Consider the following 57,671-nt stretch of genomic DNA (forward strand, 5'->3'; position numbering starts at 1 on the left):
GACGCATATCTGGTGACTTTGCTGCGCTACATGTGGAACAACCCCGTGCGAGCTGGGCTGGTTGATCGCATGGACGAGTACCGCTGGAGCAGCCGGCGATTGCTCGGGTTCGACTCGCCCCCTGATCGACGCCGACGACCTTGAGCGTTTGGTAGCCCGCGATGCTCTGGACGGTCTCACCGCCTGCGAAAGGGACGAACCGGTGGTCCAAGAACCTCGAGCCCCCGGACGGCAAGAGCTTGTCCAGGTGGCAACCCTCTTGGAGCACATCAGCGGTGCCGGCGATCCGTCCAGCTTTCGCAAATTGCCGGAGCGGGTGCGCCGCCGGGCAATCGCCGAACTGCGCACCCGATCAATTGCCTACCGAACGATCGCCGCTGTCACAGGTATCAGCACGTCCGGAGTGCGTCGCCTCCACATCTCGCGAGACCTGCCGGCGTCCGATGAGACGGCTGTCGGCTCCGCCAGCACCCGCCTGGTGGATTGCCCTGGCTCTGAACCAACGAGAACCGTCCCTTGAACCACGAGAACCGTCCCCTGAACCACGAGAACCGTCCCCTGAACCACGAGAACCGTCCCCTGAACCGTCCGGAACCGTCCCCCGAGTCAGGCCTTCGTCGAGTAGATGTGAACCTTGGCGCCGATCGGGGTGTTCTTGAAGATCCAGATGGCGTCGCTGAGTTTGCCGATGTTCACGCACCCGTGACTCGAACCGGCGTAGCCAACGCTGTGAAAGCCCGGGGAGTAATGCACATACATGTCGGGGTAGAACATCGTGCTGTACGGCATGGCGCCCGAACCATAAGTCTTCGACACCGGGTTCGCCTGCTTGTCGTAGACCTTCCAGGTGCCGTTAGCGGTCGGGAAGTTGCGCCAGATGTGCGTCTTTGCGTGCTCGTTGTAGCCACCCAGCCGCACCTTGAACGTCTTCACCACCTTGCCGTTGCGTAGCCAGATGAGCCGGCGGTGGGCCTGGTCGACGCACAGCACCACGCCCTTGGTGAGGCAGGTCTTGGGCAACTCCTTCGACACCGTCGGAGCCTTCGACGCCAACGCGAGCCAGGTGTCCTTTCCGGCAAAACCGTCCGCGCTCAAGCCGCGAGAACGCTGGTAGTTGAGCACTGCGTTGACCCCCGCGACGCTTAGCTGCCGCGAGATCGACCAGGTGTAGAACCCGGCCTTCTTGAGTTCCTTTTGCAACAGGGTCGCGCAGCTCCCGGACGACCCGGGCCCCACGGAGGCGTTCTTGCAAGCCTTGAACTTCTTGCGCACTGAGGCGCTCAGCAGCGTCCAGGGGTCGGGCGGCGTGGTCTTGGTCGGGGACGGGCTGGGCGTAGCCGTGGCCGACGCGCTGACGCTGGCCGTGGCCGAGGCGGCAACCACCGCACTCGCCGAAGCCGTCGCAACCGCGCTGGGCGCGGCAGCGGGCCCGGCTACAGCCGGGGTCAGCGCGCACCCGGCCAGCATCGCCAGCGCCGAGCCAGCCGCGACCAGCGCGGCAAGGCGCTTCAGTGGTGTGGTTCCGGCGTGCTGAGCGGCGTCACGGGCAGCGGGCGGCAAGTGGCCTGTGGTCACCGAGGGGTCCTTCCAAACGTGCAAACACTCCGTAGCCTACCTGGGCGACTGAAGAAACGCTGATTTCGCTGGTTGAGCCTGTCGAAACCCCTTCCACAACGGCAGATCAGAGGGTCTCGAGTTCAACCAACGGTGGGCACATTGATTCGGCCCTTTCCTCACGCCTTGATCCACCGGTGGGGCCGGGCAGGTTCGGCACTCTGAGAGGTCCACTTAGGTGTTCTGCGGAAAGCCGAGATTCAGACCGCCGTGGCTCGGGTCGAGCCAGCGTGAGGTGATCACCTTGGCCCGGGTGAAGAAGTGCACACCTTCAGCGCCGTGGGCGTGGCTGTCGCCGAACAGCGACGATTTCCAGCCGCCGAAGGAGTAGTAGGCCATGGGTACCGGCACGGGCACGTTGATGCCGATCATGCCCACCTCCACTTCGTTGCCAAAGCGCCGGGCGGCGCCGCCGTCGTTGGTGAAGATCGCGGTGCCGTTGCCGTAGGGGTTGGCGTTGATCAGCCGGACGCCGTCGGCGTAACTGTCCACCCGCAGCACGCTGAGCACCGGCCCGAAGATCTCATCGGTGTAGATGCTCATCTCTGTGGTGACGTGATCGAACAGGGTGGGCCCGACGAAGAAGCCCGCACCGTCGGCGTCGGCCTGAACCGCACGACCGTCGACGACCAACTCGGCCCCCGCCGCCTCGCCGGCGTCGATGTAACCGGCCACCCGGTGTCGGGCGGCGGCGGTGACCAACGGGCCCATGTCGCAGCCACGAGTGCCGTCGCCGGTGCGCAGACCAATGGTTCGCTGCTTGATCTTGGCCACCAGCTCGTCGCCGATGTCCCCGACGGCGACCACTGCCGAGATCGCCATGCAGCGCTCCCCCGCCGAGCCGTAGCCGGCGTTCACCGCCTGATCGGCGGCCAGGTCGAGGTCTGCGTCGGGCAGCACCAGCATGTGGTTCTTGGCCCCGCCGAGGGCCTGAACCCGCTTGCCGTGAGCGGTTCCGGTCTCATACACGTAGCGCGCGATCGGGGTGGAGCCGACGAACGAGACCGACGCTACGTCGGGGTGCGTCAGCAGCCCGTCAACCGCGACCTTGTCGCCATTGAGCACGTTGAAGACGCCTGCGGGCAGGCCGGCCTCCTTCCACAGTTCTGCGATCCACAAGGCGGCGGTGGGAACCTTCTCGCTCGGCTTGACCACGACGGTGTTGCCTGCCGCGATGGCGATCGGGAAGAACCACATCGGCACCATGGCCGGGAAATTGAACGGCGAGATGATGCCGACCACACCCAACGGCTGACGCACCGAGTGGACGTCCACCTGGGTGGAGGCGTTCTCGCTGAAGGCGCCCTTGAGCAGGTGCGGCATACCGCAAGCGAACTCGACCACCTCTTGGCCGCGGCTCACCTCACCGAGCGCGTCGGAGAGCACCTTGCCGTGCTCGGCGGTGATGATCGCCGCCAGTTCGGCACTGCGCGCGTTGAGCAACTCACGAAAGGCGAACAGAATGCGGGTGCGATTGGCCAACGAGGTGTCGCGCCAGGCCGGGAACGCCGCTGCTGCGGCGGCGACCACGGCGTCGACATCGGCCTGGTCGGCCAGGGCGAGGTGGGCGGTAACCTCGCCGGTTGCCGGGTTGGTCACCTCACTGCGGCTCTGGCCGGTGCCTGGGTAGCAGGCGTTGTTGAACCAATGCGGGATCGTCTGCTTGTCAGAGGTGAACACGGGCACCCTTTCCACGATGTCTAATGTGACCACGGAAGCGCTGATCAATGCGTCCACCACCGGTCGAACCTGTCCACAACCCCTCGCGAGAACACTCCCCTTGAGGTCTCGACACGCTCGACCAGCGAAAACTCAGCGTTGCCCTAAGCAAGCGCTGATCAGTGCGTCCACCACCGGTCGAACCTGTCCACACCCCTCGCGAGAACACTCCCCTTGAGGTCTCGACACGCTCGACCAGCGAAAACTCAATGCTTCCCTGACAGTCTTGCGGTTCATTGCCCGACAGATCGTCACTCTGCGATCCCAAATAGTTACACTCTGTCAATGATTCCCTCGGTGCGCGACGTGATCGCCCTGCCGATCATCGCCACCTCCGAGCCGCAGGTGATCGGGGGCGCAGCCGGCCTCGATCGGGCCATCCGATGGGTGCACCTCAGCGACGCCGCCGACCTGACCGGCCTGCTGCAAGGCGGCGAACTCGTGTTGACCACCGGCTCGGCGCTGGCCGGCGATCGTGCGGCGATTGAGGCGTATCTGGCCATGCTGGCCGAGGAGCAGGTGGTGGGGCTGATCGTCGAGCTGGGCACCCAGGTCACCGCCCTACCGCCCGAGGTGGCCCGGCTGGCCGATGCGCTCGGCCTGCCCGTGGTGGCCCTGCAGCGCCGCATCCGCTTCGTGGACGTCACCGAACAGGTGCACCGAATGATCGTGGCAGACCGCTACGACGAGGTGCAGTTCGCTCAGGCCACCCACCAGGCCTTCACCACGCTGAACCTCGCCCGGGCCGCTCCGCGCGACATCGTCAACAAGGCCTCCGACATGCTGGGCGGCGCTGTGGTGCTCGAGGACCTGACCCAGCACGTGCTCGCTTTCTGTGCGGCGGGCACGCCGGCCATCACCCTGCTCGACGGTTGGGCGGATCGTTCTCGCCGCAACGCGCTGCCGGCGCCCGGCGGATGGCTGGCGGTGCCGGTCGGGGTCGGGCCCGAGCAGTGGGGCAGGCTGGTGCTGCCCAGCGCGACGACCGATCTGAACCGCGCTCGCACGGTGCTGGAGCGGGCCGCCCAGTCGCTGCAACTGCAGCGCATGCTCGAGGCCGACCGCGAGGCGCTCCTCGTCCAGGCCCTGGGCGGGCTGCTCGACGACCTCGCCACCGGACGGGTCAGCGACCCGGCCGAAGCGCTGCTGCGCGCACAGTCGTTGGGCATGGCGGCCAGCGCCCGGTACGCGCCGCTGGCGATCAGCGTCGAACGCAGCCCCGGTGCCGACGCCCTGGCTCAGGGAGCGGTGGATCGACTGCTGCTCGCCGTCGCCCGCAAGGCCGTTGCAGCATCTGGGTTGACCTCGGTGGGCGCGATCCAGCGGTCGGGGGTGATCGCCCTGCTGATCGGTTGCCCCTACCCCGCCGGGGTCGAAGGCGCGCTGCAGGCGGTCTGTGCCGGAATCGAGGAGCGGGTCGGCGGACGGCTGCCGGCACGGGCCTGGGCTGCGGGCACCGCACGGGAAGCGGGTGACCTGGTGACCGCGGCCGCCCGGCTGCACGAGGCTCGGCACGTGGCCGAGGTCGGCCGCGCCATGCCCGGGCAGCGCAAGCTGTTCCGCTCCGCTGACGTGCGGCTGCGGGGCCTGCTCGCCCAACTGAGCGCAGACCCCCGGCTTCGAAGTTTTGCTGACACCGAGCTCGGCCGGCTCCGGGAGCAGGACGCCCGAACCGGCGAAGACCTGATCGGGGTGCTGCGCACGTACCTGGTGGCCGGCGGTTCGAAGTCCGAGTCGGCCCGCAACTCCGGCCTCAGCCGACCCACCTTTTACGCCCGGCTGGCCCGGATTGAACGGATTCTCGGGGTCTCGCTCGATGAGGCCGAGTCACGGACGTCGTTGCACGCCGCGCTGATCATCGACGAGATCGTCGGCTGATCCGGCGTCGGTGAGCAGGGACAACGCGGCCCACAGCTCCGTCCGGCCGGGAAACGAGGCCAGGTCGAGATCGAGCAGTTCGCCGAGGCGATCGACCCGGTTGCGCACCGTGTGCCGATGCACGCGCAGGTCACGGGCCGTCGGGTCCCAAGCGCCGTTGTTGCCCAACCAGACCCGTGCGGTGAGCACCAGCAGGTCGCGCTCGGCGGGAGCCAGCCGCATCAGCGCAGCCAGCCGCCGGTTCGCCATTGCCCGTCCGGCGGGTACGTGCAACAGGCCGAACAGGCTGCGTTCGGCCAGTTCGTCGAACCGCACGACCTCACCATCAAGACGACCCGACTCGAGCGCCCGCCCGGCCTCGTCCAGGCCCCGATCGAACTCGTGCCAGTCGATCGCCGATGACACCCCGCAGGCCCCGGCCGCACTCACCGCGAGCAGGTCGAGTACGGGTTGCAGCGCTGCTTGGGTCGCAACCAACAGCAGCGTGGCGTCCCGCTCGGCGAAGAACAGTTCTGCGCCACACCCGGCGACGTGCTGTTCCAGGGCCGCCACCAGCAGGTCGGGGGCCGGGCCGTTCACGGCGATCACCTGCAACGGCGCGTGCGGCAGCGGCCCCCAGAGCTGTTCGGCCGTGCGACGGGCCGCCGTGCTCTCGCCGGATCGCAGCACTTCGAGCAGGGCGGCTCGCAGCCGGCGGCGGGTCTGGTCGAGGCGTCGGGTCTGGTCGAGCGCGATGCTGGCGAAGGCGACAACGCTGCTGACCAGGTCGGTGCCGGCCAGGCCGAGCGGGTCGTGCGTCCCGACCGCCAGAGCGCCATGCAACCGGTGCTGCTGGCCCAGGGTCTGCACCACGATCTCGGACCCGCCGGCGGTGGTTCGCAGGCCGGCTCGGGTGCGGCGGGTGAGCACGGTGCGTACCGCGTCGCCCAACTCGTCCAGCGCCGCGGCCGGAACCTGCCCGACGGTGCCGCCCGAGGTCTGCCGTCCGTTGGCGTCGAAGAGAGCCACCCAGCCGCCGAGCCTGCGCTGCAACTCGTGCAGCACCGCCTCCAGTCCGTCGGGCCGCAGTGCGGCCCGTGCCAGTGCGCGATGCGCGTGCAGTGACCACTCCAACTGCTGCCGGCTGGCCGCGGCGATCCGGTCGGCCACGAACCGGACGATGCCGATGAACGGCGTCCGGCCCGGCACCTCGAGCAGCGGCAACCCGTGCCGGCGGCAGGCGTCCACCAACTCAGCCGGAATCGACGGGTGCAGCACGTCACGGGCAAAGCCCAGGGCCAGTACGCCCGCCTCGCCGAGGCGCTGCACGTAGCTGTCGGCATTCACGCCTTCGGGGCCGAACTGGGCTCCGTCGGTGAGCAGCAACTGACCGGGCTGCAGCCATGGGGTCGGGTCGGCGAGATCCGAGCTGTGCACCCAGGGAATCGGGCCGGCCAGCAGCGACGGGGTTGCGGGCACCCGAAACTCCAACCCGAAGGACGGCTCGGCCACGAGTTCTGCCAGCGTGCAGCTCACACGTCACCTCTGTACGGAAATGTCCACAACAGATGATTGTCAGTAGACGAATCGTAGCTTTCGCGCACAGTGCGTAGGGTCAGACTGGACCCCACCCGGCCCCACCGTGGCCGGCCGGCTCGACTCACCCATCGCCTGAAAGGACGCCCCGACATGACCTCTCCGATCGTCGCCGTCGATCTCGACCCCGCCCAGGCCCCGCTGACCAATCAGCAGGTGCTCGAGGACGACCGGGCCAGGGTGTTCCACTCGTGGTCGGCACAGGCCGGCTTGGGTGGTCTGCCGATTGCCGGTGGCCAGGGCTCCACGGTCTGGGACGTCGACGGCAACCGCTACCTCGACTTCTCCAGTCAACTCGTCTACACCAACCTCGGCCATCAGCACCCGCGCATCGTGGCAGCCGTGCAGGAGCAGGTGGCCACACTGGCCACCGTGGCTCCGGCGCACGCCAACGCGATCCGGGCCAAGGCGGCGGAGTTGATCGTGCAGCGCGCCCCGGACGGCTTCGAGAAGGTCTTCTTCACCAACGGCGGCGCGGACGCCAACGAGAACGCGATTCGCCTGGCCCGGTTGTTCACCGGCCGCGACAAGGTGATTTCGCGGTACCGCTCCTACCACGGCAACACCGGTGCGGCCATCGTCGCCACCGGCGACTGGCGGCGCTACCCGAACGAGTACGCGCGGGGCCACGTGCATGTCTTCGGCCCTTACCTGTACCGGTCGGAGTTCTGGGCCACCAGTGAGCAGGAGGAATGCGCCCGTGCGCTCCAGCACCTGGAGCGAGTGATCCAATTGGAGGGGGCCGAGACCGTGGCCGCGATCCTGCTCGAGACCATTCCCGGCACGGCCGGCGTTCTGATGCCGCCGGCGGGCTACCTGGCCGGCGTCCGCGAGATCGCCACGCGTTACGGCATCGTGTTGATCATGGACGAGGTGATGGCCGGGTTCGGCCGCACCGGTGAATGGTTCGCGCTGGACGCGTACGGCATCACCCCCGACCTGATCACCTTCGCCAAGGGGGTCAACTCCGGCTACGTCCCGGTCGGCGGAGTGATCATCAACGAACCGATCGCCCACCACTTCGACGACCGGGTCTTCCCCGGCGGCCTGACCTACTCCGGGCATCCGCTGGCCGCGGCCAGCATCGTCGCCACCCTGCAGGCGATGCAAGACGAGCAGGTGGTGGCCAACGCTCGCTCCGTCGGTGAGCAACAGCTCGGCCCCGGCCTGCGCCGGCTGGCAGACAAGCACGAGGCGATCGGCGAGGTGCGCGGCGTCGGCGTCTTCTGGGCCGTTGAGCTGGTCGCCGACCGGGCCGACCGCACCCCGGTGGACGACGCCACGATCGGCCGCTTGAAGGGTGAACTGACCTCCCGCGGGTTGCTGCCGTTCACCGCGGCGAACCGGCTGCACGTCGTGCCGCCCGCCGTCATCACCGCCGAGGAGGCCGAAGAAGGGGTCGGCATCATCGACGAGGCACTGTCGGCCACCTTCGGCTGACCGCCGGCCAAGCCCCGAGGACGGCCACAGCAGAACATGTTGGCGCAGAAGGGTTGCTCGGGAACCGCTGATTCTTCGCTGGTCGAGCCTGTCGAGACCTCAAACAGTGCGCCCTCACGAGGGGTTTCGACACGCTCAGCCAGCGAGGGTTGCGTTTGATCAGCGCCTCCCTGAAGCGTCGCCCGCAACGGGGACGACCTGGAACGGCTCGTCCGTCGCCTGGGCTGCCCTCGCCTCATCGCCGACAGCCCAGCGGCGCCGCAGGGAGGTGGTCGCAGGCTCGACGCCGGGGAATCGAGCTACCGCCTGTGTTCCCGAGTTGTTCCCCAGCCTCGCCCGGGAACGATCAAGGCCCCTGCCAGAACTCGTTCTGACAAGGGCCTTCGATCTTGCAGCCCCGACGGGATTCGAACCCGCGCTACCGCCTTGAGAGGGCGGCGTGCTAGGCCGCTACACAACGGGGCCCTAGCGGTCGCTTCGAGCGACAGTGAAGAAGATTACCAAAGCCAGCGCAGCCTCGGCCAATCATCTGCGCTGGGGTACTAGGACTCGAACCTAGACTGACGGAACCAGAATCCGGCGGGCTGCCAATTACCCCATACCCCACTGCCGGCCGCTCGGACCAGCGAGAGACAACGTTACCGAATTGGCCCACCCGCTCCAAATCTGGGCACTCGTGCGCTGGTCGAGCGGGTCGGGATCCGTTCGCCGGTCGCCCGTCGGCTGGATTTCGACAAGCTCGATCACTGGTGGCGCCGCGACGCCGCCCACCTCGATCACCGCCAGCGCGTTATCCGACTCAGCGCTGGACGTCCCACGGGTCGACGCCCTCGCGCTTCTTGATGCCCGGCGTGGCGGTGTCGAGCTTCAGCCGCCGCCCGAGAATGATGGCCAGCACGGTGTACACGCCGAAGCCGGCCAGATCCCAACCCAGGTCGACCCAGCCGATCACCTGGGTGGCCTTCACCTGCGCAATGGTCGAGTACAGCCCGGCGTAGCCGAAAGCCAGCAGGTTGTTGATCACATGCGCCCCGATCGCCGCCTCGAGCCCGCCGGTCTTGACCACCAGCACGCCCACCAGCACGCCGAAGGCGAACCGGTCGAGAAACAGCGGCAGGTTCTGGGTGCCATGAAACAGCGCGAACAGCGCCGCCGAACAGACCACGCCGAACCAAGGACTGCGCGGCGCCAGGGTATGGAACGACTGCAGCAGGTAGCCGCGAAAGAACACCTCTTCGGCGGCCGCCTGCAGGGGTGCGGTGAGCACGATCACCACCAGAAAGACCCAGTAGTTCGGCTGCGGCTGCAGCGCCGGGAACGGCTGCCCCAGGTGTTGCAGGAACAGGAACAGGTTGAACACCACCAGCGCGATGCCCATGCTCAGCCCCAGGTAGCGCCACCGGAACCACGGACGTACCGACGCCAGCCAGCCCGGACGACGCCGGTGCACGAACACCACCACCGCAAGGCTGATCGGAATCAGCGTCGCGAGCGCCAGATGCCCGGCCAGCATCCCCCACGGATTCTCGAAGGCGGCATTGGCCCGTAACCAGTCGAGGTAGTCGCCGCCCGGCCGCAGCAGCAGCCAGCCCAGCCAATTGACCAACTGGCCGACGCCGATGGCCACGGTGAAGAACAGCAGCAGCGCGGTCATGATGCCGGCCAGGCTGCGCAGCTTGGGACGGTCCTCGGCACCGAGCAGAATCTCGTCGTAGGTCACCCCGGTCGGGGTCGGCTCGGTGGCGAACCGGTCGAGCCACGACGTGTGGGCGGGTTCGATGGCCACCTCAGCTCTCCTCCACCACGGAGTTGGTGAGCGTGCCGATGCCTTCGATCGTGACCGAAACGCTGTCACCGGGCGTCAACGGACCGACCCCGGCCGGGGTGCCGGTGAGAATCACGTCGCCGGGCAGCAGGGTGGTGAAGCCGCTGACGTACTCGATCAGCGCGGCGATACCGTGCACCAACTCGGACGTCCGGCCGTCCTGCTTGGGCTCGCCGTTGACGCTCGTGATCAGCCGCAGGTCACTGGCCTCGTCGATGCCGAGGTGGGTGACGATCCACGGCCCCAGCGGGCAGAACGAGTCGAAGCCCTTGGCCCGCGCCCACTGCCTATCGCCGGCCTGCAGGTCACGGGCGGTGACGTCGTTGCCGACGGTGTAGCCGAAGATCACCTCGGCGGCCCGTTCGCGCGGCACCCGGCGGCAGATGCGCCCGATCACCACGGCCAGTTCGCCCTCGAAGTGCAGGTTCTCGGTCTCGGGCGGGTAGACGATCGGTTCGCCCGGCCCGATCACCGACGTGTTCGGCTTGATGAAGGCCAGCGGCTGCTCGGGCACTGTGTTGTCGAGTTCGGCTGCGTGGGCGGCGTAGTTGCGGCCGATGCCGATCACCTTGCTGCGCGGAATCACCGGGCTGACCAGCCGCACGGCCTCAAGGGGCACCCGCTCGCCGGTGTAGTTCACCGGGCCGGCCAGCGGGTCGCCGGTGATCGCGGCGATGCTATCGGGGTGTCCGGAACCGTCCTGGGCGAGTTCGACGATGCCGAAGGCGGGATCGCCACCATCGGCGACATAACGAGCGATGCGCATGGGCGCCAGCCTAACCGCCGCGGGCCGCTGGCTCTGGCACGCCCGCCGTTGCCATACTCGGCGCCATGAACAGCTTCGACGTCGTGGATCTGATTCGGGCCAAGCGGGACGGCCGCCGGCTGAGCGACGCCGAGATCGACTGGCTGATCCCCGCCTACACCGACGGACGGGTCGGCGACGAGCAGATGGCGGCGTTGGCCATGGCGATCGTGTTCCGGGGCCTGGACGCCGCCGAGCTCAGCACCTGGACGACGGCCATGATCGCAACCGGTGAGCGCATGGACTTCAGCGCGTTGAGCCGTCCGGTGGTCGATAAGCACTCCACCGGAGGAGTCGGCGACATGATCACGCTGCCTCTGGCAGCGATCGTCGCCGCTTGTGGCGCAGCAGTTCCGCAGTTGTCGGGGCGCGGGCTGGGGCACACCGGCGGCACGCTCGACAAGCTCGAGTCGGTACCGGGTTGGCGCGCCGACCTCGACCCCGCCACGATGCTGCGGCTGCTGGACGACGGCTGCGGCTGCTGGACGACGTGGGTGCGGTGATCTGTGCGGCCGGGCCTGGCCTGGCCCCGGCCGACAAGAAGCTCTACGCCCTGCGCGACGTCACCGGCACCGTGGAGTCGATTCCGCTGATCGCCTCCTCGATCATGAGCAAGAAGATCGCCGAGGGCACCCCCGCCCTGGTGCTCGATGTGAAGACCGGCGGCGGGGCGTTCATGCGGCAGCGTGCGGACGCCGAGCAACTCGCCCGCACCATGGTGGGCCTGGGTGCCGCCGCCGGGGTGCGCACGGTGGCCTACGTCACCTCGATGCAATCCCCCTTGGGCCGGGCCGCCGGCAACGCCGTCGAGGTCACCCAGGCCGTCGACGTGCTGCGCGGCGGCGGGCCGTCCGACGTGGTGGAGCTGACCCTGACCCTGGCCCGGGCGATGCTCGCCGTGGCAGGCGTCGACGCCGACCCGGCCGAGGCGCTGGCCTCGGGCCGGGCGCTGACGGTGTGGAATGCGATGATCCGCGGCCAGGGCGGCGACCCCGACGCTCCGCTACCGGTCGCCGCCCACACCCGGGTGATTGAGGCGCCGCGCTCGGGCGTGCTGACCAGGCTGGACGCCCTGGCGGTGGGCGTGGCGGCATGGCGGCTGGGTGCCGGCCGGGCACGCAAGGAAGATCCGGTTCAGGCCGCCGCCGGGGTCACCTGGACGGCCGGGGTCGGCGAGCCGGTCGAGCAGGGCCAGCCGTTGTTCACCCTGCACACCGAGACCCCCGATCGGTTCGAGCGGGCCGAACAGGCGCTGGCCGGCGGCTGGGAGATCGGCGATGGGCCGGCCGAAGCCGGCCCTCTGGTGCTGCAGCGGATCGACCGATCAGAATGACTTGACCCAGACGTCGCATAGGCCGATCCTGCGGTTCGCCGCACCCGCATGCACCTGGTCGGGAGCGAAGCGACATACCCGCCATTGATCTGCCGGCATTGGTTGACGATGTCACAGACGAGGTGGTTCGGCACCGAACCGGTGACCGCATGCGACAGCGGGGCAGCCAGTGCTCCCGTTGCGGTGGCGACCAGCAGCGTGGCTGCGGTAGTAACGATCCTCTTCATGACTCCTCCTGCTTCGTGCCCTTTGTGTGGTTCCACAAGAGTCAGCAGGGGGCGTAAAGAGTGCGAAAAGGACTTCCGGCCGATCAGTGCCGAATTCTCCTCCAGCCTGCAATTCGAGCCAGTTTAGCGATGGAGCATCCGTCGGCGGAGGCGGACACGCCCGAAATAGTCAGACCTACTAGTACCTGGCAAAGTGGTCCCCGGGCAGCCTTCCCCCCGCCTCGCCGGTGCCCTCCGAACCAGTGAATCGAACCCGAAAGGCCTGAAAGTCCGCCATGCTGAAGCTCACCGGCTCCGCCAAGTCCGCCGTTCGCACCATCACCTTCGCCCTGCCGTCCGACCACCCCGCTGGCAAAGTCTCGGTGGTTGGCAATTTCAATGACTGGAAGCCGGGCGCAGCCCCCTTGAAGAAGCGCTCCAACGGCACCATGAGCGCCACGGTCAAGGTTCCCGTCGACTACATCGTTGCCTTCCGCTATCTGGGCGAGAACGGCACCTGGTTCGACGACCCCGACGCCGACTTCATCGACGCCGGCGCAAGCGTGATCCTGGCCAAGTAACGAACGGCGGCGTCCGAACCGCCCGGACGCCGCTGCCCAGGGAAGCACTGTTCAATGCGCCTACAGCCGGTTGAGCTTGTCGAAACCCCTTGCCACACCATGATGACTGAGGTCTCGACACGCTCGACCGGCAACAGATCAGCGGTTCCCTAACGCTGAGCAACACAACCCGCCACTGGTTGAGCTTGTCCCGCCGCTGGTTGAGCTTGTCGAAACCCCTTGCCACAGCCGCAAACCCCAGGTCTCGACACGCTCGACCAGCGAAAAGTCAGTGTCTACTCAGCGGACCTGTCCGAGGCGCCGGCGATCGAACCAGTTGGCGCCCCGGGCCTTGAATTTGCCCAACCCGACCGAGCCCCTGGCCACGATCAGCGGATTGCCCCAGGACGCCTGACTGGGCACCGTGCAACTGACCGCCCCCCAGGTCCTGCCCAGTCGATCGCACTGGACGCCCCAGCCTTCGGGGACGATTACCAGCACCGTGCCCACGCCCGGCAGCACCTCCAGGTCGATCACCTCGCTGCTGGACCTCGCCTGCAGGCAATCCAGCCGGACATTGTCGGCCAGTCCTTGCACCTGCAGGAATGGCGGCACCTCCCACGGTCCGGTTCGCTTGGCGCGGGTTAGGCCGGCGGTGAGGACCAGCGGATCGTAAAGAGAGAACCCTGGCCGCGGGGCGGCCGGCGGGATGGCGCTGCGCCGGTACGCCGGTGCCGGCGGGTAGGGCTCGACCTGCTGTAGCTGCGCCGCGGGTGCCGCCGGAGGGGGCGGCCGGCAAGTCGGCCAACAGCGCCCTCAGTTCGTCATAGGTGCGTGCCGTCCGAGCCTGCGGGGTGCGTTCGGCGAGTTCGTCCGCGGTCAGCTTGCCGTCGGCGGCAGCGCGCTGCAGTTCGGCGACCGCGGCGTCGCGCTCGGCGTTGCCCACGCGCAGCCGGCCCTGAGCATCACTCATGGCCCGATCATAGGGAAACGCTGTTTTCTCACTGGTCGAGCTTGTCGAGTCCCCTTGCCGGAGCGACATACTCGAGGTCTCGACATACTCGAGGTCTCGACAAGCTCGACCAGCGAAAATCGTGGCGCCTCAGCCGACCAGGATGGCGCGCTTGGTCAGCCCCCACCGGTAGGCGTCGTACAGCGCCTCCCAACTGGCCTCGATCACGTTGGTGCCAACCCCGACCGTGGTCCAGGTGCGCTCGCCGTCGGTGGTGTCGATCAGGGTGCGCACGATGGCATCCGTGCCGTGCCCCTGGTCGAGAATGCGCACCCGGTAGTCGATCAGCTCGAAGTCGTCCACGTGCGGGTACGCCTGCTTGAGCGCTGCCCGCAGCGCCATGTCGAGCGCGTTGACCGGGCCGTGTCCCTCACCCACAAAGGCGAGAATCTCGCCCCGGGCGCGCAGTTTCACGGTGGCCTCTGAGTCACCCTCGGGCTTCACCTCGTGGCCGGTCAACACCCGCCAACTGAGCACCTCGAAGAAGTCGTCGCCCAGGTCGAGTTGTTCGCGCAGCAGCAACTCGAAGCTGGCGTCGGCCGACTCGTAGCTGTAGCCGTCCATCTCGCGCTGCTTGACCGTGTCGGTGATCCGTCCGGCCAGGTCGCGATCAGACAGGTCGTAGCCCAGCTCTTCGCCCTTGAGCTGAATATTGGCGCGGCCGGCCATATCGCTGACCAGCATGCGCATGTCGTTGCCCACCAGGGTGGGGTCGATGTGCTGGTACAGGTTGGCGTCCACCTTGATCGCGGACGCGTGCAGCCCTGCCTTGTGCGCGAACGCCGAGAGGCCCACGTAGGGCTGCCGGGTGTTCGGCGGCAGGTTGGTAACGCCGGCGATGGCATGGCTGAGCCGGGTGGCCTCGCGCAACGACGCCTCGGGGACCACCGACCAGCCGTACTTGAGCTGCAGGTTGGCGATCAGCGTGATGATATTGGCGTTGCCGGTGCGCTCGCCGTGGCCGTTCACGGTGCCCTGAATGTGCATCACCCCGGCGTCAACGGCGGCGAGGGTGTTGGCCACCGCACAGCCGGTGTCGTTGTGGCAGTGCACGCCCAGATCGACGCCGATCGCGCCGGCGGCCGTCACGATGTCGCCCATCTGGCTGGGCAGCATGCCTCCGTTGGTGTCACAGAGGACGACGACCTCGGCACCGGCCTCAGCGGCGGTGCGCACGCACTCGAGCGCGTAGCCGGGGTTGGATTTGTAGCCGTCGAAGAAGTGCTCGCAGTCGACGAACACCCGGCGACCGGCCGCCACCAAGTGGCTGACGGTGTCGCGGATCATCTCGAGGTTCTCATCGAGCGTGGCGTGCAGGGCCCGGAAGACGTGCTCGTCGTGACTCTTGGCCACGATGCACACCACCGGGGTGCGGGCGTCGATCAGAGCCTGCACCAGCGGGTCGTCAGCCGCCTTGGCGCCGACCCGGCGGGTGAAACCGAAGGCAACCAACTCGGCGTGCCGCAACTGCAACTCGCCGTCGGCGGCCGCGGCGAAGAAGGCGGTGTCGTTCGGGTTGGCGCCCGGCCAGCCACCCTCGATGAAGTGCACGCCCAGCTCGTCGAGGTGGCGGGCGATCCTGAGCTTGTCGGCGACGGTCAGCCGCAGTCCCTCTTGCTGGGCGCCGTCTCGAAGAGTGGTATCGAAGACGTGAAAGGTGTCCGGTGCCGCGGGAAGACTCGTCATTGCGCCTCGTTCTGGGTCATGCCTGGAAAACATCGCAGACAATCGAGTCTCCACCTACGTCCATCCAGGGGCAATAGGTCTCAGGCTCTGAGACCTATGGTGCGCACGTTTCACCGGTCGTGGCGCTTGCCCTGCCTGGGCCGGGTGCTGAACATCTTTCTCAGCCTCGACACCCGAGTCTGCGCGCTGAGCGTCCGGCGGTTCAACGATCTGGCCGCCGGGCTCGACGACACCACCGTGCTGTGCGTCTCGCACGACCTGCCCTTCGCCATGGGCCGGTTCTGCGGTGCCGAGGGCATCGAGCACGTCATCGCCGCTTCGGCGTTCCGCTCCAGCTTCGGCCAGGACTACGGCCTCACCATGCTGAACGGCCCGCTGCAGGGGTTGCTGGCCCGCAGCGTGATCGTCGCCGTCGGCGGGATCGTCACCCACGTGCAGGTCACCGACAGCATCGGCGACGAGCCCGACTACAACGCCGCCCTCGCTGCCCTGAGTTGAACCCGCAGAAAACTGTGAAATCTTCGCACCAGTAGAGCTGCCAGCACGGGCCAATGCAATATGACTAGGGGTTTCTCCCTGGGGCCATTCGACTGGTGTGCACATTTCACACTGATCCACGCGAACGGGCAACAGCCACGGGTGCGGTTTGGCCAATGCCGGCGTGACAGTTCGCCTCAGACCGGTACCCACCGGGCCGCCCGTTGCCAGTGACGCCGCAATGGAACCCGGCGATTCGCTCAGGCCACCCGGCCTCAGGCCACCCGGCCTCAGACCACCCGGCGCAGCCAGCCGTGGGAGTCTTCGGCCCGGCCGTACTGCACGTCGAGAATCGCCGAACGAATCTGCATGGTGCGCTCCCCCGGCTGATCACCGATCACGTGATTGCCCTGGTGGGAACGGAAGGCGGCCACCGGGGTGAGCACCGCGGCGGTGCCACAGGCGAACGCCTCGACGATATCGCCCGAGTCGATGCGGTCGAAGATCTCAGCCAGCGTGATGGGTCGCGCCACCGGGTTGAGACCGAGATCGGCGGCCACGGTCAGGATCGAGTCGCGGGTGACGCCCGCGAGAATGGTGCCGCTCAGCTCGGGCGTGATCAGTTGACCGTCGGCCGTGACCACCATCAGGTTCATGCCGCCCAGTTCTTCGGCGTTGACCCCGGTGCCGGCGTCGGCGAACAGCACCTGCGAGCAGCCGTGGTCGACGCCCTCGTACTGGGCGATCAGCGAACTGGCGTAGTTTCCGCCGCACTTGGCCGCGCCGGTGCCGCCCTTGCCGGCCCGGCTGTACTGATCGGTCACCCAGATGTTGACCGGCTGCACGCCGCCCGAGAAGTAGGGGCCGACCGGGCTGGCGATCACCGCGTAGGTCACCCGCTGGGCCGCCCGCACCCCCAGGAACGACTCGTTGGCGAACATGAACGGCCGCAGGTACAGGCTGGCCTCGCCGCCCCCGGCATCGGGCACCCAGGCGGCGTCCACCTTCACCAACTGCTCGATCGAGGTGAGAAAGTCGTCCACCGGCAGTTCGGGCAGCATCAGCCGCCTGGCCGAGGCCATCAGTCGTTCGGCGTTGCGCTCAGGACGGAACAGCCAGATCGAACCGTCGGCGTGACGATAGGCCTTGAGCCCCTCGAAGACCTCCTGGGCGTAGTGCAGCACCGCGGTGGACGGGTCGAGCTGGAACGGCCCGTACGGCACCACCGCGTCATCAGCCCAGCCGCTGCCCTGCCGCCAGGTGGCCACTGCCATGTGGTCGGTGAAATACACCCCGAACCCCGGGTCAGCATGAATTTCGGCGATGCGTTCGGCGCTGGCGGGTGCGACGTTGCGAGTCAGCGAGAAGGTCAAGGACATGGGCACGACATTACTCGGACGGCTGCCCCACGGTGGCCGCGCGACCCGCGCTTCTCAACCGGCGGCGGGCATCGCTGAGACGCGCATCTCAGCCAGTGAGCGGACTCTACAGTGACGACATGCCGCAGAACATCGCTGTCATCCCCGGTGACGGGATCGGTCCAGAGGTCGTCGCCGAGGGCCTGAAGGTGCTCACCGCCACCGTCGGTGCCGACGCTTTCGACTTCACCCACTACGACCTGGGCGCCGAGCGCTGGCAGCGCACCGGCGAGGTGCTGCCAGACTCGGTGCTGGCCGAGCTGGCCCAGGCCGACGCCCTGATCCTCGGCGCGGTCGGTGCCGCGCCCGGCTCGAAGTCGGTGCCCTCCGGCCTGCTCGAGCGTGGGCTGCTACTGAAGTTGCGGTTCGCCTTCGACCACTACGTCAACCTGCGGCCGTCGAAGCTCTACCCCGGCGTGGTCACTCCCCTATCGGACGCTGTGGTGGCGCGCGGCCCGATCGACTTCGTGGTGGTGCGCGAGGGCACCGAGGGCCTGTACTGCGGGGTCGGCGGCTCGATGCAGACCGGGACTCCCTTCGAGGTGGCCAACGAGGTCAGCGTGAACACCGCCCGAGGCGTCGAGCGGGTCGTCCGGGACGCCTTCGAGCGGGCCATGCGGCGCCGCAAGAAGGTCACCCTGGTGCACAAGCACAACGTGCTGGTGAACGCCGGCGGGCTGTGGAACCGGATCTTTACCGCCGTGGCCGCCGAATACCCCGAAATCACCACTGACTACCTGCACGTCGACGCCACCATGATCATGTTGGTGCAGGATCCGCAGCGCTTCGACGTGATCGTCACCGACAACCTGTTCGGCGACATCGTCACCGACCTGGCGGCGGCGGTGACCGGCGGCATCGGGCTGGCCGCGTCGGCCAACATCAACCCCTCGGGAGTATTCCCGTCGATGTTCGAGCCGGTGCACGGCTCGGCGCCCGACATCGCCGGCCAGGGCATCGCCGACCCCACCGCCACGATCAGCTCCATGGCGCTGCTGCTCGACCATCTCGGACGTCGCGACGACGCCGCCCGCATCGACGCGGCCGTCGACGAAGATGTCGCCCAGCGGGGTGGCGCGAAACGCTCCACGACCGAGGTCGGGGACGCGATCGCCGCCCGGCTCTGACGCCGGAAGGAGCTCCGGCGTCTCGACGTGGCAGAGCGTCTCGGCGTGGCTGAGACAAGCGCTGATTCTTCGCTGGTCGAGCTTGTCGAGACCTCGGCCATGCGGGCTCTGGCAAGGGGATTTCGACACGCTCAACCGACGGTGGGCGCATTGGTCAATGTTTCCTGAGCGTTCCGCCACCCTCGCCACAGCCAATTGACCGAGGTCTCGACAAGCTCGACCAGCGAAGAATCAGCGCTTCCCTGGGCCGCCGGCGTCCGCCCTCCACACCACACGTGGTTCGTCGAATAGCCGCCCGCTGACCCACCAGGCGGCTTCGATGCATGCCGCGCCGACGACACCCAGCCCCACCCCGACGGTCAGCGCGTTGGTGTTGCCCACGTCGAGCAAGAACAGCCCGCGGGTGAGCGGCAGCGAGAAGATCATCAGGTAGGCCGCCAGGCTCAACCCGACCAGCCCCAGCTTCCACCATTGATACGGACGCGCCACGACGGCCAGCACCCAGGTGGACGCAATGATCATGCAGGCCAGCGTCGCCGTGGTGGCCTGCCGCAGCGCCTGCTCGCCCGCACCAGGCCCGGGCATGGTCAGCAGATAGGTGCTGAATGTCGCGGTGGCGACGATCACCCCGGCCGGCAACCCCAACCGCAGCACCCGCTGCACGAAGCCGGGCCGGGCCCGCTCATTATTGGGCGGCAACGACAACAGAAACGCGGGCACGCCGATGGTGAACCAGCCGGTGATCGTGACGTGAATGGGCAGAAAGGGGAACGGCACCCGCCACAGCACCACCAGCAGGGCCAGCAGCGCCGAGTAGATGGTCTTGGTCAGAAATAGGTTGGCGACCCGTTCGATGTTGCCGATCACCCGGCGTCCCTCGGCCACGACATGCGGCAGGGTGGCGAATCTGTCGTCGAGCAGCACGATCGTGGCCACGGCCCGGGTTGCCGACGACCCCGACCCCATGGCCACGCCCAGGTCGGCGTCCTTCAGTGCGAGCACGTCGTTGACGCCGTCACCGGTCATCGCCACCGTGTGACCCGTGGACTGCAGCGCCGCGACCATGGCCCGCTTCTGGTGCGGGGTGACCCGTCCGAAGACGTCGTTGCACTCGATCGAGTCGGCGAAGGCCTGCGGTTGCGCGGGCAGGGTGCGCGCATCGACCGCCGTGCCCGACACCACCCCGAGCGAACGGGTGACGGCTCCGACGGCAGCGGCGTTGTCGCCCGAGATCACCTTGAGCTGCACGTTCTGGCCGGCGAAGTAGGCCAGCGTCTCGGCGGCATCGGCACGAATCCGCTGGTTGAGCACGACCAGCGCCTTCGGCGCGATGGCGCCGGGTGCCGTGGGGTCGTCGACGGCCCGCTCGGAGGTGCCGAGCAGAACCACCCGCAGCCCGCCGGAGGCCAATTGCTCGGCTTCGGCGTGGACGGCGCTGTCCGGGTTCGCCAGCACGTCCGGGGCGCCGATCACCCACGTCGCCGCGGCCCCGTCCGGCCCTACGAAGGTGGCGCCCGACCACTTTGTGGCCGACGTGAACGGCGCCTTGGCCAGCACCGGCCAGGGCTCGTCAGGGCGCCCGAAAGCGGCACCGATGGCCTGCATGGACGCGTTCGGACGTCCGTCGGTCGCGGCCAGTTGGCTCAGTGCGGCGCGCACCGCGGCCTCGCTCGCTCCGCTCACCAGGCGGAGCTCCCCGACGGTCATGCCGTTCTCGGTAAGAGTGCCGGTCTTGTCGGCACACACCACGTCGACCCGGGCCAGCCCCTCGATCGCCGGGAGTTCTTGCACCAGGCAGTTGCGGCGGCCGAGCCGCACGACACCCAGGGCGAAGGCCACCGAGGTCAGCAGAATCAGTCCCTCCGGCACCATCGGCACCAGCGCCCCCGCCATGCCCAGCACCGCCCGGCGCCAGTCGTTGCCCACCTGCATGAGCTGCACCACCACGGTGGCCAGGCCCACCGGAATCAGCACCCAGGTGATCACCTTGAGGATCTGGTTGATGCCCTGGCTGAGTTCTGAGCGAACCAGGGTGAACTTCGCGGCCTCGGCGGTGAGCTGCGCGGCATACGATTCGCTGCCCACCCGGGTGGCCCGGTAGGCGCCGCTGCCGGCCACCACGAAGCTGCCCGACATCACCTCGGCACCTTCAGCCTTGGTCTCGGGGTCAGACTCGCCGGTGAGCAGCGACTCGTCCACCTCGAGGTAGTCGGCCTCGACGACGGTTCCGTCCACCACGATCTGGTCACCGGGCCCGATCTCGATGAGGTCGTCGAGCACGATCTCGTCGCGGGCGTGCTCGGCGGCCACGCCGTCGCGGCGAATCCGGGGCCGCGCCTCGCCCACCACAGCCAGGCTGTCGAGGGTCATCTTGGCGCGTAGTTCTTGAATGATCCCGATCGCCGAGTTGGCGACGATCAGCAAACCGAAGGCGCCGTTGATCCACGAGCCGGTGGCCAGCACCAGGGCGAGCATGACGGCCAGAATCGCGTTGATCCTGGTGAATACGTTGGCCCGCACGATGTCGGCGGCGCTGCGTCCCGAGCGGGGCGGCAGGTCGTTGCGCTGCCCGCGGGCCACCCGCTGGGCAACCTCAGCCGAACTCAGCCCCGGGCCGGCCACCTGTGGTGGTCTTGTCACCCGGCAAGACTGCCACACCGCCGGAACCGGGCCGGGCTCCGGAACCGGCCCACGCTCAACTGCCGGTCGGACCGGCCCAGACCGGCGGGACGTAGCTGACGTCGATGCCCGCTTCGGTCAGCTTCTGGCTGATCCGCTGCACCTCGGTCTCGCTGGGCAGTTCGTTGGTCAACCGGAGGAACTCGGCGCCCACATCGACGCGCTCGGCCGGCAGCAGCCCGTCCCGGACGACCCGGTCGGCGAACTCGTCGATCTCTTGCTGGCTGAGCCTGCGGCGGAGCACGGCAAGCAACGGGACGTAGTCCGCGTCGGGGATTCCCTGCGGATAACCCCCCTTGAGCCAGTTCACGATTCGCTCGATCCGTGACATGTCGGTGTGGCCCTACCCCTCCTGGCTGGTCGGCGCCGCCACCGACGCGTCCAGCGGCCAGCCCCCCTGGGCCAGCCTGCTGGCGACACGTCGGACGTCGTGCGCCGACGGTTCCTCCAATGCAGTTCGCCTGATCAGATCTCTGATCTGCTCATCAGTGTCGGTGGACCCGTTCGAGGCTCGCAGTTGGTAGGCCAACTGCTCGACCTCGGCAGTGGTCAGCGACCGCCGCAAGATGCCCAGCAACGCCACGTAGTCGTGCTGCGGAACCCCGTCGGGATAGCCGGCGCGCAACCACTGCAGAATCCGTTCGAACAATCCGTTCGGGTCAGCCATTGGATGAGCCGCCCTACTTCTTGATGAACGTCGGGAAGAAGTGATCGAACGACACCTTATAGCCGAAGCCGGACGAAATGATGATCGCCAGCCCGACGGCGATCACCGCCAGCACGATGGCGAAGCAGATCCAGGCGACGATCTTCATCATGGGCTTGCCCGCCTCGCCGCTGACCTCGGCGGAACCGCCGGAGCCGACTGCGAGCGCGCGGATTCCGAAGGCGAAGAGGGCCGGCAGGCCGGCGCCGATCAGGATCGAGGCGAGCGCGACCTGACCCAGTGCGTTACCGAAAAGCTGAAACATGTCGTGATCTCCTTCAGGCCTGGGCGCCGACGGACTCGGACGCGACGGACGCGCCCGGCTTGGCATCGGCTTGCCACTCGTCATTGACATTGCCGGCGTGCACCGCATTCTTGCGCGAGTGCGCGATCATCCAGGCGGTGAGGCCGAGCAGCACGGCGAACACCAGCAGCGGGCCGACGTAGCCGCCGATGCCGTTGCCGAGCCAGAAGCACAGGGCTCCGACGATGCCCGCTGCGGGCAGGGTGATGAACCAGGCCAGCACCATGCGCATCGCGACACCCCAGCGCACGTCGGCGCCCCGCTTGCCCAGGCCCGTGCCCAGGATCGAACCGGTGGCGACGTGGGTGGTCGAGAGCGCGAAGCCCAGATGGCTGGAGGTCAGGATGACCGCGGCGGACGACGCCTCGGCCGCCATGCCCTGCGGCGACGAGATCTCGACCAGGCCCTTGCCCAGGGTGCGGATGATCCGCCAGCCGCCGGTGTAGGTGCCCGCTGCGATCGCGAAAGCACAGGCGAACTTCACCCACAGCGGCACAGTGGTGGTGTCGGTCTGCACCCCGTAGGCGATCAGCGCCAGGGTGATCACGCCCATGGTCTTCTGCGCGTCGTTGGTACCGTGCGCAAGCGAAACCAGGCTCGCGGTGCCGATCTGACCCCAGCGAAAGCCCGACTCGGCGTAACGCTCGGCCACGCCAGCGGTGATCTTGTAGATCAGCCAGGTTCCGATGGTGGCCACCAGTGCGGCGACGACGGGCGACGCGAAAGCCGGCAGGATCACCTTGCCCACCACGCCGTCCAGCTTGGTGCCGTCACCCATCCAGTTCACCCCGCCCAGGCCCAGCGCAGCCGCGGTCGAGCCGATCAGCCCGCCGAACAGGGCGTGCGACGAACTCGACGGCAGGCCGAGCAGCCAGGTGAGCAGATTCCACAGGATGCCGCCGATGAGCCCACAGAAGACGATCATCAGCAGTTCGTGGCCGTTGTTGACGAGCAGATCGGGGTTGGGCGCGCCGCTGGAAGTCTGCAGCTTCACCACTGCATTGGTCACCGTGAGCGCAACCTCGACCGACAGGAACGCGCCGATCAGGTTCAGCACCGCTGACAGTCCGACGGCGACCTTCGGCTTGAGAGCACCGGTGGCGATCGAGGTCGCCATCGCGTTGCCCGTGTCATGGAAGCCATTGGTGAAGTCGAACGCAATGGCGGTGCCGATCACCAAGATCAGCAGAAGTAGCTCAAGATTCACACTCGAAGCCTGCGGCGTCGGATTGAACGAATGGCTCTACCAAGGTGAACGCAGGGTGTCGGATGCCGGTCGCTTGGGCCAAATCTGCTCGATCGCGCCTGCGTTCCCCGCCCGGGAGGCTCGAACCACCTCGTCGGGACGCCAAGACGGGCGCCCTTCCCTTGTGGGGAATGGCGCCCGTCCCTGGTGCGTCCCGATGGTCGGGGACGCAGGCTCACTCAGCGTGCGGCGGTGCCTTCGACGTAGTCGTCGTCGTGGCTCTTCACCCAGGCCATCAGCTTGCGCAACTCACGGCCGGTGGCCTCGATCGGGTGCGTCTCGCCCTCGGCGCGCAGCTTGGCGAACTCGGGCGCGCCGGCATCTTGGTCGTCGATGAAGCGCTTGGCGAACGCGCCAGAGCGAATGTCGGCCAGCACGTCCTGCATATGGCTCTTGACCGCGGCGTCGATCACTCGGGGGCCCGACACGTAGTCGCCGAATTCGGCAGTGTCTGAGATGCTCCAGCGCTGCTTGGCGATGCCACCCTCGTACATCAGGTCGACGATCAGCTTCAGCTCGTGCAGGCACTCGAAGTACGCCACCTCAGGCTGGTAACCGGCCTCGGTGAGCACCTCGAAGCCGCTCTGCACCAGCTTCGACACGCCACCACACAGCACCGCCTGCTCACCGAACAGGTCGGTCTCGGTCTCTTCGGTGAAGGTGGTCTTGATACCGCCGGCGCGCAGCCCGCCGATCGCTTTCGCGTAGCTCAGCGCCAACGGCCAGGCCTGGCCCGACTCGTCCTTCTCGACCGCCACGATCACCGGCACACCGCGGCCCTCGGCGTATTCGCGGCGCACCAGGTGACCCGGGCCCTTGGGCGCGACCATGCAGACGTCGACGCCGGCAGGCGCGGTGATGTAGCCGAAGCGAATATTGAACCCGTGGGCGAAGAACAGGGCGTCACCCGCCTGCAGGTTGGGCGCGATCTCTTCGGCGTAGATCGTGCGCTGGTACTGGTCGGGGGCCAGGATCATGATCAGGTCGGCCTCGGCGGCGGCGTCCGCCACCGACACCACCCGCAGGCCCTCGGCCTCGGCCTTCGCCGCCGACTTCGACCCGGGCCGCAGGCCGACCCGAACGTCCACCCCGGAGTCGCGCAACGACAGCGCGTGCGCATGACCCTGGGAGCCGTAGCCGATCACCGCGACCACCCGGTTCTGGATGATCGACAGATCGGCGTCGTCGTCGTAGAACATCTGTGCCATGTGTATTTCCTTACCTAGTTGTTGCGCACGGGCGTGCGGATTCTGTCTGACTTCGACCGGTCGGTGAGCGATTTGGTGCCCCGGCCCAAAGCGACCAGACCGGATTGCACCAGTTCACGGACGCCGTAGGGACGCAGCATCTCGAGCAGCGCTTCGAGCTTGTCGGGCGAGCCGGTGGCCTCGATGGTGAGCGACTCGTTCTGCACGTCGACGGTCTTGCCGCGGAACAGTTGCACGATCTCGATGATCTGGCTGCGGGTGGCGGGGTCGGCCTTGAGCTTGATCAGCACCAATTCGCGGCGCACGGCGGCCTCTTCGAGCTCGACGATCTTGAGCACCTCGACCAGCTTGTTGAGCTGCTTGGTGATCTGCTCCAGGACCTGCTGGTTCTCGACCACCACCTGCAGGGTGATCCGGGACAGTTCCGGACGCTCGGTGGGGCCGACCGCCAGCGACTCGATGTTGTAGCCACGGCGGGCAAACAGCCCCGCGATGCGGGCCAGGACGCCTGGCTTGTTCTCGACCAGAACGCTCAGCGTGTGCGTTCTCACAGTTCTTCTTCCTCCCAGTCGGGCGCCAGGTCTTTGGCGATCTTGATGTCGTCGTTGCTGGTGCCGGCGGCCACCATCGGCCACACCATCGCATCTTTGTGCACGACGAACTCGACCACCACCGGACGGTCGGTGATCGACAGTGCCTTGTTGATCACCGCGTCGACCTCGGACGGGTGCTCGGCCCGCAGGCCCACCGCGCCCATGGCCTCGGCCAGCTTCTGGAAGTCCGGCACCCGCAGGGTCTTCAGATCGGTGTTGCTGTAGCGCTGGCCGTAGAACAGGGTCTGCCACTGCCGCACCATGCCCAGGCTCTGGTTGTTGATCACCGCGATCTTGATCGGAATGCCCTCCAGCGCGCAGGTGACCAACTCCTGGTTGGTCATCTGAAAGCAGCCGTCGCCGTCGATGCCCCACACCACGGATTCCGGAGCGCCCACCTGAGCACCCATCGCGGCCGGCACGCAGTAGCCCATGGTGCCGGCACCGCCAGAGTTGAGCCAGCGTCCGGGCTTCTCGAACGGCAGCAGGTGCGCCGACCACATCTGGTGCTGGCCCACGCCAGCGGCGTAGAAGGCGTCGGGGCCGGTCAGCTCACCGATCCGTTTGATCACGTATTCGGGCGACAGCATGCCCTCGTGGGTTGGTTCGGTGGGCACCCGGTACTTGCCCTTGATGACACCCAGATAGCCGCTCCATGGGGTGAAGTCGGGCAGGTCGGCGCCACGCAACACGCCGTTGAGCTCGGTGATCACGTTCTTCACGTCGCCGACGATCGGCACGTCGGCCAGCCGGTTCTTGCCGATCTCGGCCGGGTCGATGTCGGCGTGAATCACCTTGGCGTTCGGCGCGAACGAGTCAAGCCGTCCGGTCACCCGGTCGTCGAAGCGGGTGCCGAGCGCGATCAGCAGGTCGGCCCGCTGCAGCGCGCCGACGGCAGCGACCGTGCCGTGCATGCCCGGCATGCCCATATTCAGTTCGTGGCTGTCGGGGAACACGCCGCGCGCCATCAGCGTGGTGACCAGTGGAATACCCGTGATCTCGACCAGCTTGGCAAGCTCGTCGGCAGCGCCGGCCTTCACCACGCCGCCGCCCACGTAGAGCACCGGACGCTCCGCCTCTGCGATCAGCCGGGCGGCCTCACGAATCTGCTTCACATGCGGCTGGGTGACCGGGTGATAGCCGGGCAGATCGATCACCTCGGGCCATTCGAAGGGCGCCTGGGTGGCCAGAGCGTCCTTGGCGATGTCGACCAACACGGGGCCGGGGCGTCCGGTCTTGGCGATGTGGAACGCGGCCGCGATCGCACCGGGAATGTCTTCGGCGCGGGTGATCAGAAAGCTGTGCTTGGTGATCGGAAAAGTGATGCCGCGAATATCGGCCTCTTGAAAGGCGTCAGTGCCGATGGCTGCGCTGCCCACCTGGCCGGTGACGGCGACGATCGGCACCGAGTCCATGTAGGCGTCGGCGATCGCGGTGACCAGGTTGGTGGCACCTGGCCCGGACGTCGCCATGCACACCCCGACCTTGCCGGTGGCCAGCGCGTAGCCCTCGGCGGCATGGCCGGCACCCTGCTCGTGGCGCACCAGAATGTGCCGGATCAACTTCGACTGACCGAGCGGGTCATAGGCCGGCAGGATCGCGCCACCGGGGATGCCGAAGATGACCTCTACCCCCACCCGCTCCAAGGACTCGACGAGGGCTTCTGCCCCGGTCAGCATCGGTGGTGCCATGGTGTCGGACATCTCCGTCCCCTTTCTGCAGGTGGTGGTGGCGGGCTCAGACTTTGCATGAAAAAACCCCCGCTGCGTCGGCAGGCGAGGGTGCGTGTCGGTCGACTAGTCGGCTGACACGCTCACGAAAGTACGAGGCTGAAAATCCGCACGAGACCAGTGTTCGCTCCCCCGCTCGCGGTGTCAACTCTGGCACGAGTGTTTTCAGCATGCGGACGATTCGTCCAGCAATCGGGCATGTGCTGGTCGAAGGCCACCGGTTCGCGACTGCGCCAGTTCGATGTCGAGTTGGGTGAGGTCGCCGGCATCGGGCGTGGTGAGCAGCCTATGCGTGGCGCGCCGGCGTAGGTCGATGTCGGGGCGGCGGCTCATTCGCTCGGCCAGGTCGGCAGCGGCGGCCACGATGCGGATCGCGGCCGGAAGGTCGGGCGCCGCGATGCTGGCCACGATGGCCTCCCCCGCGCGCGACCAGCCTGGCAGGTGACGCAACCGCCGGGCGGCCTCTTCGTCAGTGAGGGTGTGCGGCATGCCGCATCGCGCACCCGGGTGCGACGGCTGGTTCGTGGCTAGATTGCGGGTATGGATTGCCTGTTCTGCGCCATCGTGGCCGGTGACCTGCCCGCGCGGCGGGTCTACGCCGACGACTCGGCCATCGCCTTTCTCGACATCAACCCGTGGAAGCGTGGGCACACCCTGGTGATCCCGCGGCGTCACGTGCCCGACGTGCTGGCCGACAACGAGGCCCTCACCGAGATCGCGCCGGCGATCGGCGCCACCGCGCGGCTGCTCACCAAGCGACTGGGCGCGGACGGCGTCAACCTGCTGTCGAACGCCGGTGCGGTGGCGGGGCAGGAGGTGTTCCACCTGCACGTCCACCTGGTGCCGCGCTACGCCGACGACCCGGGCCTGGGCGGGTTGACCCAGCGGTCGCCAGGCATCGACTTAGACGAGGTGTCGGGGACGCTGGGCATCGGTTGAGAGTCACCTGGGATGGGCAAAAGCGGCTTGCGGAAGCGCTGGTCGAGCCTGTCGAGACACCCAACACCCACCCCCAACACCAGGTTTCGACGAGCTCAACCAACGCTGGTCGAGCTTGTCGAGACACCCTGGTGAGAGCACTCCGTTTGAGGTCTCGACAGGCTCGACCAGCGAAAAATCGCTGCTTCCTTAACGATCCGGAGTGGTCAGCCGCACGGGGAAGCCCGCGTCAGCGAGCCCCTGCTTGACCTCGCCGATGCTCAGCGTTCCGTAGTGGAACACCGACGCCGCCAAGACCGCGTCCGCACCAGCCCGGGCGGCGTCCACGAAATGCTGCACGGTGCCGGCGCCGCCGGAGGCGATCACCGGCACGTCGACCACGGCCCGCACCGCCTCGATCATCGGCAGGTCGAAGCCGCCGGTGGTGCCGTCGGCGTCCATCGAGTTGAGCAGGATCTCACCAGCACCGCGATCGACCGCCTGCTTGACCCAGTCGATCGCGTCGAGTTCTGCCGAACGACGGCCCCCGTGCGTGGTCACGCCGTAGCCGGACGACCGTCCGGGCTCGCGCCGGGCGTCCAGCGAGAGCACCAGCACCTGATTGCCGAACCGCTGGGTGATCTCGTCGATGGCCTGTGGGCGGTTGATCGCGCCGGTGTTGATGCCCACCTTGTCGGCACCGGTGCGCAGCAGCAGGTCGACGTCGTCGGCGCTGCGCACTCCCCCGCCCACGCACAACGGAATGAAGACCGTCTCGGCGGTGCGCCGCACCATGTCGTGGGTGGTCTCACGACCCTGCGACGAGGCCGAAATGTCGAGGAAGGTCAACTCGTCGGCACCCTGGTCGCCGTAGGCTGCCGCCAGTTCCACCGGGTCGCCCGCGTCGCGCAGGTTGAGAAAATTGACCCCCTTGACCACCCGACCGTCGTGCACGTCGAGGCAGGGGATGACTCGGATCGCCACGCTCATGGGGCTCAGGGTAGCGGCGATCGAAGGGAGGTCAGCCCGTGACGGTAATGGTGACCCGGCGGTTCAGCGCCCGCCCCTTGGCGGTCTCGTTGGTGGCCACCGGATGGCTCTCGCCCTTGCCCTCCACCGTGGAGCCCAACTCGGGCAGGAGCGCCACCAAAGCCGCTTGCACGGCCTGCGCCCGGCGCTTGGACAGGCTCCTGTTGGAGGCCTTGGAGCCCACATCGTCGGTGTAGCCGACGATTCGCACCTTTGTTGCCCCCAGCTCGTTGAGCCGCTGGACCGCCCGGTCGAGGGCTGCTCCCGCCGCGGCGTTGAGGGTCGCCTTGCGGTAGTCGAAGAAGACATCTGCCTTGAGCATGATCTGGGTGCCGGTCTCGGTGACCGACCCATCGGCATCTGCCTCGGGAAAGATCACCTCCCGCACCTCGCCGTCGAAATCCCGCACGGCGGGGTCTGCGGCGGACGTGCTGGAACCCAAGGCTGACGGCGATGGCGAGGGTGTCGTGCTCTCGGCCTGAGCGTCCGCGGCCCCGCCAGCCACCAGCACCCCCAGTGCGGTCAGCAGCAGCACCCACCGTTTCATCGCTCTACCGGCACCTTGACGAAGGTGCCGGCCCCGGGAATCGATACGTTCACCAGGTCGATCCCCTCGGGAATGGCGCGGAATGTGGCCGAGAAGGGCATAGAAGAACCCCGCTCGAGTAGCTGCCAGCGCGGGTTGGACGAGCACAGGCATACCCCCTGCGCGTCGCGAGCGGGAAGGTAGCGGCGCTTGTTCACGGTGTCGATGAGGAACACCCCGTCGGCCGTCCTGAGATCGCCCGGAACCTCTGCGTCGGAGCCCGGCACGGTCGCGGTGAGGCCGTCACTGAAAATGCTGGTGTCTTTGAAGGTGCCGCCGATCAGCAGGATCGAATTCTTCGATGACACGTTGGTGAGGGTCCAGGTAACCGTGGTGACGTCCCCGGTGACGATCACCTGGTTGAGATCGACCTTGGCCTTCGTGCCTTCGTAACTCGTCGTGCGCGAGGCGATCACCGCGTCCGGCGTGGGCAGCTGCGTCGGCTGTGCCGTGCTGTCGGCGGTGGTTTGTTGCGTCGCCTGCGCCCCGCCCGGGCTGGGCGATGTGCTGCTCTGGCCGCCGGGCACGGTGCAACCGGCACAGGCGAGCAAGGCGACTGCGATGACAACGGTGCGGCGCATCGAAAGCTCCTCAGGGCACAGGTTTCGCAACACCTTAACCGGCTGGCGATTCGGTCTGAAGCCGATTTTTCGCCGATCGAGCGTGTCGAGACCTCAGCTAGGTGTTCACGGGACCTCCGAAGCCGAGGCGTCCCAAGAATCAGGCGGGCCGGCCCGTTCAGTCCTCCAGCGGGGCGGCGTCCACCACACCGCGGCGCACCCGCTCGACCACCTCTCGGCAGGTCGTCCGCACGTTGCCCGGGCCCGCGGCCTGGGCCAGCTGCCCGGCGAAGTCGACCACCTGCCGCGCCCACCGGACGAAGTCGCCGGCCGTCAGGCCCGAATCGTCCAGCACGTCGCCCAGTGGGCGCCCCGACGCCCACCCGAAGACGGCCTCGGCGAAGCCGATGTCTGGCTCGGGGCCGCGCTCCAGGCGGTGGTCACGCTCGGTGAGCCCGACCTGGCGCCAGATTGCCCGCAGAGCGCTCTGTGCCTGTTCGCTGGCCCGGTCGGGCATGCGCGGCGGACGGCGGCGTTCACCACCGCGAGCCTCGAAGACCAGAGTCGACAGCACCGCGGCCAACTGGGGCGCGTTCAGCGCGTCGAACACCCCGGCTCGCAGGCATTCGGCACTGACCAGATCGAGTTCGGCGTAGATGCGCGCGAGCATGCGGCCGGCCTCGGTGACCTCGGTGCCGCCCTCGCTCAGGTAGCCGAGCGACTCCAGCACTGAGCAGATTCGGTCGAAGCGCATCGCGATGGTGTTGGTGCGGCGGTCGGCCTGACGCTGCAGCCCCTCGTTGTCGCGCTCCAGGCGCAACGCCTGCTCGGCCCAGCGCGCGTGGTTCTCGCGGTCGGGGCAGTCGTGACAGGGGTGCGCCTTGACCTGGCGGCGAAGCTCGGCGATGCGGTCTGCCACCTCGCCGTCCGCCGCCGAGGGCTGGTAGCGGTGCGCGCTCAGGTCGAGTTCGGCCAGCTTCGACCGGAAAGCCGCCGACAGGTTGCGCCGCGAAGCCGGTTGCCGGGGGTCGAAGTGCTTGGGCACCCGCATTCGGCCGGCCACGATCGGCGGGGTCGGAAAGTCGACCAGCGACAGCCGCTTCAGTTGCCGCTCCTGCGTCATCACCATCGGCTGCGGGTCGCCCTTGGCCAGCCCCGGGTCGACCACGACTGCCCAGCCGGTGTGTCGTCCGGACGGCACCCGCAGAATGTCACCCGGCTTGAGTTGCAACAGCACGTCCAGGGCCTCGGCCCGCCGGTCGGCACGGCGGCTGCGGGCGGCCTCGGCCTCGAGTGCTGAGATGTCGCCGCGCAGCCGGGCGTACTGGGCGAAGTCGCCCCGTTCGCAGCCCGCCTGGGCCAGAAAGCCCTCGATGCGCTCGGTGTTGCGGGCGATGGTGCGGGCCAACCCCACCACCCCGCGATCGGACTGGTACTGCGCGAACGACTGCTCCAGCAGCACCCGGGCCCGCTCGCGTCCGACCGCCCCCACCAGGTTGACCGCCATGTTGTAGGTGGGGGCGAACGACGAGCGCAGCGGGTAGGTGCGGGTCGAGGCCAGGCCGGCGACGGCACGCGGGTCCATATTGGTCTGCCACAGCACCACTGCGTGGCCTTCGACGTCGATGCCCCGGCGGCCGGCGCGTCCGGTCAGCTGGGTGAACTCCCCTGGCGTGATCGGCGCATGGCTCTCACCGTTGAACTTGACCAGTCGCTCGAGCACCACGCTGCGGGCCGGCATGTTGATGCCCAGGGCCAGGGTCTCGGTGGCGAACACCACCTTGACCAAGCCGCGCCCGAACGCCTCTTCGACCGCCTCTTTGAACGCGGGCAGCAACCCGGCGTGGTGCGCGGCGATTCCGTTTTGCAGAGCGGCCAGAAACGATCCGAAATCGAGCGCCTCCAGGTCGGCGGCACCCAGCCCCGCAGTGTGCGCGGCCGCAATGGACGCCAGCTCGTTCCGCTCGGCCGCGTTGGTAAGCCGCACCCCGGAATGCATCAACTGCCCCACTGCAGCGTCACAACCGGCCCGGCTGAAGATGAAGAAGATCGCCGGCAGTAGGGCCTCGGCGTCGAGGCGTTCGATGGTCGCGTCGCGCCGCGGCACCAGCGACGAGCGGGGGTTGCGCCGGGCGATCTCGTTACGCACCCGCCGTCCGCGCAGCCGGCGCGAATCGTCGCGCACGCCGCGACTCTCTTCTTTGGCCAGCTTCAGCAGCTCGGGGTTGACCTCGGCGTGCCCGGCCGGCACGGCCCGCGCGGTGGGCGCCTCGGCGGCGAACAGGTCGTAGAGCCGGCGTCCGGCCATCACGTGCTGGAACAGCGGCACCGGACGCCGCTCCGACACCACGATGCGCACGTCGCCGCGCACCTCGTCGAGCCAGGCTCCGAACTCTTCGGCGTTGCTCACCGTGGCCGACAGCGACACCACCTGCACCGTTTCGGCGAGCCCGATGATCACCTCTTCCCATACCGCGCCGCGAAACCGGTCGGCCAGGTAGTGCACCTCGTCCATCACCACGAAACCCAGGCCGGTCAGGGTGCGCGAGTTGGCGTAGATCATGTTGCGCAGCACCTCGGTGGTCATCACCACCACCGGCGCCTCGCCGTTGATCGTGGTGTCACCGGTGAGCAGACCCACATTGCCGGCTCCGTGCCGTTCGACCAGGTCGTGAAACTTCTGGTTGCTCAGCGCCTTGATCGGCGTGGTGTAGAAGCATTTGGTGCCGCGCTGCAGCGCCAGGAACACCGCGAACTCGCCGACCACGGTCTTGCCCGACCCGGTGGGCGCGGCCACCAGCACCCCGGACCCCGCCTCGACGTGCCTGCACGCCTCGACCTGAAAAGCGTCGAGCGGGAAGTCGTAGCCGGCGGTGAAGGCGGCGAGGGTGTCGGTTGCGGTGCTCATCGCCGCCAACTTACCGCCCCTGATTGCAGCCAGCCGGGCCACCGGTGGTCGAGCTTGTCGAGACCGTCCTGAGGTCTCGACAAGCTCGACCGGCGAACCCGGCTCAGCCCAGCAGGGTCAGCGCTTGGGCGACCGACCGCACCGCCAGCGGCACGTCGCCGAGCAACTCACCGTCGCCGCTGCCGACCAGTCCGTCGCCGTCGACCACCACCTCGGACGCCCGCAGCCGCTCCACGCAAGGGTGCGATACGAAGCCGCCCGAGTACAGGGTGGGCAACAACCGGAGCAATACCAGCCGCGAAACGGGATGGATGATCGTCACATCCAGCACACCGTCGGTGACGGACGCCCCGGGCGCGGCCCGCATGCCACCGCCGAAGAACTCGGCGTTGCACACGAACACCGCCATCGAGGCCAGTTCACGGGGCTCGCCGTCGATGGTGAGCCGGTGGGCCAGCGGGCTGAACCGGCGCAGTTCGGCCAGTGCCGACCAGGCATGTGCCAGCGTCCCGATCGACACCCTGCGACTCGACCGTGCGCAGCTCGGTGCCGGGCAGTGCCTCGCGCAGGGCTGCGATGACGGTGGGGAGCAACCGGGCGGCCCGGCCTCGTCCGGACATGGGGTTCACCACCAGGTCGCAGCGCCCGGCCAGCGTCATGAACTCGCTGCCACCTCGTCGGCCAGTCGCTTGGCCTTTCGCTTGTCGTTGACGTGGCAGACCGCCTCGGCAGCCAGGAACAGCAGGCTCATCGGAATCGCCAGGGCCAGCATCGAGAACGGGTCTGTCGATGGGGTGGCGGCGGCACCGAACACGAAGGTGCCGAAGATCACGTACAGCCGGGCCTTCTTCAACTGCTGGGCCTTGAGCACGCCGACAAAGTTGGCGCCGACCACCACCACCGGCATCAGAAAGCCGAGGCCGAACACGAGCATGAGTTGCAGCATGAGCTCGAGGAATTTGTCGATCTCGATCAGGTTGGTGATCGGCACCGACTGCGGCGTGAACGCCATCAGAACCGAGATGCCCTGGGGCAGGATCAGGTAACCGACCGCGACACCGGCCAGGAACAGCGGCAGCGCCACGGCCAGAAAGATGATCGCCCAGCGCTTCTCTTTGGCCAGCAGCGCCGGCACGATGAAGGCCCAGACCTGGTACAGCCAGATCGGTGAGGCCAGCACCAGCCCGCCGACGCCACAGATCTTCATGGCCAGGGTGAGCGGTGCCGTGACCCCCGACAACACCATCTGGGTGCTGATCTCGGGGTTGGTCTGGCTGATGATGTCGCGGGCCTGCAGCCAGGGTTGGGCTAAGAACAGATACACCTGGCTGTAGAAGATCGCGACGACGATCGTGCCGATGATGATCCAGACCAGCGAGAACACCACGCGGTAACGCAGTTCACGCAGGTGATCGCCCAACGACATCACGCCGTCCGGCGACGAGGGAGGCGGTTTGAGCCACCCGAGGCTGAAGCGTCGGGCCACGTCGGGTCAGGCCTGCTGGCCCTTGTCCTTCGGCTCGGAAACGATCTCGGCCTCGTGCACGACGCCTTCGGGTTGACCGGCCGCGGGCGGCGCGGACTCGACAGCGGGCGAGTCGGTCTTCTTCAGCGACGAGGTCTCTTCTTTGAACTCACGGATCGCCTTGCCGGCGTTCTTACCGGCGTTGGCGAGCCGGCTACCGCCGAAGACCAATAGGGCGATGATGGCGAGGATTACCCACTCCATGCCCCCAGGCAGGCCGAACATTTCTCTGCGCTCCTTCGGTTGAAGTACCTGGCGAGTCTACTCAGTGGAAGGGATCGCGACCTGCGACACCAGGTCGGCCAGCTCTTCAGCGCGGGTGCCAAGCATCTGCAGCTCGCTGAACAGATCGGACGCCTTGTGCGCCAGCCAGACGCCGTACGACGCCATGGTGATGACGCCGGCCAGCGCGATGCCGAGGAAGACCCACACCCAGACCATGGTGCGAGACTAACGGATCGATCCGAGAGCGAAACCATGAGTCGGATGTGCGTCCGCTGCGAGCCGCACTCAGCGCTCTGATCTGTGACGACCTCTCCGAACGCCTCCAGCAAGTCCGTCCGCACGCTTCTACTCGCTCTTTCGCGAGATCGAGCCTGTGACAGCAGGCCCGGTCGGTGTGGCATGTCCGTGCGCGTTTCTATTCGCTCTTTCGCGAGATCGAGTCTGTGACACCACGGTGCGGGTGCTCCCCACGGAGGCGTGGGAGTGCCGTTTCTATTCGCTCTTTCGCGAGATCGAGTCTGTGACGCCGCGCACAGCAGGACGTCGTCATCCAGATGGCGTTTCTATTCGCTCTTTCGCGAGATCGAGTCTGTGACGCCGCGCACAGCAGGACGTCGTCATCCAGATGGCGTTTCTATTCGCTCTTTCGCGAGATCGAGTCTGTGACGTCATCTTCTTCGGCATACCTGTTGTTATGCTCGTGAGTTTCTATTCGCTCTTTCGCGAGATCGAGTCTGTGACTGGCGGCTGCCGAAGGCGGATGCCAGAGGGGTGATTTAGTTTCTATTCGCTCTTTCGCGAGATCGAGTCTGTGACGGGTCGGTGGATGCTCGAGTTCGTCCTCGGGAAGTTTCTATTCGCTCTTTCGCGAGATCGAGTCTGTGACGGCGGCTATCTCTAACACCGGTGGTTCAAGAGTTTCTATTCGCTCTTTCGCGAGATCGAGTCTGTGACTGGCTACCCCGCTGTTCGACTCCCCGCTCCTGGGGTTTCTATTCGCTCTTTCGCGAGATCGAGTCTGTGACGAGGGCTGGCAAGGGACGGTCGGTGAGATCGAAACGCTCACGTTTCTATTCGCTCTTTCGCGAGATCGAGTCCGTGACACGAGGAAGAGGTGAACGCTTCGGCGTTCAAGTTTCTATTCGCTCTTTCGCGAGATCGAGTCTGTGACAGGACAAGCCGAAGCCGACCAAGCCCGACAAGGTTTCTATTCGCTCTTTCGCGAGATCGAGTCTGTGACACTGGGCATCAACGTCAAGGACGGCCGGCCGGCCGGGTTTCTATTCGCTCTTTCGCGAGATCGAGTCTGTGACACGAATGCTGGAATGCATTCGCTCGGCCAACAACAGTTTCTATTCGCTCTTTCGCGAGATCGAGTCTGTGACGATCGCACTGGCCATCGGAGCCCTGGGGTTCGCCTAGTTTCTATTCGCTCTTTCGCGAGATCGAGTCTGTGACTGAAGTCGTGGCGGGACTACCAGTGCACGCTCATGTTTCTATTCGCTCTTTCGCGAGATCGAGTCTGTGACGATGCCACCAAGAGCGCCATCGACCGCCTGAACGCGTTTCTATTCGCTCTTTCGCGAGATCGAGTCTGTGACTCGGCCTCGTGTGGGCCAGCCACCTAGCGTCGTTGCTGTTTCTATTCGCTCTTTCGCGAGATCGAGTCTGTGACAGCTGACCAAGTACGTGGCCAAGGAGGTCGAAGCCGTTTCTATTCGCTCTTTCGCGAGATCGAGTCTGTGACCCGATAAGATGAATGTGATCGCTAGTATTGTCGTTTCTATTCGCTCTTTCGCGAGATCGAGTCTGTGACGCCAGAGCTGTTAAGTGGGTATTCGGAGCCTTCGACTCGTTTCTATTCGCTCTTTCGCGAGATCGAGTCTGTGACTCCAGCGAGTAGATGACTGCCTTGTCGCGGCACGTTTCTATTCGCTCTTTCGCGAGATCGAGTCTGTGACCTTGATTTGAGGCCCACGCATCGACTCGTGTAGTGCTTTTCTATTCGCTCTTTCGCGAGATCGAGTCTGTGACCCCCAGCGGTAGAAACAGTCCGCTGACAAGGGGTGTTGCACCCCGTTTGCACACCCTCCAGTGAGTCACCTCCTTCCGACTGCACCGACTGTCGCCCGGGAGGGCATCACACCTAGCCAAGTGCTATACACGAGGATAGGCCCGCAGCACAATTCGCCGACCACCCCATCCCAGTTGAGTCTGCACCGCCACGCCCGATGTGCTCATTGTTGTCGCCTCAGACTACAAGCCGCCCCGTGCCCGCGACTACAGGGCAGCCCAGAAGTAGACCGGCGCCGGCGGCATGGCCTGGCCGACGCAGCGCGCGCCTTCCCAGCACGTGCTGCACTGCCGCAGCAGGTAGAGGGAGTCCTCCTTCGGATCCATGATCGCCAGGGCTCGGTCCCGCAACACATCCAGTTCGTCCTCGTCGATGGTGAGCACGAACACCGAAAGCTGAATCCGGTCGCCGCAGGTCTGCATGAGTGCCGCGAGTCTGGCGCGCCGACTGTCGCTGGAGACGTCATAGGCGGCGACAACAGTCAGCGCCATGACAACCCCGTCCAGGGTTCGTCCCGGGCCACGGTCGCCATCATGCGCTGCGACTGCCGGTAAAGATGCCGCCGCAGCGTTCCGGAGAACTCGGGCAGCGCGCCCTTGGTGGTCCGCAGCATCCGCATCTCGTAGCCGGCGAGCAGCGACGTCCGGGCCGCCTTGGTCAACAGCACACCTGTCTTGCCCTCCTCCCGCCGGGCGCTGGCGGCGGTCAGTTCGCCGTTGCGGGCCGCGGACAGCACCACCTGATCGGCGATCATCGGGCGGAACTCCTCCACCAAGTCAAGCGCCAAGCTGGGACGTCGATCGGCCGCCACATGGAAGAAGCCGATCGCCGGGTCGAGGCCCGCCGCAACCAACGCGGTGACGCACTCCGACGTGAGCAGGGTGTACAGGTACGACAGTGCCGCGTTCGCGACATCGAGCGGCGGCTGCCGTGAGCGCAACTCGAACTGGAGCTCCGCAGGGAACAGCTTTCCCAGGCAGGGAAAGTAGACCCGAGCGGCGGCCCCCTCCATGCCCATCGCCTCCTCGGCCGTCGTGCATCCAGGAAGCAGCCGCAGCAGGCCGCGCATCTCACTGACCGCCTCGGCGACCAACTCGGCGTGCGCCCGGCGTCCGAACCGTTGCAGCAGCACGATCTGCTTACGCACCTTCGCCTCCACGATCGCCATCGCGAGCTTCACGGTGCGCGTGCTGTCGTCGGCGAAGGCGAGCTGGGTCCGTAGCCGGTCGACCCGAGTCTCCGACGAGGCGGCCAGTAGCTGCCCGAGGTAGGCGCCGCGTCTGGAGACGAAGGCCACGTCGACCTCGTTGCTCATCGCCCAGGTGCGGAGCCCGGCCGACACGCCGACCGAACCGAAGCACACCACCCGTGCGACGTGGTCGGTCGGGACATCGAGCACCTCGACATCATCGACTGTCTCGACGATGACGCGTCCCTGCGCGACCCGGATGCGCCCGCCCTGGACCGCCGTGTACAGCACCCGCCGATCGGGAACCGCGGCCCGGTGGTCGTCCAACGCCGGCGGGTAGCGCGGGCCGAAGTCCTCGCCCAAGAAGCAGAATCCCTCGTCGAACGACATCACCTCGGTCTTGTCCGCCCCCAACTCCATGCCGAGCACCTCCAATGTTTCCGTCGCCAGCCGGGCCGCCTCCCAGGCGTCCTCTTGTGTTTCCACCACCACAGCCAGGTCGTCGGCGTATCGCACCACCGCGAAACCCTCGTCGAGTAGGGCATCGTCGAGCGCGGTCAGAACCAGGTTCGTCAACAGCGGAGACAGCGCACAGCCCTGTGCAAGTCCACGCATCACTCCCCGGCCGCGGCCCGGTCTGATCGCGGCCCGGTCGAGCAGCAGGTCCACCAGTGCCAGCAGCTTGTCGTCGGGGACCAGCGCGCCCAGCATTCTGCGGGCATGGTTAACCGGCACCGACGGGAAACAGTCGTGGACGTCGGTCCGCAGCACCCACCGCAACCCCTCTTCCCGCAACGCCACCACTGCCTGGACCGCGTCGGCCACGCCGAGGCCGGGACGGTAGGCGTACGAACTGAAGCCGAGCACAGGGTCGACCCAGGGGGTGATCACGTCGAGCAGACTGCGCTCCACGATGCGGTCGCGCACCGCCGGAATGTGCAGCGTCCGCGGATCGCCGCCGTCGTCGATGATGACCTCCGAAAGGTCGCGGGGGCGGTACTCACTCGCTCGAAGCTGCTCGGCCAGTTCGTCGAGCCGCGCCTCGGCGTCGTCTGCGAAGCGGGCGATCCCCGGCGACAACAGGCCGTCTTCACGGTCGTTCGCCAGCACGTCCTCCCAGGCGCGCCGGAGAGCACGTTCGCTGATCGCGCGCTCCAGCAACTGGCCCACGAGAACTCACATCATCCCGCTGCTCGGGCGCGGCGAACCGGGCGCAGCCGGGTGACCCCGAGCCCCTTCGCCTTCGCCGAACCGACCCCGGCGTACGGCGCCAACCGGAACAGCGCATCGACCAAGCCGGCAACCCACTGGTCGTCGCAGCGATAGCAGACCCGCCCGCTGAAGGCGGACAGTCGGATGCCCGACACCATCATCAACTCGCTGCGGCCCTCGATGTCGCTCACCCAGACCTCGTCGGTGTCTCGCCTGGTCAGTTCGCGGTGAGGGAGGCCGGAGTGGCTGTTCCAGGTGTCGACCAACCCGCGTAGGACGGACGCGGCCACCGGCAGCGGCGACGAGCGGCGTCCGTGCCGGAAGGTGACTGGCGTCACGAACTCCAACTCCCACCGGCCAGAACCGCTCGGCTGCGCCAGCGACTCCCAGGATTCTGCGACCAACCGGGACGGCCGCCCAACGATCGCCTGGTCGATGCCCAGCCGCAGCGTTGCCGGAGGCACCACCGCGGTGCGCAGCAAGCCGCCTGCTTCGTCGGTCAGGGTGGAGAGCTCGAACCCCACGCCTCCGGCGGTGTCTTTCGCCAGCGGTGAGATCGAGTACGGCTTCGAGCCCGCAGCGTGCTGCTCCGGCGTCCGATCGAACCAGCGGGACGCAGCCGCGTGGATATGTTCGAGCTTGACCCGCTCGGGGCGCACGCCTTCCAACGGAATCCACCATCGGGTCGGCATCAGATCCCCCTGACATCGTCGAGATTCGCGAAAGTGCCCAATGCCCGGCAGCCGATGATCTGGCCGTTCTCGTCGCGCAGTTCGTCCTGGGGAAAGACCAGATCGGGGCGATCGGTGGCCGCGGCTGTCACCCGAGAGACCAGGTAGAGCACGCCGTCCGTCGGCGACGGGAGTCCTTCGATGTCGTCGGCGTAGGAGATGGGTTGGACTGGCACGCGGATGCCGTCAACGGTCACCCAAAAGGGCTTGCCCTGGACTTCGCGGATGCGCGCGAGCACACCGGTCGGCGGGAAGGTGATCGCGTCGGGGGCACCGGGATCGACGGTCACCGGATGAGGCGTGAGGTTGATGACCTTCATGGGTGCAACCCCGCTTGTGCAATGAGTTGGTCGGGGTCGCACTGGTCGGGCCGCACCCACATCGGCCTCAGAGGATCCGGTTCGCCGAGGAAATAGCCCATGGGGACGATGCGCCGCCACGGATGGGCGGCCGGCTTTTGGAGTGGTGGCCGCGTCATCAGGTATCCCATCGCCAAGGCTACGGTCTTGGGCATCCCCCCAGCCACAAACACGGTCGCGTCGGGGTACTCTCGAAGCGTCTCTCCCAGCCAGTAAGCGGCCCCCTCCGCAATCTGGCGAACCGTCATTTCGGATTCGACACCCTGGTCGGTGTAACTGAGAAGGGTGTACGCGGCAGCGCTCTCCGCCGAAACCTTAACTTCCACCCGTATGATCCGCGTGACCTGCGCAGAAGCCTTGTATTGCGACTCCATCAAGAAGGGCTTCTTGGTGTAGTCAGACGCAGTCAGCCAGTACTCCAACCATACTGCGCGGACCGGCGTATCTAGATTCAGCCGATCCGTGACGGCACACATATTCACCCGACCGGCTGGGCCGTTAACCCTGAAGTGCCTGGTCCTGCACTCCGGTTGCCCACATACCGGCTTGTCCGGCGGTGACACACCAGTTTCCCTGTCCGGCGGCGCGGCACCTGCCGCGGATAGGCAGCCTAGTCGCCACTCAAAATCCTGAAGATTCTCTTTCCCGACCCTCGTGCTAAACTCACGCAGCCGAAGTTCTCCTGGTCCTGGGGGAATCCAGTCGTAGCCGACCCCTAGGGCCACGGGGAAGATCAGATTGGGCGCAATGTCAAAGCCTGAATCGTCGGCGTCATCGTTGGTGCTGCGCTGGAGTTCCGTCGACAGCCGGGTGACGTGATCACGCACGTCCACAATGCCAGTGCCTGGGTCACACCAGGCCGCCATGGCCCGGAATCCGAGGTAGTCCTTGGACGCCTGGTTGATGGCCCGGGAGTGGTAGTCATCATTCGTGTCGCTTTGCATGCGCAAGTAGTAGAGGGTTCCTCGTAGCCGACGCCGCAACCGCAGCCTTCGAAGCGCCAACCAGGCCAGTACTGTCGCCGCTAGCAAGCAACCGATTCGCAGAAGTCGCACGCACCAGGTCAGCCACTCCTCCCTTCCCGGAAAGAAGTCCTCCGCCACCAGGCCAGCGAAGGCCGCCGCGACACTGCCGGCGAAAACCAACAGGGGTTCTGCCACGTTCCTTCTGGAGATTCTCCGCACTTTGTCGGTACGGACAAGCTGTCTAGGACGTTCACCCGCAGGCCTCTCCGTGGTCACTGCAACGAACCCAACGCCATGCCTACGAAAGTCATCGCTGCAGGCGCCGTGATCGTGATGACGGAGAGCTCGGTCACGGGAAGCGCTCCGCGTGCCCAGCGCAGCATGTGCCCGCCGTCGGGTCGCAACCCAACCTGCTGAGGCCCGCCGTCCCTCAGCACATGAGCTGCGACGAAACTCCCCGGCATGCCCTCGGTCCCTGCCGCACCGCGGCGCAACTCGGCGCCTACGCAAGGCGCGACGGGGTCGATCCGCCATCGGACCCACCGATCAGACCCCCACGCCCACAACCAACCGGTCGGCACGATACTGCTCGGCCCACTGGCAGATGCCACCAGCCCGTCGTGCCCGGCCCAGCACCAACCGTCCACTGACGCGTCTGTTTGACCAACAACCTCATTCCAGGCGCAGCGGCCGAGCGGCCTGATTGCGTAGCCGGTCATGATGCCTCTCCTCCTACAGGCCCGGGCACCGGGTTGGGGGTCGGCCGCGACTTCGCCAGCCGAAGCGTCCCGTACCCGCGCGATGTAAGGCCGCCGACGCCAATCAGTCGGTCGTCGATGTCGCGGACAACATGCTCCAGCAACAACACGCCGAGTTCGTCCGGGCTATCCGACGCGTCGATCTGCAGCTTCACCGTGGCGCCTGGCGCGATCGCCTCGACCGCGAACAGTGCACCGCCGGCTCCGTCCCCGTTCCCCGATCGGTCCAGAGCGCCGCCGGTGACCCGGTCGATTGCCACATGTGTGCGCTCGACGGTACGAGAGCCGACCAGATCGCTGTCTCTGAAGCGGAGAATTCCGCGCTCGCCTTCATCCTTTGAGGCACCTGACGCTCGCCCCGTGCCGAACAGGTCGCCCACAATGCGCGTGCATTCTTCTTCGCCGTACCCGCGGACGCGAAGGATATGTTCGACGCGATGCCGGAAGAGCCCCTTCCAGCTTGACCCTGGCACCCTGAAGCCCGTTCGGTGCACCGTCTTCTGACCGGCTTTCTTGATTGGCTTTCCACACCCCAGGTGGAGCGGTTCCTCAACCGTGAAGTCGATCTCCAGAACCCTCTCGGGCCTGTGCTGAATAGTCCCTGGACTAGGCGCGTCTGCCCGTTTCCAACCAGGCGGCTGATCAGCTTCGCTTGCGCCGTCCCAGGTATGACGCGCGCCCAGCCACCAGGTCAGATGCGCGGAATCGTCGAGATCCAACTCGGCGCAGTGAACACTACGGACAAACGCGTCGCCTTGTCCCGAACTGCGCCGCCGCCCAACCACAGGCGCCCAGGTCGATAGTCGCTCGATCAGCGAATCCAGGCCGGCTGTTGCACTGTCCAGCTGGAGGAACCAGTGGACGATGGTCGGGTTCACCTCGGTGGCCGGAACGACCTCTTCTTCGCGCAGCATGTGCTGGCTGGCCGCCCGTCGTTTGGCATCGATCGCTGTCGTCATCCGCGTGGTGATCGACTCCGGCGTTTCCAGGACCGCCCCAAGGCACCGCAAGGGCGACGGAGTCCCGGGATCGTCGTCCGAGCTTTCGGCTGAGCCGAGCCACAGTTCATGGTCGTCATCGAGATGCCTCCGCAGCGATCCGACCAGCGATGTCGCCGGCAGGAAGGCCGAACCTCGGCCATCACCACGTGGGTCGGCCAAGACCGGAAGATCGATATCAGAAATCGTGTCGGCAACACCACCCACAGCCCAGGGTCGCTCGATGGCCAGATCCACTCGAATGATCACTCGTCCGTTCACTTCTGGCGCTCCTGTTTCGCAAGTCGATTGATCAGGCGATCGAACTGGTCGAGGAAGTTGGCTTCATCGAGAAGGTCACTATCGAAAAGGTCAGATAGCGCTGACTTGGCGGCCACCGGCAGCTCCGTAAACCAGCGATTCTTCTTCTGCTTCGCAATGGTGGGTTCTGGGCTGACGTACTTCTTCTGTCGCGCTGCTCGGATTTCTCTCAGCGCGCCCTGCGCCGACCGCAGCACCGCACTGACCGGGGTCCTGCCGATCGCGGCCACCAGCACATCGAAAGCAACCTCGATCGGCTCCTGTTCGGGCTCCGATTCATCCTGTGGCATCTGTTGAGGCGGGAGAATCTCAAGCTGCCCGTATCCCTCGAACGTCCGCAGTCCGATGCCGTGGACGAGCCGCGACCAACCATCCGGTGTCAGGCCTTCGACCACGATCGTGCTGCCGGCGGCAAGCGCCCAGTCGGCCGGCTTCGGCAGCGCACTGCGCATGTGCCACCCGGTGACTCGCTCCGACCTTGTCCAGGCCCGGACCGAGACGAGTTGGTCACCACTGACACGGGACAGTTCAGCAAGCCAGTCCGACTCGGAGAGACTCGCGGCACCCCATCGGTCGACAACGATCGCCGGGCTGCACAGCCGCAGCGCGGTCCGCTCACCCGGTTCAGTGGCATCTGGCTGCGGATCCCGCTCCAGTTGGATGGTCGCCGCACCCATCACGGAACGCTTGCCCCCGACACGAAGGTGAGCTCCGTCGATCCACTGCTGCACACCGGCGGGTGCCCAGAGGACACCCTCCAGGCGGAGACCTTTCGGCATGGATTCCCGCCTGAAGAGGTTCCCGTCCGCCGCCGTGCCGTTGGGTTCCAGCTTGGTCCTCGTGGTTCGTGCTGCGGCGTAGCCACGTTTCCAGCCCGGATCCGTCTTGGCCGTTCCTCCGCAGAACGAGCACGACACTGCTGCCGGAGCCCCGCCACCCGCGACGACGGCAGCAAGGTCGAGCAAGAACTTTCCACAATCCTTGTCCGGTTTGGGGTATTTGCAGAAGAACATGGACGCCGAGTTGAGGTGTGTATCGTGTTCGCGATCGGTGCCGTCCTGGACCGGTACCGCTTGGCTGACCGCAAATTGCGTATCGAACAGTTCCGTGAACTGCTGCTCGTCCTCACCCCGGTTGTCGGCACCCAACCACCACAGCGCGGCCAACGCTCCTCTCACCGTGGCACCAGGAAGCACCTCATGCATCGGCGTGTGATGCAGAATCTCACCGGTCGCCGCAGCCGACACCCGCGACTGCGTCGTGATGCGATAACGGAAACGTTCGGTCATCTGTGCTCACCTCCCACCAGTTCGCGCAGCCGACCGGAGTCTTCGACCGACCATTCCTGCTTATCGACGATGGATACCCAGCCAAGACCTCGGCGGCGCGCATGCCCCAAGGAAGTCACGCCCCGTGCGGCGGCTCGGAGCACCAGCCGATGATCATCAATCTTGTCAGCTGGAATCGGTCGCAACTGAGCAACCTGGAACTCCGCCGTGTCCGCCCAGACGCATTCGCTGATCAGCAGACTTCCCTCATCGCTACGTCCCTCGCCCACGATCTTCAACCGCGCCTGCCGGCCGACCTTCATCGACTCATCGACCTCACCGTCCGACCAAGCCCACGGCGACCCCAGGTCCCCGCTCCGTCGAGACTCGAAGCCTCGCCCGAAGACTTGATGGACCAGTGACCTACGGATGTACAGGTCGTGCAGTGCCGTCGCCCGCATCAGCCCCTTCAGCGAGCTGGCCGGCAATAGCTGGTCGCGATCAACCCGCGCGTCGATCCCATCCGAGCTCTGCGCGGCGGTGATGGAGAACGGCGTCCTGAAGTGGACGACGAAATTGAGCGCGGTCACAGCCCGCTCCTTCCCTGCTTGGGCCACCATCGGGCTCGGTCCAGATCGGACCGAAGACCAATGAGTGCCTCTGCGAGTTGTTCCGCTCCGGCCGGCTCACGCCCCGACAAGACCTTGGCATTGTCGGTACGGACACACCATCGCTTGACGTCCTCCCACAGCGCCGTGAGTTGGTCGACGTCATGGTCCGAGTTGAGAGTGGACAGGGACACCGGCCAACGGTCACGAAGGATCGCCTCAAGCGTCGTGCGTGCCGACGATGTCATCCTGGCGGTCGGCAAGTCGTCGCCAAGCTGATCCGGCCAGGCGAACCGGCCCGGCGGCACACTGGCCTCGACGGTGAGATCCACCCAGCTGACCGCCGCCGCCCCGCGTCCGGACGCCTTCGCTTGGGACAACGCACGGTGCGCCATGTCGGCGCAGTCCGCAAAGGGATGGGTCCGGTTGGCGAAGGCGATTCCCACGCCCAAAGAGACTCCGTCTCCCAGCTTGGTGACCTCGTCGGCCTCGGCGTCGTTCAATGCCCCGGAACCCTTGGCCGCTTCAACCAGGGCAGCAAGACCGCTCTTGAAGACCTCGTCGAACTTGGTCAACAGTGCGGTCACGTACTCCCAGGCGAAGCGGGCCCCGACCGAGGCGAGCACATCGTCGCCACCCACGAGATGGACGATCGCGCTGGGATACTTGGCGTCCGGATCGCCCACGCACCCCGCGTTGGCCACAGCATCCCTCGTGGCCCTTTCCAGCAGTGCCGACAGCGCAGCCTGCACAGTCGTCTCATCGCCCTGGTGAACAAACGGACTCGACGACATCCGGGCCAGGTGCTCGAACACCGCCCCGACACGGTTCCCGTCCGCGGCGATCGTCGCGAGGTGGTTGTTGGCAGCACGCCTCCCAACGGTCTGCGGCACCGCTTCCTCACTGGCCACACCACCAGTCCGGGCCAAATCATCGAACGTCATTCCTCGGGGGGCATTCGTCAGCCTCGCGCTCGAAGCCAGCCGATCGAGGCAGTCAGGGCCCAGTGCCACGTCCGTGTTCTCACCCGGCAGCTTCGTGGTCTCGACCGCGTACTCATGACGACAGCCGTCGCATGCGTTCGCAAAGGGGACATCCAACTCGGTCGGCGGGAAGTGCCACTCGCCGTGGCTAGTGAGGCCTTGATCGGCCGCGGCCTTCGCGATCGCGTAGCTCGTCGCCTGGTGAGCCCATGCCTTCCACTCCACGCCCGGAAGCTCGTCGGCGACTGCGCGCCGCAGCCAATCAGCGACAGCACGCACTGTCGTCGGCTCCGGATCGTCGACCCGAAGCACGATCACGCCGTCCACGTCCGGGGCGTCGTCGGCGAGACGGACGCCACCTGCAAGTGGCCGATCCGCGAGCAGTCGCCGCAGACGGTCGTCGCCGGTCTTCTCAGCCAACGCACGTGACGCTCCTCGGCTCAGAACGAGTCTTGGTGTGCGGCTGATCCACTGCTGGATGCGCACCGCAGCGATGCAGACGTAGGTCGGATCAGGCATTGGTTTCCCCGTCCTTGATTGCGGGGCTCGCCTTGCCCTGCGCCACGTCGTTGAGGTCGGGGAGCACCACGTAGGGCCGGGTGTCTTCTGCGAGTTGCTCACCTGAGTTCTTCTTGAAGAACTCAAAGGCCTCCGCGAAGCCCTTCGAACCGTAGCTACCCCACGGCTTCGTGATCGGATAGCTGACCAGCGGCTCGTCAGCGCCGAGACCGTGCCGTGCCATCACTTTCACGGCAGCATTGTGGACAGCAGTGAGGTCGCCGCATCGCCGTCTCAACTCATTCCGATCCTGCGGTTTCCACGACCAGGACAGGGCGGCTGGCCGGCTGCCGCCGTACCGCGAGGAAACCGTCGTCACCGTCAACTGAGCGATGGTTGCGGACACGGAGCCGAGGCCGAACGGCTTGCCTCCGCCGAGGTGAATCGCGCAGCCGTGCCCGCCGAGGATTCGGTTCGGATCGAAGGCCGCAAGCAAAGTCAGCAGCGCCAGTCGATCCAGGCCGTCGAAACTGATCGTTTGGGTGAGGATCTGTCCAGGAGCCAGGAGGTCGACCACGGTCTGGAAGCTGCCACCCGAACCGGCCAGTAGGTGCCGCGGCTTGGGATTGGACACGCCTGCTTCCTCGACGGCCTTCACCTGGGCCTTAGGGTCGCTGTGCCAGTAGAATTTCCGGCCCCGCACCTGCCGTGCCCCGCCGATTTCGGATCCCCACTGAGCGGGCATCACCCCGTTCGAACCACCACCGGGTGCGGTCCTGGCGAGGTAGAACTGCGCCGCGCCAGGGCGCGGGCTGCTGAGCGGAGCGAGCCGGACCTGCTCACCGGAGAGCTTCACGCCCTTCGCCGTGATCGCGCCGAACCGGACGTGGCCGCCGTAGGCGTCCTGCTGGCCTTGTCCTGCGGCTTCTCCGGTCGGGTCGATACTGCCGAAAATGCTGCAACTGAGGCACAGGTGGTCGGCGTCGCGACACGGCGTAGCTTGGACGCGGCCCTCCAAACTGCCGGCCCCCTTAGGGGTCTCTCGCCAGGCAGCAGCCAGCTTGACCGCCGTGACCTCATGCGGCCCCTGCCCACTCGCCGACGGGGCGGTCTTTACCCAAATCACGTCACCCGCATAGAGCCGTCCGTCAGCCCGTCGTCGCCTACCAACCACCTGCCACAAGGCCGGATCGCTGGGCCGGTATCTGCCATCGTCCGCCTTGGTGACGTCAACGGCTCCCTTGGCAGCCCCACTCTCCCCCGGCAAACGAACCTTGACGCCCGGCAGTTTGGCCCACCATGTGACGTCCTCGAAGAGCTCTTGACTGTGTTTGAGGCCAGCGGCCTCCGCCTTCTTCCTCGCCTGCTCATTCAGCTGGCTATCTCGTGAGCCCTCTGACAGGCGCTGAAACTCGGCGAAAGCGGACGAACCTTTACTGGGGAAGACAGCTAGCTGCGTGCCGAGCTTTCCCGCAGCCCAATAGCATGACGCGACCTCGGTGGCCAGCGCCTCCGGAGTGGCAGAGTTGCGTTTTTTGGTAATCTTGCGTTTCTTGGTGGTCTCGCGCGCCGCGACATCGGTGACCAGGAAGACGTACGCACCCTTCCCCCAGGTAGCCTCATCGCGCTCGACGGGCTGCCCTGTGGGCTCGTTGGCCCTGAACCTGTCTTTATCGACTCCGGGGACTCGGACGAGACCGCCCAGACCGTGCAGAGTGTCACCGGTGGTAGGAATCTTGCCGCGATAGGCAGTCCGCAGCGCAACGGCATTGATGCGTACCGGGTCACCATCGCACAGCCGTACCTTCTTCGGGACGCCGTCGTCGCTGCTCTCGACGACCACGGCCAACAGCCAGTCGTTCACGAGTCCCTTGGCCACAGGCTGCCGGTACACGGGCGTGAAGGTGGAGGTCAGCACCCTCGGGCAACCACCGAAGAGGGTTTCGTGGACACTGCGGACAGCACCCTTTGCTGACGATCCGGGAATGGTGACGGTCTTGGTCGTTGATTCATACCAGTGCTGGCCAGGCGGCAGGATCAATTCCGTCAGAGTATTCCAGCGGACCGTGAATGATCCCGAGTAGCGCTCATCAGCCGCATCGACACCGAAGACGTGCCCTGGAGCAGGAGCCCGCTCCACCCCTTCGGCCGGAAACGGAACAAAGGTGTATGGGTTGACGAAACATCGCTCTTTAGCTTGCATTTTCCCCCCTGCATCGGCCCCAGACGGAGCCTCCTTTTCCAAGTCATCTCGACCTGTGAGGACTCTATGTGCCAGAGTCTCAGTGTTGGGCAGTTCATGCCGGCATACCATGATTTTTCATTAAGAAATGCGCCGAGGTACCTGAGGGCGTCACTCACAGACTCTCGACCCATCATCGAGGCAAGGTCGAAGACGTCATGACCGTCACGAGCCGCCTCCGGCGCCGCGAGCACGATGGCCTACCCCCGGCCCGTTGTGCCCAGTTCAACCAGCGGCAAAAGCCTGGTACAGCGCCAAGGTCTCCGCAGCAGCGTCCCGGGCCGACTCCGCCGCCTCCACAGGCTCAACGCCAAGCACCTGTGGCCCCAGCCGCAGCAGCAGTGCCCGCAGCCAGGCCGGATCGGCCACCAGCAAGCTGATCCGCCAGCCCCCCTCGACCTGCTCGATTGAGCGCACCGGGTAGTACTCGCTGATCCATCTCGCCTGGTCGGCGACCGTCAAAGTGACCAGGGCTGCTTCGCGCCGCACCTCGAGCCAGCCGCCGTCGAACGCGGGTGGCTCGCCCCGATCGGCCACTCCCCCATCGGCCGGTTCAACGGCCGCGACCCGGTCGAGCCGAAAGGTGCGCCAGGCGTCCCGGTCACGACTCCAGGCCTCGAGGTAGACGTACCCGTCGCGGACGCTGAGCCGGTGCGGCTCCACCACCGGGGTGGTGGTCTCGGCGCGGGTCAGCCCGTCGTAGCTGAGCCGGACGGCCTGCCCTGCCTCAATGGCCTCCCCCAGCCGGTCGCGCACCGAACTCTCCGAGGTCGCGACCGCGACCGCGACCCGGCGGCTCTCGTGCGCACCGGCCACCGTCGACAGCTTCGCCAAGGCCGAGTCGACGGCCTCGCCCGCCGCACCGCCGGCCACCTCACGCACGGCCCGCAGCGCCACGATCAGGCTGGTCACCTCGTCAATGGTGAACCGCATCGGGCGCGACAGGTACTCGGCGTTGGTCAGCCGAATGCGGCCCTGGGCGTGCACGGCGTCCATGTCGATGTCGATCAGGTCGCCGGGCAGGCCGCCGGGCAGGCCGACGAACCAGAGCACCTCGAGGTCGGCGAGCAACCGCCGGGGAGTGATGCCGAAGGCGGCGGCGGTCTCGGCAAGGTCGGCGTCGGGGTGCGCCTGCAGGTAGGGCACCAGCGCCAGCAGCCGCGAGACCTGCTCCACCGACGTGCTCACCGGGCACCCCCCGCGATCACGGTGAGCCGCTCGATCACCTGGCGGCGCAGTTCGAGCGGCTCGAGCACCAGCACCGCCGGCCCGTGCCCGCACAACTCGGCGACGAAGTCGCCCTCTTGGCGGTACGGCACCCGCCAGGCGCCGAATCCGGACGGCAGCCCGTCCGGTTCGGCAACGCGCTGCCCTCGCCGGCGCAGGTCGGGCGCCTGGTGGCCGCGGATCGCGATCGTGGCCTGGGCGTCGGCCGGGGCCGGCTCCAGCGACCGGGTCAGCTCGGCCAGATCGACCTCCGGCAGTTCGTAGGCGCCCAGCTTGCCCACCGGTTGGGGCAACTCGTCGATGCGGGCCAGCTTGAACATGCGGGGCGCCTGCCGGGTGCGGTCAAGCCCCAGCAGATACCACGAGCCGCGCCGGTAGGTGAGAATCCACGGTTCCACCTCGCGGGCCACCCCGCGATACCCGAAACCGACCGCGGTGCGCGACATCGTGGCTTGCCACAGCGGTTCGAAGGCGGGCTCCTTGGCCCCGATGCTGGGGCTCAGTCCGTTCAGCCGGGACGCGTCGGGGTCGATGCCGGCGGCACGCAGCTTGGCCAGCGCGCTGACGGTGTGTTCGGCCAGGGTGGCCGCACCCCACACCTGGGTGGCCAGGCCGAGCGCAGTCGCCTCGGCGGCGGTGAAGTCGATCGGGGGCAGTTCGAAGTCTTGCCGGCGAATGCGGTAGCCAACCTCGTCGGGGAACAGCGGCGAGTTGCTGCCGGTCTCGACCGGCACGCCCATCGCGCGCAGATCGTCCTTGTCACGTTCGAAGGTACGTTCGAAGGCGGCGTCGCTCAACCCGGCGTAGCCGTCGACCACCTCGCGCAGGTGGGCCTTGTCGAGAAACCTCCGCGCCAGCAGCAGGCAGATCGCGAGATTCATGATGCGCTCGGACTTGCGTGGCGCCATCGATCCCTCCCTACCTGGTCGTCTGAGAACCACCGATCGCCAATGGCCGAGTTCGCGGAAACCGCGGACTGTCCGCCCTGACGAGAGTTACGAGGCTCAACCAACGGCTGACGCTTCAATCAGCGCAAGCAACACCGGTTGAGCCTATCGAAACCCCTTGTCAGAGCGCATATTCGAGGGTCTCGACACGCTCGACCGGACAATCGACTCTTCCTTGGTCTTTCGCTGGACGAGCTTGTCGAGACCTCACACGGAGTGCTCTCACTAGGGGTTTCGACGAGCTCCACCAGCGGTGGACGCATTGATCGGTACTTCCTTAGGTTGACCGTAGCAGCGTCGAACGGCAGCGTCGGCGCGACAACACGCACGCTCCAGGCGAAACCCGCAGGCGCGGTGCGGGTGCCGCTCGGCGAATCACCCCGAGGCCGTCTTGATCAGGCAGCCCCCACAACGGCGCCGCGGGCGTCCCGGCCGATGCGCAACAATCGGGCCCATGGCCGGCCGGTTCGCACCCTCCCCCACCTCGGCGCTGCACCTGGGCAATCTACGCACGGCACTGGTGGCGTGGCTGCTGGCCCGCCGCACCGGCCGTGACCTGCTGCTGCGCATCGAAGACCTCGATCAGCAACGGGTGGCGGCTGCCCCCGAGGTGGCTGCCGGGCAGGTGGCAGACCTGCTGGCGCTCGGGCTGACCTTCGACGGGCCCATCGTGCGGCAGTCGCAACGACTACCCCGCTACGCCGCAGCCGTGGCACAACTGCCCACCTATGAGTGCTTCTGCACCCGGCGCGAAATCGCCGAAGCCGCGTCCGCCCCGCACGGCGACGGCTACCGGCCCTACCCGGGCACCTGTGCGCGGCTCACCGCCAGCGAACGAGCGAGGCGGCGACGGGATCGTCCGCCCGCGCTGCGGGTACGGGCCGGCGGTGCCGTCGAAACCGTGACCGACCTGCTGGCCGGCCAGATGAGCGCCGTGGTCGACGACTTCGTGGTGGTGCGCAATGACGGGGTTCCGGCCTACAACCTGGCCGTGGTCGTCGACGATGTGGCGCAGGGCATCGACCAGGTGGTGCGGGGTGACGACCTGCTCAGCTCGTCGCCACGGCAGGCGTGGCTCACCCGGCAACTCGGCGGCAGCGTCGCCCAGTACCTGCACGTGCCGCTGGCGGTGAACGCCGAGGGACGGCGGCTGGCCAAGCGCGACCAGGCGGTGACACTGGCCGAACTCACTACCCGGGGCATCAACGCCGGCCGGGTGCTTAGCCTGCTGGCGCACTCGCTGGGGTTGGCCGGGCCCGACGAGCCGGTGCGTGCCGCCGACCTGATCGGACGGTTCGAGCCGCAGCAGCTCCCCCGCGCACAGTGGGTTGCGCCGCAATGGTGACGCCCGCCGGTCGAGCCCGTCGAGACCGCGGCCGGTCGAGCCTGCGGGGACCTCTGGCGGTCGAGCTTGTCGAGACCCCGGCCGGTCGAGCTTGTCGAGACCCCGGCTATACCGCTCTGACAAGGGGGTTTCGACAAACTCAACCAACGGAAGGCCGCTCAGGCGGCCTGGGTCGCCGCGTAGAGAATGTCGACCACGTACACCAGGGTGTCGCCGGCCTCGACCGGTGGACTGTTGCTGCCCTGCGGGTAGTTGTACTCCGGCGGCAACACCAGTAGCACTCGCTGACCGACCCGTTTGCCCAGCAGCCCCTTCTGCCAGCCCGGAATAGTGCCCGACAGAGCACCACCGTCGATGGCCGAGTACTTGTCTTCGATCACCTTGCCGGTCTTCCACGAGACGGCGATGTAGTTCACCGCGATGATGTCGTCGGCGGTGACCTTGTTACCGGTGCCCGCGGTGAGCGGCTGCGCGATCAACTTGGTCGGCGGGTCGCCCTGGGGCAGGGTGATCACCGGCTTGCCGTCCTTCTCGGTCACCGTGGGCAGTCCGGCCGCCGGGGTGATCGCCTTGCCGGTAGGCCCGGTGAGCACGGTGTCGACGATGTCGATCACGAAGATCAGCGAGTCACCGACCTCGATGCCCGCGTCGGCGCTGCCCCCACTGGAGTCATAGCCGTCGCTGCCGGGCATGGCTACCAGAATGCGGCTGCCCACCTTCTTGCCCGTGAGTGCGGTCTTGAACCCCGCCACCACCTGGTCGAGGTTGAACACGGCCGATTGGCCGGTACCGAAGTTGCCGTCGAACACTTTGCCGGTGCGTCCGTTGACGCCCTGGTAGTAGGCGAACACGTACTCCGGGTTGACCACGGCACCCTTACCCTCGGTCATCACCTTGACCCGGGTCTTGTCGATCGCCCACGGTGCGTCGACCTTAATCGTCGGCTTCTTGCCGAAAGCGGCGTTCTTGAGCGTGATGCCGTCGAGGCTGGTGGACGGCTTGATCGTCGCGGTGGCGGACGCGCTGGGCGAAGCCGACTCCGAGGCGGTGGCCGACGGCGAAGCGTCGGTGGGCGACGCGGACGGTTCGGCTGACTGGCCGCAGGCGGCAAGGATCAACAACGTGACGGCACAGGCAGCGGCCTGGGCAAGGCGCGAAAAGGCAAAAGGCACCCCCCGACTGTAGTCGACGCCTAACTGCTGACCGCGCAGCGCCACCGTGGTGGATCAAGCCTGTGAAAGCCCGAATTTTTGCTGGTCGAACGTGTCGAGACCTCAGGCAGACCACTCCCCAAGGGGTTTCGACAGGCACAACCTGCACTACCGCTGGTGAGGTCGCGCCGAGCTCGATCAACGATTGGTCAGTACTTCGTCACGGGTGATTGGGTGCGCTCCACCCCGACGACAGTGCCCGCTGCAGCTCGTCCACCGCCTGGTCGGCCACCACCAGCGGATCGGTCAGCCGCACCGTGCGGTCGTCACGGGTGCCGTCGGGCTGCGGCAGGTCGAAGGCGGTGAACTGCGACCAGTCGACGCTGTAGCGGCGCTGCTCGGCCTGGGCGGTGCGGATCAACCGGCCGCGCAGCGCCGCCCGGGTGTCGGACGGAGGCCTCAGCAACGCCTGCTCAACCGCCTCAGCGGTGGTCAGCCGGACGGCCGCACCGCGGGCCTCCAGCAACCGGAACAGCCCCCGCGGGCGTCCCGACTCGTCACTGGTGATCTCGTGGAAGGCCAGGTCGACCTGGGCCAGGCGCCGGTCATGCCAGGCCAGGCCCCGGCTGTCGGCGTAGCGGCGCAGCAGTGCTCGCTTGGTGACCCACTCCACCTCGCCGTCCAGATCATCCTCGTGGTCGCCGCCCAGGGCGGTCAGCACACGCTGCCACGGCGCCGCCACCGGCACGGCGCCGGCCAGCGCCAGATACTCGGCCTGAACATCGAGCGCACCGATGGTGCGACCCGAGGCCAACCGCAGCACCGTCCGGGGGTCACGGGCCACCGCCCGCAGCGCGCCGGCGACGTCGTCGAGCTCGAGAGCCGGCAGTGCCCCGCCGGTGGCCAGCGCGTGTTCGATCGCGCCCAGCACAGCCAGCAGGCTGCCCACCTTGAGCGCCGCGGACGGCTCGGACAGGTTCGAGTCGCCCGCGATCACATGCAGCCGGCGAAACCGGCGCGGGTCGGCCAGCGGCTCGTCGCGGGTGTTGATCAGCGGACGGCTACGGGTGGTCATCGACGACAACTCGTCGTGCAGCACCTCGGCCCGCTGGCTGATCGAGAAGCCGTCCGGGCTCCACCGGCCGGTGCCGCACAGCACCTGCCGAGTGACCAGAAACGGGGTCAAGGCGGCGGCCAGCGCCGGCAGGTCGAGCGCCCGGGCGATCAGGTAGTTCTCGTGGCAGCCGTAGGAGTTGCCGTGGCTGTCGACGTTGTTCTTGAACAACCGCAACTCGACCGGTTGCCCCTCGGCGGCGGCGTCCGCCTCGGCCCGGCGGCACAGCCGGGCCAGCAGCTCGTCCCCGGCCCGTTCGTGCAGCAGCAGATCGGGCACCCCGGTGCATTCGGCGGTGGCGTATTCGGGGTGCGAGCCGACGTCGAGGTAGAGCCGCCCACCGTTGCGCAGAAAGACGTTCGAACTGGCGTGCTCACGCTCGATCGGGTTGAACAGCCACTGTGCCGCCTCGCCCCCGCTCAGCCGGTTGCCGCGATCGGTGCCGCGTCCGACCAGCCCGTACTCGGTCTCGACCCCGATCACCCGCCGGGCCTGCGCCGACGGGCTCACAACCCAGCCAGGTCCATCAGTGCGCCGAGTTCGTCGCGGCTCAGTTCGCGTAGTTCGCCGACCTTCAGCTGGCCCAGGCGCACCGGCCCGATCGCGGTGCGGCTGAGCCGGCGCACCGGGTGCCCCACCGCCTCGAACATGCGTCGGACGATGCGGTTACGGCCCTCGTGCAACACGACTTGGACGATGCTGCGGGTGCTGCCTCGCTGCACCAACTTCACCTGCTCGGGCCGCACCGGGCCGTCGTCGAGCTTGATGCCCCGGCCCAGCCGGCGCAAGGTGACGTTCTCGATGACGCCCTCGACCTCGGCGACGTAGGTCTTGCTGATCTCGTGCGACGGGTGGGCCATGCGCTGGGCGAAGTCGCCGTCGTTGGTGATCAGCAGCAGCCCCTCGGTGGGGGTGTCGAGGCGTCCGACGTGAAACAGGCCCTCTTTGCTGCGTTTGCCCAGGAAGTCGGCGATCGTGCTGCGGCCCTGCGGATCGTCCATCGTCGACACCACGCCGCGCGGTTTGTGGAACATCAGGTACAGATGCCGCCGGGGCGGCGGAATGCGCGCCCCGTCCACCCGGATCACGTCGGCCACTGGGTCGACCCGCCGGCCCTGTTCGGTCACCGTGCGACCGTTCACCTCGACCAGACCGTCCTCGATCAACTGCTCACAGTGCCGCCGTGAACCGAGCCCGGCGGCGGCCAGCACCTTCTGCAGCCGGACGCCCTGAGACGCTTGATCGTTCATCGCTCCCCCTCGCTCGTTGCGTTGGTTGACGCCTCACCGCCGGTTGAACTCGTCGAAACCCCACCGCCGGTTGAACTCGTCGAAACCCCACCGCCGGTTGAACTCGTCGAAACCCCACCGCCGGTTGAACTCGTCGAAACCTGGGTCTCGACAAGCTCGACCAACGCAGAGCTAGTCTCGACAAGCTCGACCAACACAGAGCTAGTCTCCACAGGCTCGACCAACACAGAGCTAGTCTCCACAGGCTCGACCGACGCAGATTGGGTCTCCACAGGCTCGACCGACGAGGTCTCGACCAGCACTGCCGCATGCAGCTCGGCGTCGAGTTCGGCGGCGTCCGGCAGGTGCGGCGCGATCGGCGGCAGATCGTCGAGCCCGGCCAGCCCGAGCCGTTGCAGAAACTCGGCGGTGGTACCGAACAGCATCGCACCGGATTCTGGGTCGCGGCCGACCTCGTGCACCAGGTCGCGGGTGACCAGGGTGCGCAGCACGCCGTCGACGTTCACCCCGCGCACCGCCGAAACTCGGCTTCGCGAGATCGGCTGCAGATAGGCCACCACGGCCAGGGTCTCCAGCGCGGCCTGCGACAGCTTGGCGTGCTGGCCCTCGATCAGCCAGCTTCCGATCAGCTCGGCATGCTCGGCTCGCGTCCAGTACCGCCAGCCACCCCCGATGTAGCGCAGCTCGAAGCCCCGCCCGGTTTCGTCGTAGAAGCCGGCCAGCTCGGCCAATGCCTGCTCGACCACCGGCACCGGCGCCCGGACGGCCTGGGCCAACTCAGCGGTGGGCATCGGCTGGGTGGCCATCAGCAGCAGCGCCTCCAGCGGCGCGGCGATCGCGGCGGGGTCGGGTGCATCGTTGCCGAGCAGCTCACCCGTCTCGGGTGCGTCCAGGCTTGGCAGCATGGGTTCGACCACGTCAGTCATGGCTGGCCTCCTGGGCGTCGGTCTCGGTGTCGAACTCGGCGGAGATCTCGATCTCGTCCGCGTCGCCGGCGACCCACCGTACTCGCAACTCGCCCAGCGGGGTGAGCTGCTCGAAGGCGATGGCACGCTCGCGGAACAACTCCAGCAGGGCCAGGAACCGGGCCACCACGACCAGTCGCTCAGCGGCGTCGGCGACCAGGTCGCGAAAGCTCGCCGACCCCAGGTCGCGCAGCCGCCGCACCACGATGTCGGCCTGCTCGCGCACGCTGACCGATGCCTGGTGCAGGTGGCTGAGCGAGACCTGCTCGGCCGGTTCGGGGGTGAGCGCGCGGGCCGCCAGCCAGGCCAACTGGTCGGGGGTGGCGGTGAACTGCAGCTCGGGCAGCAGCGCCCGAAACTGGTCCTCCAAATTGCCCGGACGGGCATGCCGGCGGCTCTGCTCGGCCAGCGTGCCGGCGATCCAGGCACTGACCCGCTTGAACGCTCGGTACTGCAACAGCCGGGCGAACAGCAGGTCGCGAGCCTCGAGCAGGGCAAGGTCTTCGGGGTCGTCGACCTCGCCCTGGGGCAGCAGCCGGGCGGCCTTCAGGTCGAGCAGGGTTGCGGCCACCACGATGAACTGGGTGGTCTGCTC

The 57,671-nt window shown here is 67.1% G+C and carries 50 protein-coding genes, 2 tRNA genes, 3 pseudogenes and 1 CRISPR repeat array (2 of these 56 running past the window's edge); of the genes and pseudogenes, 10 read left to right on the forward strand and 45 right to left on the reverse strand.

From position 1 onward, the window contains the following. Nucleotides 1–144: the end of a transposase gene (locus tag QM721_RS08475; protein WP_415120893.1), read on the forward strand. 327 nt of this gene lie to the left of the window's left edge; the window shows 144 of its 471 coding nt (coding positions 328–471); the start codon falls outside the window, past its left edge; it ends in the stop codon at nt 142–144. 103 nt (nt 145–247) lie between these two features. Next, nucleotides 248–520 (forward strand): hypothetical protein, encoded by a 273-nt coding sequence (locus QM721_RS08480; RefSeq protein ID WP_415120895.1) that lies wholly within the window; start codon nt 248–250, stop codon nt 518–520. A gap of 86 nt (nt 521–606) precedes the next feature. Here the strand turns inward: QM721_RS08480 and QM721_RS08485 are convergent, their stop codons facing one another. Next, entirely contained in the window at nt 607–1,575 is a 969-nt protein-coding gene (locus QM721_RS08485; protein WP_415120897.1) for a L,D-transpeptidase family protein, read from the reverse strand. Nucleotides 1,576–1,788: 213 nt separating this feature from the next. Further along, nucleotides 1,789–3,270 (reverse strand): CoA-acylating methylmalonate-semialdehyde dehydrogenase, encoded by a 1,482-nt coding sequence (locus tag QM721_RS08490; protein WP_415121069.1) that lies wholly within the window; start codon nt 3,268–3,270, stop codon nt 1,789–1,791. 348 nt (nt 3,271–3,618) lie between these two features. Here QM721_RS08490 and QM721_RS08495 point away from each other — a divergent pair, with 348 nt between their 5' ends. After that, nucleotides 3,619–5,211, forward strand: a complete 1,593-nt coding sequence (locus QM721_RS08495; RefSeq protein WP_415120899.1) for a PucR family transcriptional regulator — start codon at nt 3,619–3,621, stop codon at nt 5,209–5,211. On the opposite strand, the gene QM721_RS08500 is transcribed toward QM721_RS08495, so the two are convergent. Then, complete coding sequence (locus QM721_RS08500) at nt 5,161–6,726, reverse strand: PucR family transcriptional regulator (RefSeq protein WP_415120901.1); 1,566 nt, start codon at nt 6,724–6,726, stop codon at nt 5,161–5,163. The two genes, QM721_RS08495 and QM721_RS08500, sit on opposite strands and share 51 nt — an antisense overlap. A 153-nt stretch (nt 6,727–6,879) precedes the next feature. Here QM721_RS08500 and QM721_RS08505 point away from each other — a divergent pair, with 153 nt between their 5' ends. Next, the gene (locus QM721_RS08505) at nt 6,880–8,226 is read left to right on the forward strand and encodes an aspartate aminotransferase family protein (protein ID WP_415120903.1); all 1,347 of its coding nucleotides are present in this window, start codon (nt 6,880–6,882) and stop codon (nt 8,224–8,226) included. Between the two features lie 392 nt (nt 8,227–8,618). Here the strand turns inward: QM721_RS08505 and QM721_RS08510 are convergent. The 4 genes from QM721_RS08510 to QM721_RS08525 form a co-directional block, all read right to left on the reverse strand. Next, nucleotides 8,619–8,691 (reverse strand) — tRNA-Glu (locus tag QM721_RS08510). A 69-nt stretch (nt 8,692–8,760) separates the two neighbouring features. Continuing rightward, nucleotides 8,761–8,832: transfer RNA gene (locus QM721_RS08515), tRNA-Gln, on the reverse strand. Nucleotides 8,833–9,025: 193 nt separating this feature from the next. Further along, nucleotides 9,026–10,012 carry a lysostaphin resistance A-like protein gene (locus tag QM721_RS08520; protein ID WP_415120905.1) on the reverse strand — a complete coding sequence of 329 codons (987 nt, stop codon included), beginning with the start codon at nt 10,010–10,012 and terminating at the stop codon, nt 9,026–9,028. 1 nt (nt 10,013) lies between these two features. Next, a complete protein-coding gene (locus QM721_RS08525; protein WP_415120907.1) occupies nt 10,014–10,817 on the reverse strand; it encodes a fumarylacetoacetate hydrolase family protein in 804 nt (267 codons plus the stop codon). 65 nt (nt 10,818–10,882) lie between these two features. Here QM721_RS08525 and QM721_RS08530 point away from each other — a divergent pair. Then, nucleotides 10,883–12,189: pseudogene (locus QM721_RS08530) on the forward strand (thymidine phosphorylase). Between the two features lie 502 nt (nt 12,190–12,691). Continuing rightward, nucleotides 12,692–12,976 (forward strand): isoamylase early set domain-containing protein, encoded by a 285-nt coding sequence (locus QM721_RS08535; protein WP_415120909.1) that lies wholly within the window; start codon nt 12,692–12,694, stop codon nt 12,974–12,976. 279 nt (nt 12,977–13,255) lie between these two features. Here the strand turns inward: QM721_RS08535 and QM721_RS08540 are convergent, their stop codons facing one another. The 3 genes and pseudogenes from QM721_RS08540 to cimA all read right to left on the reverse strand — a co-directional run bounded on the left by QM721_RS08540 (nt 13,256) and on the right by cimA (nt 15,686). Beyond that, nucleotides 13,256–13,570: a hypothetical protein gene (locus QM721_RS08540; protein WP_415121073.1), complete on the reverse strand. Its 315-nt coding sequence runs from the start codon at nt 13,568–13,570 to the stop codon at nt 13,256–13,258. A gap of 190 nt (nt 13,571–13,760) precedes the next feature. Continuing rightward, nucleotides 13,761–13,997, reverse strand: a pseudogene (locus QM721_RS08545) (DUF1707 SHOCT-like domain-containing protein); the annotation flags it as partial. A gap of 60 nt (nt 13,998–14,057) precedes the next feature. Next, a complete protein-coding gene (cimA, locus tag QM721_RS08550) occupies nt 14,058–15,686 on the reverse strand; it encodes a citramalate synthase (protein ID WP_415120911.1) in 1,629 nt (542 codons plus the stop codon). 111 nt (nt 15,687–15,797) lie between these two features. Here cimA and tpx point away from each other — a divergent pair. Then, nucleotides 15,798–16,151, forward strand: a pseudogene (gene tpx, locus QM721_RS08555) (thiol peroxidase); the annotation flags it as partial. 269 nt (nt 16,152–16,420) lie between these two features. Here tpx and QM721_RS08560 read toward each other — a convergent pair. Continuing rightward, complete coding sequence (locus tag QM721_RS08560) at nt 16,421–17,509, reverse strand: branched-chain amino acid aminotransferase (RefSeq protein WP_415120913.1); 1,089 nt, start codon at nt 17,507–17,509, stop codon at nt 16,421–16,423. A 119-nt stretch (nt 17,510–17,628) separates the two neighbouring features. Between QM721_RS08560 and QM721_RS08565 the strand changes: the two genes are divergently transcribed. Next, entirely contained in the window at nt 17,629–18,675 is a 1,047-nt protein-coding gene (locus QM721_RS08565) for a 3-isopropylmalate dehydrogenase (RefSeq protein ID WP_415120915.1), read from the forward strand. Nucleotides 18,676–18,906: 231 nt separating this feature from the next. Here the strand turns inward: QM721_RS08565 and QM721_RS08570 are convergent, their stop codons facing one another. The 9 genes from QM721_RS08570 to QM721_RS08610 all read right to left on the reverse strand — a co-directional run bounded on the left by QM721_RS08570 (nt 18,907) and on the right by QM721_RS08610 (nt 27,630). Further along, complete coding sequence (locus QM721_RS08570; RefSeq protein ID WP_415120917.1) at nt 18,907–21,315, reverse strand: HAD-IC family P-type ATPase; 2,409 nt, start codon at nt 21,313–21,315, stop codon at nt 18,907–18,909. Between the two features lie 55 nt (nt 21,316–21,370). Then, a complete protein-coding gene (locus QM721_RS08575) occupies nt 21,371–21,664 on the reverse strand; it encodes a DUF3349 domain-containing protein (protein ID WP_415120919.1) in 294 nt (97 codons plus the stop codon). A 33-nt stretch (nt 21,665–21,697) separates the two neighbouring features. Then, nucleotides 21,698–22,021 carry a DUF3349 domain-containing protein gene (locus tag QM721_RS08580; protein WP_415120921.1) on the reverse strand — a complete coding sequence of 108 codons (324 nt, stop codon included), beginning with the start codon at nt 22,019–22,021 and terminating at the stop codon, nt 21,698–21,700. 13 nt (nt 22,022–22,034) lie between these two features. Next, nucleotides 22,035–22,325: a hypothetical protein gene (locus QM721_RS08585; RefSeq protein ID WP_415120923.1), complete on the reverse strand. Its 291-nt coding sequence runs from the start codon at nt 22,323–22,325 to the stop codon at nt 22,035–22,037. A gap of 13 nt (nt 22,326–22,338) precedes the next feature. Further along, nucleotides 22,339–23,571 (reverse strand): inorganic phosphate transporter, encoded by a 1,233-nt coding sequence (locus tag QM721_RS08590; protein ID WP_415120925.1) that lies wholly within the window; start codon nt 23,569–23,571, stop codon nt 22,339–22,341. A 218-nt stretch (nt 23,572–23,789) separates the two neighbouring features. Then, entirely contained in the window at nt 23,790–24,818 is a 1,029-nt protein-coding gene (gene ilvC / locus QM721_RS08595; protein WP_415120927.1) for a ketol-acid reductoisomerase, read from the reverse strand. 14 nt (nt 24,819–24,832) lie between these two features. After that, entirely contained in the window at nt 24,833–25,369 is a 537-nt protein-coding gene (gene ilvN, locus QM721_RS08600; protein ID WP_415120929.1) for an acetolactate synthase small subunit, read from the reverse strand. Next, the gene (locus QM721_RS08605; protein ID WP_415120931.1) at nt 25,366–27,114 is read right to left on the reverse strand and encodes an acetolactate synthase large subunit; all 1,749 of its coding nucleotides are present in this window, start codon (nt 27,112–27,114) and stop codon (nt 25,366–25,368) included. The genes ilvN and QM721_RS08605 overlap by 4 nt, the downstream gene beginning before the upstream one ends. Nucleotides 27,115–27,306: 192 nt before the next feature. Next, nucleotides 27,307–27,630 (reverse strand): 4a-hydroxytetrahydrobiopterin dehydratase, encoded by a 324-nt coding sequence (locus tag QM721_RS08610; protein WP_415120933.1) that lies wholly within the window; start codon nt 27,628–27,630, stop codon nt 27,307–27,309. Between the two features lie 51 nt (nt 27,631–27,681). Here QM721_RS08610 and QM721_RS08615 point away from each other — a divergent pair, with 51 nt between their 5' ends. Further along, nucleotides 27,682–28,080, forward strand: a complete 399-nt coding sequence (locus QM721_RS08615; RefSeq protein WP_415120935.1) for an HIT family protein — start codon at nt 27,682–27,684, stop codon at nt 28,078–28,080. Nucleotides 28,081–28,269: 189 nt separating this feature from the next. On the opposite strand, the gene hisF is transcribed toward QM721_RS08615, so the two are convergent. The 20 genes from hisF to QM721_RS08715 form a co-directional block, all read right to left on the reverse strand. Then, entirely contained in the window at nt 28,270–29,049 is a 780-nt protein-coding gene (gene hisF / locus QM721_RS08620; protein ID WP_415120937.1) for an imidazole glycerol phosphate synthase subunit HisF, read from the reverse strand. 31 nt (nt 29,050–29,080) lie between these two features. Continuing rightward, nucleotides 29,081–29,635 (reverse strand): OmpA family protein, encoded by a 555-nt coding sequence (locus QM721_RS08625; protein WP_415120939.1) that lies wholly within the window; start codon nt 29,633–29,635, stop codon nt 29,081–29,083. Continuing rightward, the gene (locus QM721_RS08630; protein WP_415120941.1) at nt 29,632–30,201 is read right to left on the reverse strand and encodes a hypothetical protein; all 570 of its coding nucleotides are present in this window, start codon (nt 30,199–30,201) and stop codon (nt 29,632–29,634) included. Before QM721_RS08630 ends, QM721_RS08625 begins: the two co-directional genes overlap by 4 nt. 211 nt (nt 30,202–30,412) lie before the next feature. Beyond that, nucleotides 30,413–33,142, reverse strand: a complete 2,730-nt coding sequence (locus tag QM721_RS08635) for a DEAD/DEAH box helicase (RefSeq protein WP_415120943.1) — start codon at nt 33,140–33,142, stop codon at nt 30,413–30,415. A 103-nt stretch (nt 33,143–33,245) separates the two neighbouring features. Further along, nucleotides 33,246–33,662 (reverse strand): hypothetical protein, encoded by a 417-nt coding sequence (locus QM721_RS08640; RefSeq protein ID WP_415120945.1) that lies wholly within the window; start codon nt 33,660–33,662, stop codon nt 33,246–33,248. Between the two features lie 135 nt (nt 33,663–33,797). Further along, entirely contained in the window at nt 33,798–34,568 is a 771-nt protein-coding gene (tatC, locus tag QM721_RS08645; protein WP_415120947.1) for a twin-arginine translocase subunit TatC, read from the reverse strand. A gap of 66 nt (nt 34,569–34,634) precedes the next feature. Further along, the gene (locus QM721_RS08650) at nt 34,635–34,892 is read right to left on the reverse strand and encodes a twin-arginine translocase TatA/TatE family subunit (protein ID WP_415120949.1); all 258 of its coding nucleotides are present in this window, start codon (nt 34,890–34,892) and stop codon (nt 34,635–34,637) included. Nucleotides 34,893–34,928: 36 nt separating this feature from the next. Beyond that, on the reverse strand, nt 34,929–35,108 hold the full coding sequence (locus tag QM721_RS08655; RefSeq protein WP_415120951.1) for a hypothetical protein: 180 nt from the start codon (nt 35,106–35,108) through the stop codon (nt 34,929–34,931). Between the two features lie 125 nt (nt 35,109–35,233). Continuing rightward, nucleotides 35,234–36,926: a CRISPR direct-repeat array (repeat unit 37 nt; unit sequence GTTTCTATTCGCTCTTTCGCGAGATCGAGTCTGTGAC). Nucleotides 36,927–37,172: 246 nt separating this feature from the next. Continuing rightward, nucleotides 37,173–37,457 carry a CRISPR-associated endonuclease Cas2 gene (cas2, locus tag QM721_RS08660; protein ID WP_415120953.1) on the reverse strand — a complete coding sequence of 95 codons (285 nt, stop codon included), beginning with the start codon at nt 37,455–37,457 and terminating at the stop codon, nt 37,173–37,175. After that, nucleotides 37,448–39,325 carry a CRISPR-associated endonuclease Cas1 gene (cas1, locus tag QM721_RS08665; RefSeq protein WP_415120955.1) on the reverse strand — a complete coding sequence of 626 codons (1,878 nt, stop codon included), beginning with the start codon at nt 39,323–39,325 and terminating at the stop codon, nt 37,448–37,450. Before cas1 ends, cas2 begins: the two co-directional genes overlap by 10 nt. Before the next feature lie 11 nt (nt 39,326–39,336). Then, on the reverse strand, nt 39,337–40,059 hold the full coding sequence (cas6, locus tag QM721_RS08670) for a CRISPR system precrRNA processing endoribonuclease RAMP protein Cas6 (protein ID WP_415120957.1): 723 nt from the start codon (nt 40,057–40,059) through the stop codon (nt 39,337–39,339). Continuing rightward, entirely contained in the window at nt 40,059–40,418 is a 360-nt protein-coding gene (locus QM721_RS08675) for a hypothetical protein (protein ID WP_415120959.1), read from the reverse strand. Before QM721_RS08675 ends, cas6 begins: the two co-directional genes overlap by 1 nt. Further along, entirely contained in the window at nt 40,415–41,617 is a 1,203-nt protein-coding gene (locus tag QM721_RS08680) for a hypothetical protein (protein WP_415120961.1), read from the reverse strand. The genes QM721_RS08675 and QM721_RS08680 overlap by 4 nt, the downstream gene beginning before the upstream one ends. Nucleotides 41,618–42,137: 520 nt before the next feature. Further along, nucleotides 42,138–43,439, reverse strand: coding sequence for an RAMP superfamily CRISPR-associated protein (locus QM721_RS08685; RefSeq protein WP_415120963.1), 1,302 nt, complete (start codon nt 43,437–43,439; stop codon nt 42,138–42,140). Then, nucleotides 43,436–44,767, reverse strand: coding sequence for a type III-B CRISPR module-associated Cmr3 family protein (locus QM721_RS08690; RefSeq protein ID WP_415120965.1), 1,332 nt, complete (start codon nt 44,765–44,767; stop codon nt 43,436–43,438). The genes QM721_RS08685 and QM721_RS08690 overlap by 4 nt, the downstream gene beginning before the upstream one ends. After that, nucleotides 44,764–45,336: a hypothetical protein gene (locus QM721_RS08695; protein ID WP_415120967.1), complete on the reverse strand. Its 573-nt coding sequence runs from the start codon at nt 45,334–45,336 to the stop codon at nt 44,764–44,766. Before QM721_RS08695 ends, QM721_RS08690 begins: the two co-directional genes overlap by 4 nt. Next, on the reverse strand, nt 45,333–46,856 hold the full coding sequence (locus tag QM721_RS08700) for a Cas10/Cmr2 second palm domain-containing protein (RefSeq protein ID WP_415120969.1): 1,524 nt from the start codon (nt 46,854–46,856) through the stop codon (nt 45,333–45,335). Before QM721_RS08700 ends, QM721_RS08695 begins: the two co-directional genes overlap by 4 nt. After that, nucleotides 46,849–49,038, reverse strand: a complete 2,190-nt coding sequence (locus tag QM721_RS08705; protein ID WP_415120971.1) for a hypothetical protein — start codon at nt 49,036–49,038, stop codon at nt 46,849–46,851. The genes QM721_RS08700 and QM721_RS08705 overlap by 8 nt, the downstream gene beginning before the upstream one ends. 264 nt (nt 49,039–49,302) lie before the next feature. Then, a complete protein-coding gene (locus QM721_RS08710) occupies nt 49,303–50,265 on the reverse strand; it encodes a WYL domain-containing protein (RefSeq protein ID WP_415120973.1) in 963 nt (320 codons plus the stop codon). Continuing rightward, nucleotides 50,262–51,212: a helix-turn-helix transcriptional regulator gene (locus QM721_RS08715; RefSeq protein WP_415120975.1), complete on the reverse strand. Its 951-nt coding sequence runs from the start codon at nt 51,210–51,212 to the stop codon at nt 50,262–50,264. The genes QM721_RS08710 and QM721_RS08715 overlap by 4 nt, the downstream gene beginning before the upstream one ends. A gap of 493 nt (nt 51,213–51,705) precedes the next feature. Here QM721_RS08715 and gluQRS point away from each other — a divergent pair, with 493 nt between their 5' ends. After that, the gene (gluQRS, locus tag QM721_RS08720) at nt 51,706–52,596 is read left to right on the forward strand and encodes a tRNA glutamyl-Q(34) synthetase GluQRS (RefSeq protein ID WP_415120977.1); all 891 of its coding nucleotides are present in this window, start codon (nt 51,706–51,708) and stop codon (nt 52,594–52,596) included. 158 nt (nt 52,597–52,754) lie between these two features. Here the strand turns inward: gluQRS and QM721_RS08725 are convergent, their stop codons facing one another. From QM721_RS08725 to QM721_RS08745, 5 genes are all read right to left on the reverse strand, one after another. Then, nucleotides 52,755–53,768, reverse strand: a complete 1,014-nt coding sequence (locus QM721_RS08725) for an FKBP-type peptidyl-prolyl cis-trans isomerase (RefSeq protein WP_415120979.1) — start codon at nt 53,766–53,768, stop codon at nt 52,755–52,757. Nucleotides 53,769–53,967: 199 nt separating this feature from the next. Then, a complete protein-coding gene (locus QM721_RS08730) occupies nt 53,968–55,371 on the reverse strand; it encodes a proteasome accessory factor PafA2 family protein (protein WP_415120981.1) in 1,404 nt (467 codons plus the stop codon). Then, complete coding sequence (locus QM721_RS08735) at nt 55,368–56,111, reverse strand: pseudouridine synthase (protein WP_415120983.1); 744 nt, start codon at nt 56,109–56,111, stop codon at nt 55,368–55,370. The genes QM721_RS08730 and QM721_RS08735 overlap by 4 nt, the downstream gene beginning before the upstream one ends. Next, the gene (gene scpB / locus QM721_RS08740) at nt 56,108–57,037 is read right to left on the reverse strand and encodes an SMC-Scp complex subunit ScpB (RefSeq protein WP_415120985.1); all 930 of its coding nucleotides are present in this window, start codon (nt 57,035–57,037) and stop codon (nt 56,108–56,110) included. The genes QM721_RS08735 and scpB overlap by 4 nt, the downstream gene beginning before the upstream one ends. After that, nucleotides 57,030–57,671, reverse strand: the 3' portion of a protein-coding gene (locus tag QM721_RS08745; RefSeq protein WP_415120987.1) for a segregation and condensation protein A. The gene runs 201 nt beyond the window's last position; only the last 642 of its 843 coding nucleotides appear in the window; the start codon falls outside the window, past its right edge; it ends in the stop codon at nt 57,030–57,032. The genes scpB and QM721_RS08745 overlap by 8 nt, the downstream gene beginning before the upstream one ends.

Source organism: Micropruina sp., from assembly GCF_047602085.1.
GTDB lineage: Bacteria > Actinomycetota > Actinomycetes > Propionibacteriales > Propionibacteriaceae > Micropruina.

Bases quoted from the DNA above. Each gene is read 5' to 3' on its own strand.
- QM721_RS08495 (WP_415120899.1), top strand. From the start codon at position 3,619: ATGATTCCCTCGGTGCGCGACGTGATCGCCCTGCCGATCATCGCCACC.
- QM721_RS08505 (WP_415120903.1), top strand. From the start codon at position 6,880: ATGACCTCTCCGATCGTCGCCGTCGATCTCGACCCCGCCCAGGCCCCG.
- QM721_RS08525 (WP_415120907.1), bottom strand. From the start codon at position 10,817: ATGCGCATCGCTCGTTATGTCGCCGATGGTGGCGATCCCGCCTTCGGC.
- QM721_RS08535 (WP_415120909.1), top strand. From the start codon at position 12,692: ATGCTGAAGCTCACCGGCTCCGCCAAGTCCGCCGTTCGCACCATCACC.
- cimA (WP_415120911.1), bottom strand. From the start codon at position 15,686: ATGTTTTCCAGGCATGACCCAGAACGAGGCGCAATGACGAGTCTTCCC.
- QM721_RS08560 (WP_415120913.1), bottom strand. From the start codon at position 17,509: ATGTCCTTGACCTTCTCGCTGACTCGCAACGTCGCACCCGCCAGCGCC.
- QM721_RS08565 (WP_415120915.1), top strand. From the start codon at position 17,629: ATGCCGCAGAACATCGCTGTCATCCCCGGTGACGGGATCGGTCCAGAG.
- QM721_RS08580 (WP_415120921.1), bottom strand. From the start codon at position 22,021: ATGGCTGACCCGAACGGATTGTTCGAACGGATTCTGCAGTGGTTGCGC.
- QM721_RS08585 (WP_415120923.1), bottom strand. From the start codon at position 22,325: ATGTTTCAGCTTTTCGGTAACGCACTGGGTCAGGTCGCGCTCGCCTCG.
- ilvC (WP_415120927.1), bottom strand. From the start codon at position 24,818: ATGGCACAGATGTTCTACGACGACGACGCCGATCTGTCGATCATCCAG.
- QM721_RS08605 (WP_415120931.1), bottom strand. From the start codon at position 27,114: ATGTCCGACACCATGGCACCACCGATGCTGACCGGGGCAGAAGCCCTC.
- QM721_RS08610 (WP_415120933.1), bottom strand. From the start codon at position 27,630: ATGCCGCACACCCTCACTGACGAAGAGGCCGCCCGGCGGTTGCGTCAC.
- QM721_RS08615 (WP_415120935.1), top strand. From the start codon at position 27,682: ATGGATTGCCTGTTCTGCGCCATCGTGGCCGGTGACCTGCCCGCGCGG.
- hisF (WP_415120937.1), bottom strand. From the start codon at position 29,049: ATGAGCGTGGCGATCCGAGTCATCCCCTGCCTCGACGTGCACGACGGT.
- QM721_RS08625 (WP_415120939.1), bottom strand. From the start codon at position 29,635: ATGAAACGGTGGGTGCTGCTGCTGACCGCACTGGGGGTGCTGGTGGCT.
- QM721_RS08635 (WP_415120943.1), bottom strand. From the start codon at position 33,142: ATGAGCACCGCAACCGACACCCTCGCCGCCTTCACCGCCGGCTACGAC.
- tatC (WP_415120947.1), bottom strand. From the start codon at position 34,568: ATGTCGTTGGGCGATCACCTGCGTGAACTGCGTTACCGCGTGGTGTTC.
- QM721_RS08650 (WP_415120949.1), bottom strand. From the start codon at position 34,892: ATGTTCGGCCTGCCTGGGGGCATGGAGTGGGTAATCCTCGCCATCATC.
- QM721_RS08655 (WP_415120951.1), bottom strand. From the start codon at position 35,108: ATGGTCTGGGTGTGGGTCTTCCTCGGCATCGCGCTGGCCGGCGTCATC.
- cas2 (WP_415120953.1), bottom strand. From the start codon at position 37,457: ATGGCGCTGACTGTTGTCGCCGCCTATGACGTCTCCAGCGACAGTCGG.
- cas6 (WP_415120957.1), bottom strand. From the start codon at position 40,059: ATGCCGACCCGATGGTGGATTCCGTTGGAAGGCGTGCGCCCCGAGCGG.
- QM721_RS08675 (WP_415120959.1), bottom strand. From the start codon at position 40,418: ATGAAGGTCATCAACCTCACGCCTCATCCGGTGACCGTCGATCCCGGT.
- QM721_RS08690 (WP_415120965.1), bottom strand. From the start codon at position 44,767: ATGACCGAACGTTTCCGTTATCGCATCACGACGCAGTCGCGGGTGTCG.
- QM721_RS08700 (WP_415120969.1), bottom strand. From the start codon at position 46,856: ATGCCTGATCCGACCTACGTCTGCATCGCTGCGGTGCGCATCCAGCAG.
- QM721_RS08705 (WP_415120971.1), bottom strand. From the start codon at position 49,038: ATGCAAGCTAAAGAGCGATGTTTCGTCAACCCATACACCTTTGTTCCG.
- QM721_RS08715 (WP_415120975.1), bottom strand. From the start codon at position 51,212: ATGGCGCCACGCAAGTCCGAGCGCATCATGAATCTCGCGATCTGCCTG.
- gluQRS (WP_415120977.1), top strand. From the start codon at position 51,706: ATGGCCGGCCGGTTCGCACCCTCCCCCACCTCGGCGCTGCACCTGGGC.
- QM721_RS08735 (WP_415120983.1), bottom strand. From the start codon at position 56,111: ATGAACGATCAAGCGTCTCAGGGCGTCCGGCTGCAGAAGGTGCTGGCC.
- scpB (WP_415120985.1), bottom strand. From the start codon at position 57,037: ATGACTGACGTGGTCGAACCCATGCTGCCAAGCCTGGACGCACCCGAG.